Annotated in this window: 53 protein-coding genes (1 of these 53 running past the window's edge); 29 read left to right on the top strand and 24 right to left on the bottom strand. The window is 40.7% G+C overall.

The window, feature by feature from the left end; all coding sequences use genetic code 11:
* The 3 genes from V6C71_14820 to V6C71_14830 form a co-directional block, all read left to right on the top strand.
* The coding region (locus V6C71_14820) for a zinc ribbon domain-containing protein (protein HEY9769741.1) at nucleotides 1–329 on the top strand (329 nt) is incomplete at its 5' end.
* 32 nt (nucleotides 330–361) lie between these two features.
* Nucleotides 362–1,051, top strand: coding sequence for a Crp/Fnr family transcriptional regulator (locus tag V6C71_14825; protein ID HEY9769742.1), 690 nt, complete (start codon nucleotides 362–364; stop codon nucleotides 1,049–1,051).
* A 221-nt stretch (nucleotides 1,052–1,272) separates the two neighbouring features.
* Nucleotides 1,273–1,992 carry a Crp/Fnr family transcriptional regulator gene (locus tag V6C71_14830; GenBank protein HEY9769743.1) on the top strand — a complete coding sequence of 240 codons (720 nt, stop codon included), beginning with the start codon at nucleotides 1,273–1,275 and terminating at the stop codon, nucleotides 1,990–1,992.
* 430 nt (nucleotides 1,993–2,422) lie between these two features.
* On the opposite strand, the gene V6C71_14835 is transcribed toward V6C71_14830, so the two are convergent.
* From V6C71_14835 to gltX, 3 genes are all read right to left on the bottom strand, one after another.
* Nucleotides 2,423–3,715, bottom strand: a complete 1,293-nt coding sequence (locus V6C71_14835; GenBank protein HEY9769744.1) for a homoserine dehydrogenase — start codon at nucleotides 3,713–3,715, stop codon at nucleotides 2,423–2,425.
* A 133-nt stretch (nucleotides 3,716–3,848) separates the two neighbouring features.
* Entirely contained in the window at nucleotides 3,849–4,358 is a 510-nt protein-coding gene (locus V6C71_14840) for a hypothetical protein (protein ID HEY9769745.1), read from the bottom strand.
* 195 nt (nucleotides 4,359–4,553) lie between these two features.
* Nucleotides 4,554–6,005 (bottom strand): glutamate--tRNA ligase, encoded by a 1,452-nt coding sequence (gene gltX, locus V6C71_14845; GenBank protein ID HEY9769746.1) that lies wholly within the window; start codon nucleotides 6,003–6,005, stop codon nucleotides 4,554–4,556.
* Between the two features lie 885 nt (nucleotides 6,006–6,890).
* Between gltX and ahcY the strand changes: the two genes are divergently transcribed.
* From ahcY to V6C71_14860, 3 genes are all read left to right on the top strand, one after another.
* Entirely contained in the window at nucleotides 6,891–8,294 is a 1,404-nt protein-coding gene (gene ahcY / locus V6C71_14850) for an adenosylhomocysteinase (GenBank protein HEY9769747.1), read from the top strand.
* Between the two features lie 143 nt (nucleotides 8,295–8,437).
* Nucleotides 8,438–9,019 (top strand): YqaA family protein, encoded by a 582-nt coding sequence (locus tag V6C71_14855; protein HEY9769748.1) that lies wholly within the window; start codon nucleotides 8,438–8,440, stop codon nucleotides 9,017–9,019.
* Nucleotides 9,020–9,036: 17 nt separating this feature from the next.
* Nucleotides 9,037–9,660: an exopolysaccharide biosynthesis protein gene (locus tag V6C71_14860; protein HEY9769749.1), complete on the top strand. Its 624-nt coding sequence runs from the start codon at nucleotides 9,037–9,039 to the stop codon at nucleotides 9,658–9,660.
* Between the two features lie 12 nt (nucleotides 9,661–9,672).
* On the opposite strand, the gene hrcA is transcribed toward V6C71_14860, so the two are convergent.
* Nucleotides 9,673–10,752, bottom strand: coding sequence for a heat-inducible transcriptional repressor HrcA (gene hrcA, locus V6C71_14865; protein ID HEY9769750.1), 1,080 nt, complete (start codon nucleotides 10,750–10,752; stop codon nucleotides 9,673–9,675).
* A gap of 93 nt (nucleotides 10,753–10,845) precedes the next feature.
* A complete protein-coding gene (locus V6C71_14870; protein HEY9769751.1) occupies nucleotides 10,846–11,193 on the bottom strand; it encodes a rhodanese-like domain-containing protein in 348 nt (115 codons plus the stop codon).
* Between the two features lie 146 nt (nucleotides 11,194–11,339).
* On the opposite strand from V6C71_14870, the gene V6C71_14875 reads away from it, so the two are divergent.
* Complete coding sequence (locus V6C71_14875; protein HEY9769752.1) at nucleotides 11,340–12,470, top strand: DUF3352 domain-containing protein; 1,131 nt, start codon at nucleotides 11,340–11,342, stop codon at nucleotides 12,468–12,470.
* A gap of 23 nt (nucleotides 12,471–12,493) precedes the next feature.
* On the opposite strand, the gene V6C71_14880 is transcribed toward V6C71_14875, so the two are convergent.
* Entirely contained in the window at nucleotides 12,494–13,480 is a 987-nt protein-coding gene (locus V6C71_14880; protein HEY9769753.1) for a tyrosine-type recombinase/integrase, read from the bottom strand.
* Between the two features lie 195 nt (nucleotides 13,481–13,675).
* On the opposite strand from V6C71_14880, the gene V6C71_14885 reads away from it, so the two are divergent.
* Entirely contained in the window at nucleotides 13,676–13,936 is a 261-nt protein-coding gene (locus tag V6C71_14885) for a hypothetical protein (protein HEY9769754.1), read from the top strand.
* A 152-nt stretch (nucleotides 13,937–14,088) separates the two neighbouring features.
* On the opposite strand, the gene V6C71_14890 is transcribed toward V6C71_14885, so the two are convergent.
* The gene (locus tag V6C71_14890; protein HEY9769755.1) at nucleotides 14,089–14,745 is read right to left on the bottom strand and encodes a class I SAM-dependent methyltransferase; all 657 of its coding nucleotides are present in this window, start codon (nucleotides 14,743–14,745) and stop codon (nucleotides 14,089–14,091) included.
* Between the two features lie 558 nt (nucleotides 14,746–15,303).
* Between V6C71_14890 and hemL the strand changes: the two genes are divergently transcribed.
* The 7 genes from hemL (at nucleotide 15,304) to V6C71_14925 (ending at nucleotide 29,609) form a co-directional block, all read left to right on the top strand.
* Nucleotides 15,304–16,605, top strand: a complete 1,302-nt coding sequence (gene hemL / locus V6C71_14895; GenBank protein ID HEY9769756.1) for a glutamate-1-semialdehyde 2,1-aminomutase — start codon at nucleotides 15,304–15,306, stop codon at nucleotides 16,603–16,605.
* Between the two features lie 899 nt (nucleotides 16,606–17,504).
* Complete coding sequence (locus V6C71_14900; protein ID HEY9769757.1) at nucleotides 17,505–21,362, top strand: ATP-binding protein; 3,858 nt, start codon at nucleotides 17,505–17,507, stop codon at nucleotides 21,360–21,362.
* Nucleotides 21,363–21,431: 69 nt separating this feature from the next.
* Entirely contained in the window at nucleotides 21,432–25,190 is a 3,759-nt protein-coding gene (locus tag V6C71_14905) for a PAS domain-containing protein (GenBank protein ID HEY9769758.1), read from the top strand.
* Between the two features lie 1,092 nt (nucleotides 25,191–26,282).
* Nucleotides 26,283–27,086 carry a Tic22 family protein gene (locus tag V6C71_14910; protein ID HEY9769759.1) on the top strand — a complete coding sequence of 268 codons (804 nt, stop codon included), beginning with the start codon at nucleotides 26,283–26,285 and terminating at the stop codon, nucleotides 27,084–27,086.
* Between the two features lie 6 nt (nucleotides 27,087–27,092).
* Nucleotides 27,093–27,977 carry a peptide chain release factor N(5)-glutamine methyltransferase gene (prmC, locus tag V6C71_14915; protein ID HEY9769760.1) on the top strand — a complete coding sequence of 295 codons (885 nt, stop codon included), beginning with the start codon at nucleotides 27,093–27,095 and terminating at the stop codon, nucleotides 27,975–27,977.
* A gap of 51 nt (nucleotides 27,978–28,028) precedes the next feature.
* On the top strand, nucleotides 28,029–28,616 hold the full coding sequence (locus V6C71_14920; GenBank protein ID HEY9769761.1) for an L-threonylcarbamoyladenylate synthase: 588 nt from the start codon (nucleotides 28,029–28,031) through the stop codon (nucleotides 28,614–28,616).
* Between the two features lie 204 nt (nucleotides 28,617–28,820).
* Nucleotides 28,821–29,609, top strand: coding sequence for a HAMP domain-containing sensor histidine kinase (locus V6C71_14925; protein HEY9769762.1), 789 nt, complete (start codon nucleotides 28,821–28,823; stop codon nucleotides 29,607–29,609).
* A 148-nt stretch (nucleotides 29,610–29,757) separates the two neighbouring features.
* On the opposite strand, the gene V6C71_14930 is transcribed toward V6C71_14925, so the two are convergent.
* The 7 genes from V6C71_14930 to V6C71_14960 all read right to left on the bottom strand — a co-directional run bounded on the left by V6C71_14930 (nucleotide 29,758) and on the right by V6C71_14960 (nucleotide 35,793).
* Nucleotides 29,758–29,931: a hypothetical protein gene (locus V6C71_14930; GenBank protein ID HEY9769763.1), complete on the bottom strand. Its 174-nt coding sequence runs from the start codon at nucleotides 29,929–29,931 to the stop codon at nucleotides 29,758–29,760.
* A 269-nt stretch (nucleotides 29,932–30,200) separates the two neighbouring features.
* Complete coding sequence (gene folB / locus V6C71_14935; protein HEY9769764.1) at nucleotides 30,201–30,560, bottom strand: dihydroneopterin aldolase; 360 nt, start codon at nucleotides 30,558–30,560, stop codon at nucleotides 30,201–30,203.
* Between the two features lie 19 nt (nucleotides 30,561–30,579).
* Nucleotides 30,580–31,884 (bottom strand): glutamate-5-semialdehyde dehydrogenase, encoded by a 1,305-nt coding sequence (proA, locus tag V6C71_14940; protein HEY9769765.1) that lies wholly within the window; start codon nucleotides 31,882–31,884, stop codon nucleotides 30,580–30,582.
* A 253-nt stretch (nucleotides 31,885–32,137) separates the two neighbouring features.
* Nucleotides 32,138–32,908 carry a carbonic anhydrase family protein gene (locus V6C71_14945; protein HEY9769766.1) on the bottom strand — a complete coding sequence of 257 codons (771 nt, stop codon included), beginning with the start codon at nucleotides 32,906–32,908 and terminating at the stop codon, nucleotides 32,138–32,140.
* A 4-nt stretch (nucleotides 32,909–32,912) separates the two neighbouring features.
* Nucleotides 32,913–34,019, bottom strand: a complete 1,107-nt coding sequence (locus V6C71_14950; protein HEY9769767.1) for an FAD-dependent oxidoreductase — start codon at nucleotides 34,017–34,019, stop codon at nucleotides 32,913–32,915.
* 271 nt (nucleotides 34,020–34,290) lie between these two features.
* On the bottom strand, nucleotides 34,291–34,854 hold the full coding sequence (gene psbQ / locus V6C71_14955; GenBank protein ID HEY9769768.1) for a photosystem II protein PsbQ: 564 nt from the start codon (nucleotides 34,852–34,854) through the stop codon (nucleotides 34,291–34,293).
* A gap of 96 nt (nucleotides 34,855–34,950) precedes the next feature.
* Nucleotides 34,951–35,793 carry an alpha/beta fold hydrolase gene (locus V6C71_14960; protein ID HEY9769769.1) on the bottom strand — a complete coding sequence of 281 codons (843 nt, stop codon included), beginning with the start codon at nucleotides 35,791–35,793 and terminating at the stop codon, nucleotides 34,951–34,953.
* A 217-nt stretch (nucleotides 35,794–36,010) separates the two neighbouring features.
* Between V6C71_14960 and V6C71_14965 the strand changes: the two genes are divergently transcribed.
* Nucleotides 36,011–36,427, top strand: coding sequence for a GNAT family N-acetyltransferase (locus tag V6C71_14965; protein HEY9769770.1), 417 nt, complete (start codon nucleotides 36,011–36,013; stop codon nucleotides 36,425–36,427).
* A gap of 306 nt (nucleotides 36,428–36,733) precedes the next feature.
* Here the strand turns inward: V6C71_14965 and glnT are convergent, their stop codons facing one another.
* On the bottom strand, nucleotides 36,734–38,038 hold the full coding sequence (gene glnT, locus V6C71_14970; protein ID HEY9769771.1) for a type III glutamate--ammonia ligase: 1,305 nt from the start codon (nucleotides 38,036–38,038) through the stop codon (nucleotides 36,734–36,736).
* 262 nt (nucleotides 38,039–38,300) lie between these two features.
* Here glnT and V6C71_14975 point away from each other — a divergent pair, with 262 nt between their 5' ends.
* The 3 genes from V6C71_14975 to V6C71_14985 all read left to right on the top strand — a co-directional run bounded on the left by V6C71_14975 (nucleotide 38,301) and on the right by V6C71_14985 (nucleotide 39,997).
* A complete protein-coding gene (locus V6C71_14975) occupies nucleotides 38,301–38,543 on the top strand; it encodes a type II toxin-antitoxin system prevent-host-death family antitoxin (GenBank protein ID HEY9769772.1) in 243 nt (80 codons plus the stop codon).
* A complete protein-coding gene (locus V6C71_14980; GenBank protein HEY9769773.1) occupies nucleotides 38,543–38,920 on the top strand; it encodes a type II toxin-antitoxin system VapC family toxin in 378 nt (125 codons plus the stop codon). The genes V6C71_14975 and V6C71_14980 overlap by 1 nt, the downstream gene beginning before the upstream one ends.
* Before the next feature lie 204 nt (nucleotides 38,921–39,124).
* Nucleotides 39,125–39,997, top strand: a complete 873-nt coding sequence (locus V6C71_14985; protein ID HEY9769774.1) for an NAD(P)-dependent oxidoreductase — start codon at nucleotides 39,125–39,127, stop codon at nucleotides 39,995–39,997.
* 91 nt (nucleotides 39,998–40,088) lie between these two features.
* Here the strand turns inward: V6C71_14985 and V6C71_14990 are convergent, their stop codons facing one another.
* The 6 genes from V6C71_14990 to pruA form a co-directional block, all read right to left on the bottom strand.
* Entirely contained in the window at nucleotides 40,089–40,337 is a 249-nt protein-coding gene (locus V6C71_14990) for a hypothetical protein (protein HEY9769775.1), read from the bottom strand.
* A 281-nt stretch (nucleotides 40,338–40,618) separates the two neighbouring features.
* Nucleotides 40,619–41,314, bottom strand: a complete 696-nt coding sequence (locus V6C71_14995) for a hypothetical protein (protein ID HEY9769776.1) — start codon at nucleotides 41,312–41,314, stop codon at nucleotides 40,619–40,621.
* A gap of 63 nt (nucleotides 41,315–41,377) precedes the next feature.
* Nucleotides 41,378–41,788 (bottom strand): peptide-methionine (R)-S-oxide reductase MsrB, encoded by a 411-nt coding sequence (gene msrB / locus V6C71_15000; protein ID HEY9769777.1) that lies wholly within the window; start codon nucleotides 41,786–41,788, stop codon nucleotides 41,378–41,380.
* A gap of 131 nt (nucleotides 41,789–41,919) precedes the next feature.
* Nucleotides 41,920–43,014, bottom strand: a complete 1,095-nt coding sequence (locus V6C71_15005) for a HAMP domain-containing sensor histidine kinase (protein ID HEY9769778.1) — start codon at nucleotides 43,012–43,014, stop codon at nucleotides 41,920–41,922.
* A gap of 66 nt (nucleotides 43,015–43,080) precedes the next feature.
* Nucleotides 43,081–43,896 (bottom strand): DNA/RNA non-specific endonuclease, encoded by an 816-nt coding sequence (locus tag V6C71_15010; protein ID HEY9769779.1) that lies wholly within the window; start codon nucleotides 43,894–43,896, stop codon nucleotides 43,081–43,083.
* Between the two features lie 24 nt (nucleotides 43,897–43,920).
* Complete coding sequence (gene pruA, locus V6C71_15015; protein ID HEY9769780.1) at nucleotides 43,921–46,905, bottom strand: L-glutamate gamma-semialdehyde dehydrogenase; 2,985 nt, start codon at nucleotides 46,903–46,905, stop codon at nucleotides 43,921–43,923.
* A gap of 328 nt (nucleotides 46,906–47,233) precedes the next feature.
* Here pruA and V6C71_15020 point away from each other — a divergent pair, with 328 nt between their 5' ends.
* Nucleotides 47,234–48,631 carry a glycoside hydrolase 100 family protein gene (locus V6C71_15020; protein HEY9769781.1) on the top strand — a complete coding sequence of 466 codons (1,398 nt, stop codon included), beginning with the start codon at nucleotides 47,234–47,236 and terminating at the stop codon, nucleotides 48,629–48,631.
* 168 nt (nucleotides 48,632–48,799) lie between these two features.
* Here V6C71_15020 and V6C71_15025 read toward each other — a convergent pair whose 3' ends face one another.
* Nucleotides 48,800–49,012 carry a hypothetical protein gene (locus tag V6C71_15025; protein ID HEY9769782.1) on the bottom strand — a complete coding sequence of 71 codons (213 nt, stop codon included), beginning with the start codon at nucleotides 49,010–49,012 and terminating at the stop codon, nucleotides 48,800–48,802.
* A gap of 1,218 nt (nucleotides 49,013–50,230) precedes the next feature.
* Here V6C71_15025 and V6C71_15030 point away from each other — a divergent pair.
* From V6C71_15030 to V6C71_15055, 6 genes are all read left to right on the top strand, one after another.
* Nucleotides 50,231–50,761, top strand: a complete 531-nt coding sequence (locus V6C71_15030; protein HEY9769783.1) for an NYN domain-containing protein — start codon at nucleotides 50,231–50,233, stop codon at nucleotides 50,759–50,761.
* Nucleotides 50,762–50,889: 128 nt separating this feature from the next.
* Complete coding sequence (locus tag V6C71_15035) at nucleotides 50,890–51,135, top strand: HAD-IA family hydrolase (GenBank protein HEY9769784.1); 246 nt, start codon at nucleotides 50,890–50,892, stop codon at nucleotides 51,133–51,135.
* A 156-nt stretch (nucleotides 51,136–51,291) separates the two neighbouring features.
* Complete coding sequence (locus V6C71_15040; GenBank protein HEY9769785.1) at nucleotides 51,292–51,438, top strand: hypothetical protein; 147 nt, start codon at nucleotides 51,292–51,294, stop codon at nucleotides 51,436–51,438.
* Nucleotides 51,431–51,772: a GNAT family N-acetyltransferase gene (locus V6C71_15045; protein ID HEY9769786.1), complete on the top strand. Its 342-nt coding sequence runs from the start codon at nucleotides 51,431–51,433 to the stop codon at nucleotides 51,770–51,772. The genes V6C71_15040 and V6C71_15045 overlap by 8 nt, the downstream gene beginning before the upstream one ends.
* 55 nt (nucleotides 51,773–51,827) lie before the next feature.
* Entirely contained in the window at nucleotides 51,828–52,310 is a 483-nt protein-coding gene (locus tag V6C71_15050) for a hypothetical protein (protein HEY9769787.1), read from the top strand.
* 94 nt (nucleotides 52,311–52,404) lie between these two features.
* Nucleotides 52,405–52,980, top strand: a complete 576-nt coding sequence (locus tag V6C71_15055; protein HEY9769788.1) for a GNAT family N-acetyltransferase — start codon at nucleotides 52,405–52,407, stop codon at nucleotides 52,978–52,980.
* A 126-nt stretch (nucleotides 52,981–53,106) separates the two neighbouring features.
* Here the strand turns inward: V6C71_15055 and V6C71_15060 are convergent, their stop codons facing one another.
* Both V6C71_15060 and V6C71_15065 read right to left on the bottom strand, forming a co-directional pair.
* Nucleotides 53,107–53,691, bottom strand: coding sequence for a YqhA family protein (locus tag V6C71_15060; protein HEY9769789.1), 585 nt, complete (start codon nucleotides 53,689–53,691; stop codon nucleotides 53,107–53,109).
* A 43-nt stretch (nucleotides 53,692–53,734) separates the two neighbouring features.
* The gene (locus V6C71_15065; protein HEY9769790.1) at nucleotides 53,735–54,943 is read right to left on the bottom strand and encodes a glycosyltransferase family 4 protein; all 1,209 of its coding nucleotides are present in this window, start codon (nucleotides 54,941–54,943) and stop codon (nucleotides 53,735–53,737) included.
* A gap of 108 nt (nucleotides 54,944–55,051) precedes the next feature.
* Between V6C71_15065 and V6C71_15070 the strand changes: the two genes are divergently transcribed.
* The 3 genes from V6C71_15070 to V6C71_15080 form a co-directional block, all read left to right on the top strand.
* Entirely contained in the window at nucleotides 55,052–55,654 is a 603-nt protein-coding gene (locus V6C71_15070) for a DUF1517 domain-containing protein (protein ID HEY9769791.1), read from the top strand.
* 198 nt (nucleotides 55,655–55,852) lie between these two features.
* On the top strand, nucleotides 55,853–56,389 hold the full coding sequence (locus tag V6C71_15075) for an FHA domain-containing protein (protein ID HEY9769792.1): 537 nt from the start codon (nucleotides 55,853–55,855) through the stop codon (nucleotides 56,387–56,389).
* Nucleotides 56,390–56,480: 91 nt separating this feature from the next.
* Nucleotides 56,481–57,671: the 5' portion of an ATP-binding protein gene (locus V6C71_15080; GenBank protein ID HEY9769793.1), read on the top strand. 684 nt of this gene lie beyond the right edge of the window; 1,191 of the gene's 1,875 nt are visible here — the first part of the coding sequence; the start codon lies at nucleotides 56,481–56,483; the stop codon falls past the right edge of the window.

The raw sequence follows: 57,671 nt of genomic DNA on the forward strand, positions 1-57,671 counted from the left end.
TGGCGAATCATAAACTCGCAAAAGCAATCAGTGATTGCGGATGGGGTGAATTTTTGCGCCAATTAGAATATAAAGCTAAATGGCATGACCGTAAAATTGGAGCAATTGATAGATGGTTTCCATCATCAAAACGCTGCAATCCATGCGGTCACGTTTTAGACAAGCTGCCTCTGAATATCAGAGAGTGGAATTGTCCTAGCTGTAAGAGCTTGAACTTAAGGGACTACAATAGTTCACTTAACATTTTAGCGGTCGGTCAGACCGTGTTTGCTTCAGGACTAAGCTCTGACGGGGATGGGTCAAAGACCGATCTAGTCAACTTGGGTTGAGTGAAGAATCCCACTGCGTTCACGCATGGGGAGTGTCAATAGTCTCTACTTATCAACGTTTATCTCCACATCTAGAAGAAATATCTCTAACTTCTGGACAAGTTGTACATCAATCTTGCGAAACCATTACGGAAGTATATTTTCCTCAAAGCGCGATCTTTTCTTCGATAATTGTCATGTCCGATGAATCTACTACCGAAATTTGTTCAGTGAGTAATGAAGGCATGGTAGGATTAGCCGCAATTTTAGGCAATAATTCTCTTACCACCAACTCGGTAGTGCAAATATCGGGTACGGCATTAAAACTCTCAGCAGATGTAATTAGAAAGGAGTTTCAAAAAGGTGAGGAATTGCAGTTGCAGCTGCTACTTTACACTCAAGCTTATTTAGCCCATATTTCTCAAATTGCTGCCTGTAGCTCGCTACACAATATTGAACAGAGACTGGCTAGACTACTACTATTAATTCATGACTGCCTACAGCAAGACACTTTACCACTTACCCAGAAATATATCTCTCTGATGCTAAAGGTGCGTCGCGCCAGCATTACCGACATCGCCATCTCTTTTCAGTCACAAAAAATTATTCAGTATAGTCGGGGCAAGATTATAATTTTAAACCGTTTTAAATTAGAAGCGATCGCTTGTGAATGTTACTCTAAGATTAAATGCGAGTACGAGCGGTTACCTAAAAGTAAGTTGATTAGTAAGATTAAGTATTAAGAAAAATAAATTTAAGTACATCAACGTACCGATGTACTAATTTCGGTTCTGTATAATTTTTAGTAGTGTACAAGATCAGCTTAAGCAGTAGCGATAAGTAATGCTTCGTTTTCTTGAACCAGAAAAATAAACTCGAGCGCAATTATAAAGCAATTTATTTTGCTGATGATACAGCTTGATTTTTTCTGCTTCAGCTTAATTAATCTAGACTGTTTCACAACATGATGACCGATCAAGCCGCTCAACCAATCAATCACATCTTAACAGCCCTACCAGAATCAGAATATCAGCGTATAGCTCCTCATCTGAAGCCCGTGAATCTAAGTAGCGGAGAAATTCTTTTAGAGCCTCACGTAAGTACCGAGAAAATTTACTTTCCGCTGCGAGCAATGATTTCATTGGTGTCGATTATGATCGATGGGTCAACCACTGAAATTGGTTTGATTGGCAATGAAGGTATGATTGGTTTGCCTGCCGTTTTGGGGGGTGGTTCTACCACTAGCCGTTCAATCGTACAGATTTCTGGTTCAGCACTAGAAGTATCCGCAGAAATTATTCGTCAAGAGTTTTTGCGTGGTGAAAAGCTGCAACAGTTATTGCTGCTGTATACCCAAGCGCTGCTAACTCAAGTTTCTCAAAGTGCTGCCTGCAATCGTCAACACAATATAGAAAAACGACTGGCTCGCTGGTTACTATCGGTTCATGACTGTATGTTACAAGATGAAATTTGCCTGACTCAAGAGTTTATTGCCAATATGCTGGGTACGCGTCGTTCAGGAGTTACAGTAGCAGCAGGTATCCTGCAACAAGCAGGTATGATTCGCTATAGTCGTGGTAAAATCATCATTCTCGAGCAAAAAAAATTGGAGAAAACAGCCTGCGAATGTTATCGATTGGTGCAAAACGAATTTATACGTTTGTTAGGTTCTCGCAGAGGATAGGTTGAGGGTCAAAGTGCAATATCGTACCGACATTGAGTAATATTAGTAGGTAAATTGAGAACAATCTGGATAAACTGTAGATAGATCGTAAAAAGCAATTAAAAATAAACTAGAAGAGTTAAAGTTTTGCATACTTGAAGGATCTTGCCCCTATTGCTTGTCCAGAAAAATTAAGTATTACGAATTTTTAGCTAATCAAAGATTTGGATTTGACTGTCACAGCTGCGGTTGGCAGGGTAAATTTTCTCTCAAAGAGCTGATGGGGTTTGCTAATCGTGGCATTTGAATTTTCGCGACGAGGAGTTGAAAACCTAGACAAGTTTGAGTACGTTTTAGTACAGACAATTTTGATAGTGATCTAAAGTATGTAGCGTATCTGGCGATCGCTGAAAAAAATAATTGCTGGGAAGTAAATTGCGAATGACTTGCTCTATAACACTCTTAAAATACTCGGAATGCTATCGATTGATTCTAAGTTTTCAATTTCTTTTAATGCTTTACGGAAGTTACCTTCTTGAACATTATGGGTGACGACAACAATCTCCGCTAAATCTTGGCGAAAACCGATTTGTACTACAGATTCCAAGCTAACGTTATGCTTGCCGAAGCTAGTTCCCAAATGACCAATTACTCCAGAGACATCTTGGCAAAGAAAACGAGCATAAAAACGGGAGTCTATCTCTGTAATGGGAGTAAGCTGTTTAAAATGCTCATGGGAACAACGTAGCATCGGGTCGAGTTTTTGCGAAGCGTTGCTGGTTTGTAAAATACCCACAATATTGATGATATCTGATACGACTGCGCTAGCCGTTGCTCCTTGACCCGCACCAGGCCCAAAAAACATTACTTGTCCCAGTGGTTCACCTTCAACCAGAATAGCGTTATAAACGTTGTTGACGTTGGCTAAGGGATGGTCTTTTGATACTAGAGTCGGATGAACTCTCACCTGAAGAGAATCATTGTTGGTGTTAGCTTTAGCGATCGCCAATAGCTTGATGACAAAACCCAAATCGTCAGCATAGCTAATATCGGTAGCGTTGATTTGGCGAATGCCTTCGCAGGAAATATCTTCTCGCTTAATCCTGCCGTTAAAAGCGATCGCAGCTAGGATAGCAATTTTATCAGCAGCATCATAACCATCTACATCGGCGCTGGGATCGGCTTCGGCATAGCCCAACTTTTGTGCTTGTGCCAGAACTTCATCAAAGTCTGCTCCTTCTTGCGTCATTTGGGTCAGAATATAGTTGGTTGTGCCGTTAATAATTCCAATGACGGTTTGAATTCGATTGACTCCTAAAGACTGCTTAAGCGGCTTAATTATGGGAATTCCGCCTCCAACTGCTGCTTCAAGTAAAACGTATACTCCTGCTTGATTAGCTGCGGTAAAAATCTCCTCACCATGACGGGCAATTACAGCTTTATTGGCCGTAACAATATGTTTACCGTGGTCTATTGCCTTGAGAATCAGCGATCGCGAAGGTTCGAGTCCGCCTAATAATTCCACGACCAGATCGATTTCAGGATCGCTGACAACTGATTCTAAATCGGTGGTTAACACTCCTGATGGTAGTTCGGGCGATCGCGGTTTATCGAGCGATCGTACCCCGACTTTGGCTATGACAATTTCTCGCAGCAGATTATTGCGTCCCGCAGGATCTAATAAAATCTTTGCTGTCCCTGTTCCAACCGTACCGTATCCTAACAAACCAATCTTGAAAGCCACAATTTATATCCTGACTGTAACCTCATCAAGTGAGAGCCAATCCGTGTAATTTTTCAATACAAGATTTTGCTCACCTTATCTAGATTAACGGCAATAGGTTATATTGGTGAAACTTTTTCTCTCTGCTGCCTCTTTACCTCCCCGTAATTTTAATTTGATAATTATTGCTAGTATTAACTTGATAAGAACCAACCCAGACTTGATATAATCCTTGCTGCCATTGCCCCTCAATCATGGGATTGGCAGTGCCAGCATCATCATTACACCAAACACCATCAGGACCTTTAACTAATATAGTTGTGTCTGCTGGGCTGGCGACTTCTAAGCGCATAAATTCTAAAAAAGATTCTAGTTTCAATAAATGATTTGCTTGAGAGCGAACATAGCCATTACAGTAGCCAGTGGCGGTATTTTCAGTTTGAGTAATTTCTGTTGCCCTAACTGTTCCTCCACTAGTTCCTTTAATAATTAAAGGCTGGCTAATAATATTTTGATTGATTGCAATACCATTTGCAGCTTGAGCTAAAACTGGATAGCTGCTGAGACTACAGACTATTACTAGTAATAAGCCATAGGTTTTTTTGAATATTAAACTATATCTAAATATTGATAAATATACTGGTTTTATGGCAGCTTGCAACACTTAATTTCTTGCCTAATATAAATTAAATAATATGCTTTTATAAGACACGGTTTTAAGTTATTTTGTTCCAATATATATAAATAGAAGGTATGAAAAATTTGCTTCAATTATTAATCGCGAGCAAGAAAAAGACCTCGCAGCAACAGAGGTCTTTTGATTTTTGGCTGTGTAGCAATAGTAATTAATGTCTTAATCTTAATCGGCAATTTTGTTTAAAGTCCGCTGTAAACGAGTTTTATCTACGCCTAGTTGATTAAGCAGCAGCCAAGTTTGAGTTAAGTCTGGGCCATGTAATTCACCTGTCAAGCCAGCCCGCAGCGATCGCATTACCAAGCCTTTTTTGACTTTTTGCTTTTTTGTCACCTGCTTAATCATCGCTTGAGTATCTGATTCGGTCAGATTAGTACCATTCAAACCAGCGATTATTTCGGAAATTACCGTCGTTACAACTTCTTGCTGTAGTAATTCCATTGCTTCTTCACTGTAATTAACCGAATCAACAAAAAACACGCTGGTTTCTTTAATTACATCGGTCAGACGGTTAAGGGTGGGTGCAGTTAATACCGTCAGGCTTTCTAGCCAGGATCGATCTATCTTGTCTAAGCTGTAGCCAGCTTCTTGCCAATAGGGAATTAACAAATCGGTTAATTTATCGGCAGGCATTTGATGAAGATATTGACTATTGATCCAATCTAATTTGTCCCAGTCAAATTTTGCCCCAGCTTTATTAACCCTGGCTAAATCAAATTCTTGGGCTGCTTCTAAGAGAGTAAATATCTCTTTAGTCGAGTCAGGAAAAGTCCAGCCTAGCAAGGTCATGTAGTTAACTAACGCTTCAGGCAAAAAGCCCATTTTACGAAAATCATCAATGGATGTTACCCCATCTCGCTTAGATAGTTTGCGTCCATCTTGATTAAGAATTAGAGGACTATGGGCAAAAATAGGAATTTCAGCACCCAAAGCTTCATAAAGCAAAATTTGTTTAGCGGTATTAGCAATATGATCTTCCCCACGAATAACATGAGAAATTTGCATATCAATATCATCGACCACCACAGCAAGATTGTATAAAGCCTGTCCGTAGGAGTGATCGTTGGTATCAGCAGTACGAGCAATTACCATGTCGCCCCCTAGGTCACCGCCTTGCCAGGTAACAGTATCGCGAATTACATCTTGCCAAGCAATAGTGCGATCGCTATCAATTTTAAAGCGAATTACGGGCTTGCGTCCCTCTGCGTCAAAAGCCTGTTTCTCTTCCATGGTTAGGTTGCGGTGACGATTATCATAACCAGGGGCTTGCCCTTTTGCCTTCTGTGTCTCCCGCATTTGCTCTAATTCTTCAGGCGTACAGTAGCAAGGATAGGCAAAACCTTTATCTAAGAGTGTTTGTACGGCTTGCTGATATTGATCCAAACGCTGAGTTTGAAAAAACGGTCCTTCATCCCAATTTAGACCCAACCAGGTCAATCCTGACTGAATATTTTCCGTATATTCAGGGCGCGATCGCGCTGCATCCGTATCCTCAATTCTCAGAACAAACTTTCCCTGATGATGATGGGCAAACAACCAGTTAAATACCGCTGTCCGCGCTGTCCCAATATGTAAATTTCCTGTTGGTGAAGGAGCAATCCTGACTCTAACACTCACAAAATACCTCTAATCTGAAATTTTTTTATTTATGTGTAATTTATCATTGTAACGAGATTAAGCCACATCTTTCTAACGAAAGCGGGATGTATTTTGGCAGTAGTCAACAATTGAGCTAAATAAATTAGCTAGTACTTGCTTTTAGCAATTTCGGGCAATTTTGTATCTAATGTTTTAAATTTCTAACTATTTTAAAAGTAGCTATTGATGAAATAAAAAAGTTTTAAACGCTTGAACGTTCAAATTTTTGCTAGTATCAAATTATTATAAATTGAACTTATTAGAATAATTATAAGAAAAACTTATTTGATTGCTGCAAAAGCGGTAGAACAACTGACAATTGCTGATTACAGCCAGAAAAAGCCAAGCTCTTATTTCATCTATCTTTACCTGACTAACTCTTCGATTTTGCCTAGTAGTTTGACAATCTCAGTTTTGTGCCTGTAGTATCCAACTACCAGGTCTGCCATCATTATCGTAGTCAATTCACCAACTAAAGCAGATAACCTATTTAGATAATTGTGTTATATTACTTGAGAAATTTATTTAAGCTTATAGGCTTTATACTGGGAAAATTTTGATATTTTTAATATCTTAATTTTGATTAAAAGTACCAGAGTTAAATTTGTATTTATCAATACTTTTGACAGGGGTAGGAGCAATATTGAATAACGATTTGAAAAAGATGCGCTCAACCGCATTTCTATATAGGTCTATATAGGCGCAATAATCGATAACAGACTTATACTATATACATCAAGTTAATCAGAACCTGATTGCTCCACACCTCATTGTTGTCGCTAAGTTGCGAACTAACAAATCAAACTTTAACAGAACCAGCAAAATAATTGCTTTACAGACAGTAGTTTAGTTAACCAAGAACTTATGAATACGCAAGTAATAACCAAAGAGAAGACCAATACACAAGACTATAAAGTAGCTGACATTTCTTTAGCCGATTGGGGACGCAAAGAAATTTCTATTGCTGAAGGCGAAATGCCAGCACTAATGACAATTAGATCTAAGTATAGTAAGAGCAAGCCATTACAAGGTGCTAAAATCATAGGCTGTATTCACATGACAATTCAAACAGCGGTTTTAATTGAAACCCTAAGAGAGTTGGGTGCTGAAGTTCGCTGGTCATCTTGCAACATCTTTTCCACCCAGGACCATGCTGCTGCTGCGATCGCTGCTGCTGGCATCCCAGTATATGCTTGGAAAGGCGAAACAGAAGAAGAGTATATCTGGTGTATTGAACAAACTTGCCACAATGCTGACGGCGATCTTTGGGATGCCAACATGATTTTAGATGATGGTGGAGATCTAACTGGTCATATCCATGAAAAATATCCTCAGATGCTGGAAACTATCCATGGTGTTACCGAAGAAACCACCACTGGAGTTCATCGTCTTTGGGAAATGCTCAAAAATGGCGAATTGAAAATTCCTGCGGTTAATGTCAATGATGCCGTTACTAAAGCTAAAAATGATAACAAGTATGGTTGTCGCCATAGTTTAAATGATGCGATTAAACGTGGTGTCGATCACTTAATGGCTGGTAAAAAAGCTTTAGTAATTGGTTACGGTGACGTTGGTAAAGGTTCTGTAGCTTCTCTACGACAAGAAGGCATGATTGTCAAAGTTGCCGAAGTCGATCCGATCTGCGCGATGCAGGCTTGTATGGACGGTTTTGAAGTAGTATCTCCCTTCATCAATGGTCAGAATGACGGTACGATCAACAGCATCAATAAGGACTTGTTAGGTTCTATTGATCTGGTTGTGACCGCAACTGGTAACTTCAATGTCTGCAATGCTAATATGCTGTCTAGCTTGAAGTCTGGTGCAGTAGTTTGTAACATCGGTCACTTTGATAACGAGATCGATACTGCTTTTATGCGTCGTGAATGGCGTTGGGAACAGGTTAAGCCTCAAGTACATCAAGTATATCGCAGCAACAACCCTCAAGATTTCTTGCTTCTATTGTCTGAAGGTCGCTTGGTTAACTTAGGTAATGCTACTGGACACCCATCCAGAATTATGGATGGTTCTTTTGCCAACCAGGTATTAGCTCAAATGTTCTTATATGAACAAAAGTTTGCTGACTTGCCAGCAGCAGAAAAAGCTGATGCGATTAAGATAGAGGTGCTACCTAAGCAGCTAGACGAAGAAGTAGCCCGCTACATGGTAGCAGGATTTAACGGGGTGATTACTCAGCTAACCGAAGAACAGGCTGACTACATCAAAGTACCCGTCAATGGTCCTTTTAAAACTGACGCTTACAAGTACTAAGTTTTGAAGACAATTGGTTTGGTTGAATTAAGATAGCCAAACCTTGCGTAAATTATAGTTCTAGATTAAGGTGGGCAATGCTCACCTTTTTTTGGTTTTTTCGATTAGTATTTAAAGTTAGTTTTAATTTGAAGCAAAAATTCATGCTGAGAAGTGCTTATCAATGGGTGATTAGTTGGAGTGAAACGCCTTATGGAAGCTGGGCGTTATTTTTATTGTCTTTTGCCGAATCTTCTTGTTTTCCCATTCCCCCAGATGTATTGTTGATTGCCTTAGCTGTAGGACAGCCTATAGCAGCTTTTCAGTTTTCTCTCATTTGCAGCATTGGTTCGGTTTTGGGTGGATTAGCTGGTTATGGTATTGGTTTTTTTGCTTTTGAAACAATTGGGCAACCAATATTAAACCTTTACGACCCCGATCAGGCTGTTTTTAATCAAATTCAGGGACTATATAATAATTGGGGTTTTTGGGGAGTATTGGCAGCCGCAGTTACTCCTATTCCCTATAAAGTATTTACGATCGCCTCGGGTGTATTTAAGTTTAGTCTTTGGCAGTTCACTTTAGCTTCAATATTGGGACGTAGCTTTCGCTTTTTCTTAGTAGGTGGTTTAATTTTTTGGGGTGGAGAATCTTTAAAAGTTTGGATTGAAAAATATTTTGATTGGGTTGCTTGGGGTTTTCTAGCCGCGTTAGTTCTTGGATTCCTCGTACTGAAGTTTATATAATTACCAATAAAGAGCAAATGACAAAACTTTCTGTAGACTTAAATCGCTATTTTTTTGAAGAAGAACGCAACGAGAAAGTCACTTTATCTGAGATTCTCACTTTAGCAGGAGAGCGTATATTCGGGTTCTTGTTGGTCATCTTATCCTTACCCTCAGCTTTACCTGTTCCTGCCCCAGGTTATTCTACTCCTTTTGGTGTTGCGATATTTTTTTTGGCAGTTCAGCTAATTATGGGACGCGATTACCCTTGGCTACCCGCAAAAATACTTAAGGGGTCGATGAAGTTAGAGACAGTGCAGAAGTTTGTCAAAATGGGTACTCCCTGGATTCAGAGAATTGAAAATGTAACTAAACCTCGCCTAGCTTATATTTGTACTAGTCCGCCTGGAAGAGTCATGTTAGGGATAGCGATCGCTCTGATGGCAATCTCAATGATGATTCCGATTCCTGGAACAAATACTCTACCTGCAATGGGTATTTTTGTGACTAGTTTTGGTTTAATCGAAGACGATGGTGCGATTAGTCTGTTTGGTCTAATTCTCTGTGCTTTGGGTGCGGCCTTATCTACTTCGATCTTAATTGCTCTGGTTTGGGGTGGTTCTAGCTTACTTGATGTAATTAAAGAGCAACTGGGTAAATAACTATAGACGTAATCAGGCTAATTGAAAGGGATTAGAAAGATAATCGGCAGTATTTTCTACTAAGGCGATCGCATTTTCGTACAGCATTCTTTTTGGTCCTAAAACACCCACGCTACCTACGGGAACATCATCTTGATAGTAATTAGCTGAGATTAAAGTACAGGTTTGCATTGGTTCTAAATGGTTTTCAATGCCAATCTTAATACTGACTCGTTTGAGGGAGTCTTCTAGCTCTGGTAAGGTAAAAATAACGGGGAATAATTGTTCTTGTTGTTTTTCTAAGAGTGTTAACAGAGTTTGTACCTGCTGTAGTTGTGAAAACTCAGGCTGGCGTAACAACTCTGCCACACCATGAATTACCATCGGACTAGAATTACTGACTTGGAAAGAAAGTTTAAGCTGACTCAATAGCATACCCAGAAAATCAGTATACTGAGAAAATTCGCGGTCTATTTCCGCCCAGTCTAAAGCGGCAATTTCGGTTAAGGAACGTCCTCTCAATTCTCGATCCAGAAAATTAGATAAAAGCTGTAGTTCATGATTGATTGTTGAGCGATCGACTTCTGTTTCTGGTAGAGGAGACTCCATCAAAATTGATTGAGTTTGATAGGAATCAGTCACTACGATTAACATAACCTGGTTGCTAGCCACCTGCACTAACTGTAAATGTCGCAGGGTGCTATTGCGATTTTGAGGAAAGGTAATTAAAGCAATATAACCGCTTAAAGTAGACAGAATCTTGGCTGCTCGCTGTAGTAGGGTTTCAAAACTGGCTCCTGCTACCTGTAATTCCTGCTGAATTATTTTTTGAATTGCTTTATCGATCTTATTGTTAGGCACAATCAGGTGATCGACGTAGGTACGATAACCTGAATCTGAAGGAACTCTTCCCGCCGATATATGAGGTTGATAGAGTAATCCTGCTTCTTCCAAACGCCCCATAACGCTACGAATAGTGGCAGAACTAACCTTAAAATTATACTGTTGTGCCAAAGTTTTAGAAGCTACTGGCTCGGCAGTGGCAATATAGTGTTTGATAGTGGCTTTCAGTATATTCTGATGTCTTGAACTCAGATCTGATTGATTTACCATTAAATATAATTAGATTAATAAATATTAAGATAATTTTAAAATTTTTGCTAAAGCAGAAAAGGGTAGCCTGTCCCTTTAACTTTTAATTACGACTTAATAACGCCGAATAGTCGGGTCGACAAAACGAGAATATGCATCAATCCCGCCGCTCACGTTCATAACCTGAGTAAATCCTCTCATAGACAGCCATTGGCAGAGTTGAGCCGAGCGCATTCCATGATGGCACATAACAACCGTTTCGGCTTCTGGTTTTAAAGTAGTCAAGAGCTGGTTCGACCACTGTTCAAACTCGCTCAGGGGGTAGACCTCAAAACCTGGCAAACAAGCGATCGCCACCTCACTTTTTTCCCTAACATCAATTAATTGTAACGATGAATCAGATTCAGCTAAAAGCACTGCTAACTGATTAACATCTATTTCCCTCAGGTCAGAATTATACATGGTTGCAAAAACGTCGCTATTAAAATATTTCGCTTAATGCTAATTTTCTCTTAGTTTAATCACCAATTGTTGTTAATTTTTTTACGGTCAGACAATATCTATAATATTTACGGGGCTATAACTGTCATTTTTAAGGCATTGAGATCATGAATCGTTCTTTTTTAAGGATTTTGGTGGGTGGTGCAGCAGCTTTTCTGCTAGTTACTATAGTCAGTTTAATCTTCATCGCTTGCCAAAGTTCAATAAGTCTATTAACAGGAGGAGTTAACACTTTTCCACAAGCAACAGCCTTTGTACCCAAACAAGCCCCGGCAGTGGTTTCTGGGTTGGTCAATCCTGAAAAGCTCTATGGTATACGTCAGGTTACATTGCCGCTGAAGAATCGTCAAAGCGATCGCCAAGAATGGCAGCAGTGGACAACAAATTTAGTTAGCAGAATCGGATTAGACTATCAAAAAGATCTCCAGCCCTGGTTGGGAGATGAAATTACCCTAGCTATTACGGCTTTAGATTTTGACCGCAATCTAGATAATGGGATGCAGCCAGGATATCTATTAGCAGTGGAAACCAGAAATAATCAGCTAAGCCAAAAATCTTTAAGCAACTTCTATGAGGGAGCGTACAAGCAGAATGATGCCTCAATGGAGAAATACAAAGGCGCAAAGATTCTTTTTCCGCCGGCTACTAAAACCAAAAATAAACCAATCTGGGCAAGTTCAGTCGTGGGCAATTTTGTTCTGTTTGCCAATCATCCCCAAATCATCAAAGAAGCAATTAATCAGGCTCAAGCAGTCAACTTAAATTTACAACAGTCAGACGACTACCAAAAAGTAATTAGCAGTATCGATCGCCCCCATATTGGTATAGCCTATATTGATGTTGCTAAGACATCAGCCTGGTTAAATAAATCGGTAGCGAGGGAGAAATTTAAGGACAACCAAATTTTAAGTGCTTTTTTATCTATTAGCCACAGCAATTTAGCTGTTCAAACCGCATTAACTAAAGTGGCTGATTCTGTAGCTAGTTCTCAGGCGTATAAATCTTTAATTAATAATTCTGAACTAAATCAAATTATTGATTCTTTGTTCGTTAAGCGCAACACTTATATCGATCTAACCGAAAAGACATCTTTGTTAGAAAAGCAAATGCCCTTATATGAGGTAACCAGATTAGCAATTAAAGCCTTATTTCCTCATCTAAAGGCGATCGCGATTGAAAACCAAAACAATCGCGATAACGTCAGTCGCGCTGAAATTTTATTTAAATTGGCTGCCTAAAATCCTGGTAATTAACCTCTTAATTAAATAGAAGGAATATCAATATTGAGCTTTAGTGCGGGGTTATTTTCCCAGCGATCGCCTACGTGAGCGTAAATACTCGTAGTGCGGGGATCGCTATGTCCTAATAAATCTTGTACCTGGCGTAAATCTGCTCCCGATCTTAAAGCTAATGTACCAGCCGTGTGTCGGAGACTATGAGCTGAAATAGTTCTACCAGGAGTGTGTTTGAGTGAGGCTTGTTCTAAATAGGTATCGACAATAGATCTAATTCCGCGACGCGAAATTCTTTTACCCCGTGTGTTGTTACCAACAGCGATAAATAAAGGTCTAGCTGGGTTTAATACTTCTCCTCTTGTTTCTCTTTGATGCAAATAATTAACCAAAAGATTAGCAATGTCGGGAGTCAGGGGAACAACTCGAATGTTTCTTTTGCCTTCTACTCTAATACCTAAGTTTTTGCCTTGTCTAACTAGACTGGAAATGTCGGCGCGATGTAACTCAACGGTGCGTGTGCCTTCTAATGCCATAATTGCTAGCATTGCCCTGTCTCTGGCGGATTTTAGCGTACCATCATTAGGTATTGTTCCCAACAGTGTTTCTACTTCTGCCTGTTCTAAATAGGTAATTTTTTCCCCAGGGTCAGATTTTTCTCGTGGTGGCTTGACTCCCGCAGCAGGATTAATCGAAATTAAACCCTTTTCGACCGCAGCCTGATAAAAACGTCGCACCACCGCCAGCTTTAAAGCGATCGTAGCTGGCTTATATTGCTTTTGCCTAATCATCCAATGACGATACTTTTTGATGTCATCTTTGATAATTGTGACCGGGTTTAGCTGACGGCGATCGCACCATTGAAGAAACTGTTGTAGCTGCCTCGTATAAGTCTTTAGGGTATCTAAAGAGGCATCCCCTGCGCTCACGTCAATATCTAAAAACTCAGCAAAAACGACCAGTAAATTATTGGTGGTAATAGTGCTAATTTGTGGCGGATTAGTAGCAGCTAACATCGGTTATTACAGCCTAATTTGGCACAATCATAGCATAGCAATTTTTGATTATTGAAGATTATTGAAGAGATTACGAGTCCCAAATATTTGATTTTATCCAAGCATTTAAATCTAAAGTTAATTATCAATTATTGTTTTCTTAACCTTGGTGTTTTAACTCTAAAGCTAAGAGTAAGTTTATCAGAGCAAAAATACATGAGTCAGCAATCAGATAACAGCAAAAATAATTTTCTATATCCCAAGGGAAAATATTATGGTGATTTCTCTCCGGAAAATCCTAACAATCTGTTGTTTAATGCCAACTTACAAGAATTTGCTCACAAAGTAGCCTATATTTGCGCTTTGGAAACTAACGATAAAATATCTACCAAGCAAGCATACGATCAAATCAAAGAATTATGGCATCAGTTAAAGACTTCCAAGAAAGCATTACTCGATCAACAAGACGAGGAATAAAGTAAATATTCTTCGACGGTAAAGGGATGGAGAATATTTACCTGAATCTTTAATCTTCGTTTTAGCGATCTCAATTCGCAATTCTTAAAAACATACACTTGAGTGGTGTGGAAGGGGGGATTCGTGAGGATTCTCCCTATCCCAATTAGGCTTCACACTTGACCTAAAAACAGTGCCGCACAGCCCACGACTTCAACTGAGACATTCCTAAACCGCTTACTAAGCACTTGCTTTAAGCCCTCAAGATCGTCTTGTTGATTTGAAAAAATACCCTTACGGTTGTACGCATCCATAAGGTGCTTGGCAAACCAATTCCGTTGTACGCCTCCCTGTAGAAGGGTTGAACCAAAAACAATTGCCTTGGGGTTCATCAAAGCCTTGAGATGATCGAAAGCTACCGACTTCGACTCGATTGAGCCTGGAAGGCAATGGAGCAGGTAGTTGATTCCGATGGAATCGAACTTTCCTGCATCTAGGAAAATGGGATCTAAGACATTTCGGCGATACGTTTCAGGTTTGTGTTGCACAATTCGTTGAGCGGCGAACTCCAACGTATTGGAGTTGAGATCCATCAAGGCGACGCGCGGTGTAGACGAGGGGAACTGGCATCGTTCAAGAAAGTAACTGCCTACTCCAACATCGAGATGATTCGCTGTAACGTTTTTGTTGTAATGATTCACGAGTCGTTGAGTTGGACACTTCCAGATAAACTGGTTAGAAGCACCGAGTACGACAAAGTCGTAGACAACGAGAGTTCGCTTAGTGTAGAGAGACTGCCCAGCCTCTACTTGCTCAGGTGTAACACTCATTACTCTTTCCTGCTCTGTTTAAAGCCTAAGATTAGTATTTTCAAGTATCAATTGTTTATTTTTAACTTAATTCTCAACCAGTGCGATCGCTTGTTGATTAATTTGCTAGATACTTGAACCGATCGAGCAATTTACAGGCAAGCTTACAGATATATTTCTCAATTAAGAATTCTTTAATTAAAGCGATACAATCGCTGGATCAATTATTTATTTAATGGTGTTTTTTTGCTGGACACAACCGAAAAGCGACTAAATATTTTTAATCTGGGGAATACTATTAGGGTTACGCACTTGAGGAGTATCTCTTAAATGCGCTGCATCGTGCAGCTACGGTAAGCTTTCCATCAAATACTCGCTAAAATGAAGCTGTAAATTGCCATTGGCAGTCAAAAAATTTTAACGAGCAGGTCATAATTTAAAATTTTTTACAATATAGCTCGCTGACAAACTACTATCCGTAGGATAATAAGTCATTGACATTGTACGTTTTTACAAAAACTAATATCTTGAGACTAAAGATATACACTTACACACTCACTTTGATTAAAGGGGAAAATATTGGTTTCTACAACTTCCTTTAAAACGGCTAAATCAGAAGAAATTTTTAATGCTGCTCAAAAACTAATGCCTGGTGGCGTAAGCTCACCAGTACGAGCTTTTAAATCTGTCGGCGGTCAACCAATTGTGTTTGACCATGTTAAAGGTGCTTATATTTGGGATGTCGACGGCAATCAGTATATTGATTATGTTGGTACTTGGGGTCCTGCAATCTGTGGTCATGCCCATCCTGTGGTTATTCAAGCTCTTCACGAAGCTTTAGAGAATGGTACTAGCTTTGGTGCACCCTCCGCTTTAGAAAATGTCTTGGCAGAGATGGTAATTGATGCTGTTCCTAGTATTGATATAGTACGCTTCGTTAATTCAGGAACCGAAGCCTGTATGTCTGTGCTACGCTTGATGCGAGCTTTTACTGGCAGGGATAAAATTGTCAAGTTTGAAGGCTGTTACCACGGTCATGCAGATATGTTTTTGGTTAAAGCAGGTTCTGGGGTAGCAACTCTGGGTTTACCTGACTCTCCTGGAGTACCAAAATCTACTACTAGTAATACTTTAACTGCTCCCTATAATGATTTGGAAACAGTTAAAAAGCTGTTTGCCGAAAATCCCGAGCAAATTGCTGGAGTTATTTTAGAACCAGTAGTAGGTAATTCTGGCTTTGTGACTCCTGATGCTGGTTTTCTAGAAGGGTTGCGCGAAATAACTAAAGAACACGGCGCGCTTTTAATTTTTGACGAGGTGATGACTGGTTTTCGTATTGCCTATGGTGGCGCACAGGAAAGGTTTGGTGTAACGCCAGATCTAACTACTTTAGGTAAAGTTATCGGTGGTGGTCTACCCGTAGGTGCTTATGGTGGACGTGCAGATATTATGTCTATGGTTGCACCAGCAGGGCCGATGTATCAAGCAGGAACTCTCTCTGGTAATCCTTTGGCAATGACGGCAGGTATTAAAACGCTAGAGTTGCTTAGAAAACCAGGTACTTACGAACAGCTAGACCGCATTACTAAAAAGCTATCTCAAGGCTTATTGGCAGTTGCCAGAGAAACGGGTCATGAAGTTACTGGCGGTAGTATCAGCGCCATGTTTGGCATGTTTTTCACAGGTCATGAAGTTCATAATTATGATGATGCTAAAACTTCTGACATGAAGAAATTTGGTCGTTTCCATCGCGGAATGTTGGAAAAAGGTATTTATTTAGCTCCGTCTCAGTTTGAAGCAGGCTTTACTTCCCTAGCTCATACCGATGAAGATGTTGAACAAACCTTGGCTGCTGCTAAAGAAGTTTTAGCTCAGATTTAAGCCGTTGAACTCAAATCGGTCTAATCTCAAGTAAATAATTAGGCGGGATTGTATCCCGTCTTTTTTTGAATTAATAATTGCGATCGCGCAATAGATGAAAAGCAATACTGTAGGTATATTTACGAGTTTTCTAAAAGCTTTACTGCCCGACACTATAAGCAAGTATTAAATTATATAGCAGCTAATTATGACAAGAATATTTTATTAGAAGACATGGCAGCACAAGCCAATCTTACTTCTTCCCATTTTTCTTGTTCATTTAAGCAAACCATTGGTCAGAGTCCCAATCAATTCTTGATGACTTATTGCATTGAACCAGCCAAAAAGATGCTTAATAATCTCAATAACTTGATGGTCGAACTTGCTTTTTTTGTGGCTTTTGCGACCAGGCTAATTTCTGCCGCGTGTTCAAAAAGATTGAGGGTTTAACTTTTAAATAATATTGCAGGAAATAGTTTTGATGGATTATAAAAGATAAATAGAAACGTAGTAATAATTAATCATTCACAATCGCTCTTTAATTTAAATTAAAATCAATGTTGCCTATTATTACCCCAGATAAAATTGCTCTTTCTCCTGGAACATTAGCTGACTATGAACAAATCTTAGCCCAGTTAAGCGATCGCACTATTTTTTGTATTCGTTGAAACTACTAATAAATATCTACTAATAAATATTGGGAAGTTAAGCAAAAGATAATTTTAAGCTCATTTTTGAAGATTAGTGTTCGTAATCTGGTTTGTCGCTGATAATTGAATTTTGAGAAATACGAGCGCTAGATGATTATTTGAAAGCAGATAAAAAAAATTTAGTATAGATAATTAAGTATCTTCAATGAAATTGGTTTTTGAGATTATAGCGATCGCTTGGTTGCGTGGACACAATGGAGGAACAGAATTATGACCCAGCATCATCAAGCAGCCGAGCAGATTTTTACAGGCAGTAGCGAGATGGCTGAATTAATGCGATCGCATGATTGGTCGAAAACTCCTCTCGGTAATGTTTCTAGCTGGACATCAAGTCTGAAAATAGCCGTGAGTATCTGCTTGAACTCCCGCTTCCCAATGGTAATTTGGTGGGGCAAGGAACTCGTGTTGCTCTACAACGATGCTTGGCGACAGATTTTGGGCGTTAAACATCCTAAGGCTCTAGGACGACCAGGACAAGAAATTTGGACAGAAATTTGGGATATTATTGGGGTGCAGCTCAATGGCGTACTGGAAACGGCGCAAGCAACTTGGTCTGACGATATGTTGCTGCTCGTCGATCGTTACGGATATACCGAAGAAGCTTATTTCACCTACTCCTACAGCCCCATTTTCCTCCAAACTGGAGAGGTCGGCGGGGCATTCACGGCCGTTACTGAAACGACTCGTCGTGTAATTGGCGAGCGGCGACTCAGTACACTACGTGAACTTGCGTCTAGTGCCGTGGAAGCTAAATCGGTTGAGGAGACCTGTCGGATTGCCAGTGCCACTCTGGCAAAGAATCCTTACGATATTCCCTTTGCGCTATTGTATTTGGTTGAACAGGATGGAAACCAAGCTCGCTTGGTGGGGACAGTCAGGGTAGACGCTGAGACATCTGTCAGTCCAGAGCGGGTCGATTTGACTCAAGAACATGATAACTACTGGAAGCTCGCCCAAGTCACAAGGAGCGGGAACATCGAAATTGTGGATGATTTAATCACCCAAATTGGATCGCTCTCTGGCGGAGTCTGGGATGAAGCTTCGCGAAAGGCGATCGTAATACCGATCGCTCAAGCTAGTCAAAAACAGCAAGTATTAGCAACTCTAATACTTGGAATTAGCCCTCAACTCGCGTTCGATGATGAGTACCGAGGCTTTTTTGACTTAGTTGCCAGCAATATTAAAACAGCGATCGCAAACGCCCAAGCCTATGAAGAAGAAAGACAAAGAGCCGAAGCGCTGGCTGAGCTCGATCGTGCCAAAACGGTGTTCTTTAGTAATATCAGCCATGAATTCCGCACCCCACTGACGCTGATGCTCGGTCCAACTGAAGATGCCTTAAGCGATCGAGCCGAACCTTTACCTCCTGCCCAGCAAGCCCGGATTGAAACCGTTCAGCGTAACGGAATGCGGTTGTTAAAGCTCGTGAATACGCTGTTGGACTTTTCCCGTATTGAAGCGGGACGGGCGCAGGGAACCTATGAACCCACCAATTTAGCGACCTACACCGCAGAACTGGCATCGGTATTTCGCTCGACGATCGAACGAGCAAACCTGCGTCTGGTAGTAGATTGCCCAATTCTGTCCGAATCAGTGTATGTTGACCGCGAAATGTGGGAAAAGATTGTCCTCAACCTTCTCTCGAACGCCTTTAAGTTCACCTTGGAGGGGGAAATATCACTTCAGTTACGGGAACTAGAGAATAGGGTTGAGCTAAAAGTGCAAGACACGGGAATTGGCATTCCAGCTACCGAGCTACCGCACCTATTCAAGCGATTCCATCGGGTAAAAGGAGCAAAGGGACGGAGTTTTGAAGGATCGGGAATTGGACTTTCGCTGGTTCAGGAATTGGTGCAGCTGCATCATGGCACGATTGAGGTTACCAGTGTCGAAGGAGAAGGCACTTGCTTTACGATTACTATTGGTAAGGGAAACGCGCATCTTTCCGCCGAGCAGCTCGACACGTCTAAAAACCTGGCGTCCACAGCAAAGGTCACTAACTTCTTTGTCGAAGAAGCCTCGCGCTGGCTACCAGAAGCGAATACTCAGTTTTCCAATCTCAGTTCTGAATTAAATTCAGCAGCACCCCTTCGGACTTCAAGCCTCAAGCCTGAATCTGCTCAAACTGCCCGAATTCTTTTGGCAGATGACAACGCCGATATGCGAGACTACCTGAAGCGGTTATTGAGCCAGCGATATGAAGTCGAAGCCGTTGCTGATGGTATCGCTGCCCTGAATGCAATTCGTCGCTTATCTCCAGACTTAGTGTTGAGCGATGTGATGATGCCAGGATTGGATGGGTTTGAGCTTCTGCGATCGCTGCGTAGGGATCTCAAGACGCAGCAGATTCCGATTATTTTGCTGTCTGCACGGGCAGGGGAAGAAGCTCGCCTTGAAGGGCTAGAAGCAGGAGCCGATGATTATTTAACCAAGCCGTTTTCAGCACGGGAACTGTTGGCACGGGTGGAAGCCACGCTGAAGCTCGCTAAACTGCGCCAAGAAGCCGCCACACGAGAATATGCGCTGCGCGCGGAGACAGAGGCGGTCAGCGTTCGTTTAGAAACGGTGTTGGCTGGCATTAACGATCAATTTATAGTATTCAATCGCAATTGGCGAATTACTTACCTCAACGATCGAGCTGCCGTAGCGCTGGGGCAGCCCCAAGAAGATCTCTTAAACCAGAATCTGTGGGATCTGTTTCCCGATCTGCTGGGGACTGAATTCCACGATCGCCTGCATCAAGCCATGTATGACCGAATCGCGACTCGGTTTGAGTATTATTATCCCACCTGGGATCGCTGGTTTGAGAATCGGCTATATCCAACCCCAGATGGCATTGTCAATCTTTGTAGCGAAATTACCGAGCGCAAACAGCTCGAAGCCGAACGCAGCCGATTGCTGGCTCAGGAGCAAACGGCACGGGAAGCCGCAGAAACAGCAAATCGCATTAAAGATGAGTTTTTAGCCGTGCTATCCCATGAGTTGCGATCGCCCCTCAATCCGATCCTCGGTTGGTCAAAGCTGCTGCAAAATGGCAACCTGGATGCGTCAAAAACCAAGCAGGGGCTAGAAACAATCGAACGGAACGCCAGGCTACAGTCGGAACTGATTGAAGATTTGCTGGATGTCTCCCGTATCCTCCAAGGAAAACTTAGCCTGAACGTGAATCGGGTCAATCTCGCAGCTACGATTGAAGCCGCAATCGAAACGGTGTATCTAGCGGCAGAAGCCAAGTCCATTTCGGTAGACGTAGCGCTCGATTCTAGAGTGGGAGAAGTTTTCGGGGATGCAACGCGCTTACAGCAGGTCGTTTGGAATCTGCTGTCTAATGCGGTCAAATTTACCGCCCCTGGTGGGCATATTACCGTGCAGCTAGAACAGATTGGCGATCAGGCTCAGTTCCGCGTTAGCGACAATGGTAAGGGCATTCATCCTGATTTTCTGCCCTATGTATTTGACTATTTTCGGCAGGAAAATAGCGCGACGACGCGCAAGTTTGGCGGATTAGGATTAGGGCTGGCGATCGTCCGTAACCTCGTGGAACTGCATGGAGGAACCGTTTGGGCGGACAGCTCTGGCGAAGAGTTAGGCTCTACTTTTACCGTAAACCTGCCGTTGATGCCCGTTCAAACTTCCGTCACTCCAGATCTCCAGTCTTCTGAGCCATCTCTTAATTTGAATGGCAGGCAAATTTTGGTCATTGATGACGAGACTGATTCACGAGAGTTTGTCGCATTTGTTCTGGAGCTATCAGGGGCAAAAGTGACAACTGCCACAACCGCAAAGGAAGGATTGGCAAACTTAACGCAATGTCAGCCAGATATCTTGCTCAGTGATATCGGTATGCCCGATATGGATGGCTATATGCTGATGCGGCAGATCCGAGCATTACCGCCCCAACAGGGCGGGAACGTTCTGGCGATCGCCCTGACGGCCTACGCTGGAGATTTTAACCAACAGCAGGCGTTACAGGCTGGATTTCAACAGCACCTCTCTAAACCGATTGAACCAGATGCGTTGGTGCGAGCGATTAGCACTTTACTAACTCTAAAGAAACCGCTGAGCTGAGCGAACGCAACAGCTAAAACCCTATTGATCATTTATTCCAACGCCAATCCACCGCCCTTGCCAATTTCTATGACTGACCAACTGCCTCAAAAGCCTTTGACTCCAAAAATTCCTGCAAACGAGAATGAGCGGCTAGCAGCGCTGCATCGCTATAAAATTCTTGATACGCCAGCCGAAGCATCCTTCGATCGCATCACCACTCTAGCAGCGCGACTGTTTCAAGTTCCCACTGCGCTCATTTCGCTAGTAGATGAGTCAAGAGCCTGGTTTAAGTCCAGCATTGGCTTTGATGCCCACGAAATCTCTCGCCATGCCACACTTTGTAGCTTGGCGGTGTTGATGGATGAGCCGCTGATTATTCCCGATACCCGACTCGACGAGCGCTTTTGTAGCAATCCCTTTGTGCAAAGCGAACCAGGTATGCGGTTCTATGCAAGTGCGCCCCTGATCACTCATGACGGCTTTAATCTAGGAACGCTCTGTCTGCTCGACACTCAGCCTCACGACCCGTTAACCGCAGAGCAACAAGCAACCCTGATCGATCTAGCAGCAATGGTGGTCGATGAACTGGAACTAAAATTGGCGGCTCATCAGATTGCCCAATTGGATGCGGCCCTGCAAGAAATTACGCAAGGGGTGGCGACGGTCACAGGTGAAGCTTTTTTCGATGCGCTGGTACAGCACTTTGCCCAAGTTTTAGATACCGATTATGTTTATATTGGTTTGGTCGAAGGCGATGACCCGAAAATGATGAGAACGATCGCCACCTGCGCCCACGGTCAGATCGTCGATAACCTAGAATATGCGCTGCAAGAGACACCGTGCTGGTCAGCGATCGAGCAGCGAAAGATTTGTTGCTACCCGCGTAATGTGCAGGCTCAATTTCCCAATGCGCCCCTGCTTAAACCACTCTCCGTCGAGAGCTATGTAGCAGCTCCTTTGTTGGACTCTAACGGCACTGTCCTGGGTTTGCTAGGGGTGATGGATGGTGAACCCCTAGAGAATGTAAATCTAGCAGAATCGTTGCTGACAATTTTTGCCAGTCGAATTGCGACCGAGCTAGAGCGTCAGCAGGCAGAAGCAGCGTTGCGCTTGAACGAGGCACAGTTACAGACACTCTTGGACGCAGCACCATTCGGTATTTACTTAATTGACCAGGACTTTCGGATTCGGCAGGTAAACCCGATTGCTCTGCCCTTTTTTGAGAAGATCGTCGATTTAATTGGGCAAGACTTTGACGAGGTAATCCACAGAATGTGGCCGCCAGAAGATGCAGATGAAGTGGTTCAATGGTTTCGTCACACGCTGGAAACGGGAGAGGCATACTTTGTCCCCGAACTGATTGAAGAGCGTCGCGATCGCCGAATAACTGAATATTACCAGTGGCAAATCAATCGCGTCCCACTTGCTGAAGGGCGCTACGGCGTGGTCTGCTATTTTCGCAACATCTCGGCTCAGGTGCAGGCTCGTCAGGCGAACGCTGCATCTGAGGCACGACTCAGAAGTTTTGTGGAAGCCAATGTTGTAGGAATTATGTTTGGCGATATCTATGGCGCGATTTATGAAGCCAATGACGAGCTACTGAGGATTGTCGGTTATACTCGCGAAGACTTGGAAGCAGAGCGGCTGAGCTGGGTTGACATCACCCCACCAGAATGGCTGCCGCTGGACGAGCAGGCAATTGCAGAGGCAAGGGACAGAGGAGCCTGTACACCTTATGAAAAAGAATATATTCGCCAGGATGGTAGCCGAGTTTCAGTCCTCATCGGCTATAGCTTGATTGGAGAAGCTAGAGAGGAATCGGTAGTATTTATTGTCGACTTAAGCAATCGTAAACAAGCCGAAGCTGCCGTTCGAGAAAGCACAGCGCGGCTCAAGTTTTTGCTGGAAGCAGCTCAGTTTGGCGATTGGGATTTGAATTTAAGCGATCGTACGGCTTCCCGTTCTCTCAGACACGATAAAATTTTCGGCTACGAGTCCCTTCTACCAGAGTGGACTTACGAAATGTTTCTCGACCATGTTCTGCCCGAAGCGCGAGAAGAAATCAATCGCCAGTATCAAAGCGCTATCAACAGTAACGAACCCTGGGATTTTGAGTGCCGTATTCGCCGTGCTGACGACCAGGTGAGATGGATTTGGGTAAGTGGGTACATCTACCAGAATCAAGGAGAAGCAACTTGGATGCTGGGACTGGTCGCTGATATTACCGATCGCAAACAAGCCGAAGAAGCGCTACGCGAGAGCGAGTCAAGATTCCAATTAGCGACTCGTGCTATTACCGGACTTATTTATGACTGGAATGTGCAAACGGGCCATATATACCGCTCTGAAGGTCTGTTGCGACTGGTTGGGGTTCATCCTGAAGCAGCACTTCCTACAGCAGATTGGTGGACAGAGCGCATCAACCCTGAAGACCAAGCTAGGAGCCATTTCGATTGGAAAGCGGCGTTTGCTGCCAATGGCACGCTGCAAGATAGCTACAGCGTTGAATATCGGGTTCGCCATGCTGATGGACACTGGGTATATGTTTGGGATCGGGGTTGTTTGCTCCGCGATGCCAGTGGGCAGGTGATTCGCGTGGTTGGTTCTACGGCAGACATTAGCGAGCGCGTTCAAATTGAACGAGATCGCGAGCGCATTTTACAACAAGAACAAGCCGCAAGAAAAGAAGCGGAGAAAGCTAATCGCATTAAAGATGAATTTCTGGCAGTACTATCTCACGAACTGCGATCGCCTCTCAATCCGATTTTAGGCTGGTCGCAACTGCTACTAACAGGCAGACTGAATGCCACCCAAACCGCCGAGGCTTTACAAACGATCAGGCGCAATGCCACACTACAGTCGCAATTAATCGAAGACTTACTCGATGTGTCGCGCATTCTGCGGGGCAAACTGGCTTTAAATGTAGTTCCCGTGCCTCTGGCAAGAATGATTACGGCTGCCCTAGAAACAGTTAGATTAGCTGCACAAGCCAAAAATATTCAAATTCAGACAGTATTCAGTTCCGATGTTATCGAAGTTTCAGGGGATGCAGGTCGCTTACAGCAAATCGTCTGGAATCTTTTATCAAATGCCGTAAAATTCACGCCTAATGGCGGCCGAGTCGAGGTTCGATTAACACAAATCGATTGCCAGGCTCAAATTCAAGTCTCCGATACTGGCAAAGGCATTGCTCCTGATTTCCTGCCCTATGTATTCGAGCGTTTCCGCCAAGAAGATGGCGCCACAACTCGCCAATTTGGTGGATTAGGACTGGGACTGGCGATCGCACATCAATTAGTCGAACTCCATGGCGGTAGCGTTTTTGTCGACAGCGCTGGCGAAGACCAAGGAGCCACCTTTACGATCAGATTACCACTCTTCGAGTCACAAGGGCAGGAGAAGGAATTAAATTTAGATTCATCCTCTATCCTTCGCCCCTTATCTCTTCCATTAGCTGGGATGAGAATTCTCGTTGTCGATGATGAGCCTGACTCACGAGATTTTGTCGTCTTTGTACTAGAGCAAGCAGGTGCAGACACCCTCGCCATGTCCTCGGCGAGCGAGGCGCTGCAATCGATACAACACAATAAACCTGATTTGCTCGTCAGCGATATCGGAATGCCAGAGATGGATGGTTATATGCTGATCGATTACATCCGTAACCAACTTCCACCTCAGTATCGCGATCTTCTGGCGATCGCCTTAACTGCTTATGCAGGAGAAGCCAACGAACGCCAAGTTTTGCAAGCAGGATTTCACCAACACCTTGCCAAGCCTATCGATCCAAGTGTGTTAGTTGCTGTAGTAACGCGCTTGGTTGCCCCTTCATTGCCAACAGGGATTTAATTCAAAAATCGATATTCTGATTGAAAATAGGCAAAAGGCAACAAAAATCTTTTACGTATGATTTTAGTAGTGAAAAAATTCAACAATAGCGATCGCTAACTAACATCGCTGTTTGGTCATCGAGAAGACTAATTTGTGCGACTATTCTACTTTTGTCAATCGTTCTAATTTGGTCTATAGCAATACTCCCTTGTACGTTTTTCTGGTTAATCGCGATTCTCGTTGGGTATAGTCATTTCAAATAGGAAACATATGAAATAATAAAAGTTAGATGAAAAAACAGATTGACTAATTCTTAAGAAGCTTACGTAAAATTATTATTCAACAGAGTTCAAAAGACCTAGTGTATATAGACGAATCAGGTTTTGATGCTTATACATATCGTCCCTATGCTTGGTCGAAAAAATGGTAAGTTGCGACAGACATCTAATTTTTGAACATTTTCAGTGTTATTTGCTTGCCCTGCAATTCAAAAACCAAAGATATTGAAGTTAATATCTTGAATTTATATTCTTGGTCTACTTAAGTTTAGTTAAATCCATTATGTATACTAAAAAAGATACTACATTTATATAGTTTCTATAACTATAAAAAGCCATCGGTGGTGATGCACTTTTATGAGCAATTTTAATTATTGTATTAATTAAAAATCAAATATACTTTAATAGGCAATAAAATTCTTCTATATCTCAAATTTAAATGATTAGGCAACAGATACTTCCCTAACGGTTTCGTTATTTCAGACGAGAATTTGCTGATAGAATTACATTTGTGGTAATTTACGTGAAAATTGGTGATCGAAGTCTCGATTGCCTAATTTTTATCCAGATCACAAATTGTCTATCATCGAATATCTAATAATTTAATTTGAGATAATATATGATTAGATTTGCGTAACAAAATTAGCTTCGTACAGGCAGGATAATGAGTAATAATATTAGTCTAATGCTCAAAGTTTTAAATAGTTAAGATGAGCATTGTAAGTTTAAATAAGTGAGCCAATCAATAAAATAATTTAACTAGTTACCAAGTAATTCACAGGTTTTAGACACAATTAAGCAAACAGTAAACACTATAATGAGGCAAAAAGCCATGATTAAACCATTAGTCCGTTGGAGCATTACTTTAGGAGTTGCCGGAGTAAGTTTTTTTAGCTGGGGAATACTCGAAAATCTAATTGCAAATGCCTTGCCTCAAGAACAAGTTTTAGAAAAACTCGATCCTGTTCCAGTGTTTACAATTGCCGACGAGCAAGGTGCGCCTTTAGTTGCATCAGGAGAAGATCAGGCCAAAGTTGCAGGGGTTTTTATTTCTCAGGATGATGCTAACCAATTTGTCAATCAGTTAAAAACTGAAAATCCCGAACTAGCACAAAAAGTCAAGGTTGTACCAGTTTCATTAGGAGAGGTTTACAAACTAGCTGAATCTGCTAAAACTCAAGAAAATCCCCTAAATTTTGCTTATGTACCTGAACAAGAAGCCGTAAGTTCAGCCAAAACTATCGGTGAAGCTAATCAGCAACCATACAAAGGTGGAGTACCTTTATTTGTAGCGCGAGGTGGTGAAGGTAAGGGTTACTTAACCTTTGAAAGAAATTCTCAGCAGGTTATTCCTTTTTTCTTTGACAAACAACAGTTAGAACAAATGGTAGCCAGGTTTAAAGAACAAGAACCAGAAGTTGCTGCTAATGTAAATATTGAGGTTCATCCCCTAGAAGGAGTAATTGAAACTCTCGAAACAGGTTCGGATGAGATACTACAAAAAATTGTTTTAGTACCATCAAGTGAATCAATTGAGTTTTTACAAAACGTAGCTCCATCTCCCACAGGAGGAGAAGAAGGAACAATTGAAACAACTCCAGAAGCAGCACCAGCACCAGTAGCACCCCAGAATTAATTAGAATTGTCTAACATTTCTGGTCAAGAACTACACCGTTGGTATCAACAGGCAAAAAAAACGGCGATCGCTAACAATATAGATCTAGCTGAAGTTGATTGGTTACTTCAGAGCTTAACTGGCTTAGATCGCCTGTCTTTACGTCTGGGTACATTCCAAAATCAAGCACAGCTTGAAAGTCATAAAACCCTGTCAGAGCTAAAATTGCTATGGCAACAGCGTCTTCAAGAACGTCTACCAGTTCAATACTTGCTGGAAACTGTTTTTTGGAGACGTTTTCAATTAAAGGTTACCCCAGCAGTTTTAATTCCTCGTCCAGAAACAGAATTAATTATCGATCTAGCTCAAGAAAATAATCTAATTTCTAAAGGCGATCGACATTGGGTAGATTTAGGCACTGGTAGCGGTGCGATCGCCCTGGGTTTGGCAGATGTTTTTCCTCAAGCTACGATCCACGCAGTAGATTTAAGCAGTGATGCTTTACAAATTGCTCGAGAAAATGCGGTTAATTTAAATCTAGAATCAAATATTCGCTTTTATCAGGGTAGCTGGTGGAGTCCCCTAGAGTTTCTCCAAGGCAAAGTAACAGGAATGGTTTCTAATCCGCCTTATATTCCTACCGCACAGATAAACCATTTACAGCCAGAAGTAGCCTGCCATGAGCCTCGTCTCGCTCTTGATGGAGGTCATGATGGTTTAAACGATTTGCGCTATTTGGTTAAAACTGCTCCTCAATATTTAGTTTCAGGAGGAATCTGGCTGGTAGAATTGATGACTGGTCAAGCTAGTACAGTAATTGAACTATTGAAACATCAGGGAGAATATGATGATGTGAAATCGTACTCAGATCTTAATGGCATTGAACGCTTTGTTCTAGCCTACCGCCGTTAACTATTTAAGTATGATAAAAGTTATTTGATCAATCAAAGTAATCGAGCGTTTATGGTACAAGTTTCTCAGGCAGATCTAATTACAGGAGCGATCGCAGGAAAAGTAGTCAGTTTTCCTACCGATACCGTACCAGCATTAGCCGTAAAACCCGAGTCGGCAAAGCAGATTTATCAGCTAAAGCAGCGTTCTCATGATAAACCATTGATTTTATTAGGAGCATCAATTCAAGATTTACTGCCCTATGTGGTTTACACCCGCTCAGAATTGACAGCGTGGCAATCTTTAATCGGTCAATATTTACCTGGTGCGCTTACTTTAGTGCTACCCGCCTCTGCCAAAGTTCCTGCGGCAGTTAATCCAACCGAGTCCAACACCGTCGGCATTAGAATTCCCAATCATCCCATTGCACTCAACATATTGCAGCAAACTGGTGTTTTAGCTACCAGCAGTGCTAATATCTCAGGGCAAAATACTCTGATGACGATGGAAGCAATTGAGCGAGCTTTTCCAGATATTTTGGTGCTTGATTGGCTAGATTCATCAGCAAGCGGTGCTTTGGCTAGTGGACTTCCTTCTACAGTAGTTTGTTGGCAGAATCAAGGATGGCAAATTTTGCGCCAGGGAAGTGTAACTATTTAATTTGAAAGCATAACTGGTTAAATAATCTTAAAATGTTATATTACATTAGTTCCAAGTTACTGAAGCCTGACATCAATCGTTACAATATACAATAAAAGTAGTAGTCTAAAACTAAATTGATGGGGTAAAAGCTAACGCAAAAAACAGCAGTAGTTAGCAATGTTTCATGTAATAAACTTTACTTTGAATCTATTTCTTTGAATTATGAATGAAATTGATGAGCTAAAAGAAGAACTCAAACAGGCGCAGCTTGCTTATCAAATGGCAGCACAAATGAGCCAATTCAAGGCGGGTTTTTTAGCTAGAACTTCTCATGAACTGCGATCGCCTCTTAGCAGTCTGATTGGTTTGCATCAATTAATTTTGTCAGATTTGTGTGAAAGTCCCGAAGAACAAAAAGAATTTATTGCTCAGGCTTATCACTCTGCCTTAAAGTTAATGAAGCTGATTGATGAGATTGTTGCTGTTTCTAAAACAGAATATGGCAGTAATAGTCTACACCTAGAATCGCTTCAGCTTGCAGAAATATTTAGGGAAATCGATCGTCTTACTCATCTTCAGGCTGCTAACCGTAATTTAAAATTAGAAATCGTCAATCCTGATTCGGAAGTTTATGTTTTTGCCGATCGCTCTCGATTAGTTCAGTTGATTTTTAACCTAATTGACAGTGGCATTTCTTTAATGAAGAGAGGGACAATTAAACTCTCAACTACTGAAGTGACGCTCGATAGCGTGAAGGTTGAAATCGACTTAGAATGTCCTGCTGTTTTGTGGCAAGAATCAACTTCAACTGAACCCAATTTTAATCCGAATGATTTAGCCGAAATTCGCGAATTTTTACAAGAGATTAGCCTGTCAGCCAACATGAAGCTATTATTATCTCAAACTCTATTAGAAACAATGGGTGGTAGTTTAGAATTATTAGATCTTGGCTATCTCAATAAACAGCAGCCATTAACTCGGATAATATTAACCTGCAAGAGAAATAATTAAGTGGCTTTTGGGGAAAATGCCAGAGCAAAAAAAAAGACTGCCAATAATTTTTTGTTAGTTTATTGACAATCTATTTTTTTAATTGTTCGGCACAAATTATATTGCCATAAAGTTTGCTTGGAGTAAATTTGCTTTATTTAGGCTCAAATTAATATTGCGACTTGCTCTCTTGAGAACATTCTTGCTCCCAACATTTTTTAAATAAAGTAATTTGATATAAGTACCAAAAGTGCCTGACGTTCCAAACAGAATACTGGTGACCAAGCTGCTGATTAAAATATTGCCAAATTAAATTGGTGGTTAATTTTATTTTTCTATTCATCGACCAAGAGTCCTTTATTGATAATTTAAAATGACTTTTAACTTGAGAGAGCGTTGAAAAAATCGACTTAAATCTAATCGACTAATTAAACGGACGTAGTTTTGAGGCTTCCTGAAAACGTTGACCGCCCGATGATTTTATTTGCCTTCTATTATTAAATTGCCCAATTAAATTAAATTCTCCTTGGTCGGAAATGCCTAAAATCTAATTTTAAACAACAAAGTATTAAGTATTCCTACGAATTGTCAAACTTGAGTATTTCTGTAGATTTAAGCTAAGCTTCTAGTTATATCCAAAGTAATCCGACCGCTAAACTCAGGAATTGGTGCTGCGGGTTTTGATAGCTTGACACGAACCTGGCTAACCTTGTCTAAACCTAATATCTGATCCGCGATCGCGCTAGCTAGCTTTTCGACTAAATCAAACTTAGCGGTGGTAATTTGCTGCTTAACAATGGCGATCGCTTCTCGATAGTCTAAAGTATCTTCTATATTGTCACTTTTGCCCGCAGGTACTAAATCGACCCACAAGGTCAAATCTACCTCAAACCATTGTCCTAGTACTCGCTCTTCGGGTAAATAGCCCACATATCCGTAAGCGCGAATACCACTAACTTCAATTGAATCCATTTTTGATTTTTTTGATTATTTATAAATCCTGGTGCGTGTAGGGTTTGGCATCTGAACCTGTATAGCTAGCAGCAATATGACCATTCCCAGTCATTTTGTATTTGTAGGTCACTAAACCTTCTAAGCCTACAGGGCCACGGGGAGGCATTTGCTGGGTACTTATGCCAACTTCTGCGCCAAAGCCATAGCGGAAGCCATCGGCAAAGCGAGTGGAACAATTATGATACACTCCCGCAGCGTCTACTTGGTTTTGGAAGATATCTGCTGTTTGACTGTCTTCGGTAACGATCGCATCAGTATGTTTTGAGCCATATTGGTTGATATGAGCGATCGCCCTCTCTAGAGAATCAACAATTTTGATAGCGAGGATTAAATCGCTATATTCAGTTTTCCAATCGTGTTCTTTAGCTGGAGTAGCTGCGATAATTTTCCTGGTTGCTTCATCTCCTCGCAATTGCACTCCTGCTGTTTCTAAGGCAGTTGCAATCTGAGGCAGAAACTCCTCGGCAATATCCTCATGTACTAATAACGTCTCGATCGCGTTACAGGCTGCGGGATACTGAGTTTTAGCATCAACGGTAATTTTAATTGCCTTATCTGGATCGGCTGCTCGATCTAAATATAGATGACAAATACCATCGGCATGACCTAGTACGGGAATACGAGTGTTGTCCTGCACGTATCGGACAAAAGAATTTGAGCCTCTAGGGATAATTAGGTCTACATAGCGATCGAGTTTTAATAACTGTTTAATTTCTTCTCTGGTAGTCAACAACTGTACCGCAGCGGGATTAACTTTGGTAGACTCTAATGCCTGATGAATCACTTTAGTCAATGCCTGACAAGAGTTAATCGCTTCTGTGCCACCTTTGAGAATTACCCCATTACCAGACTTAATCGCCAAACTGGTAATTTGAATTAAAGCTTCAGGACGCGCCTCAAAAATAATGCCTAATACTCCCAATGGGCAAGTAACCCGCTTTAAGATTAATCCTCGATCTAACTCGCGGTGTATTTGATTCACACCGACTGGATCGTCTAATTTAGCTACATCTCGCACACCAGCGATCGCTGCTTGCAGTTTAGATTCTCCTAACTTTAGTCTGGCATATAGTGCGGGAGCAATATTATTTTTTGATGCTGCTTTAAGATCGGCTTCGTTGGCAGCAATTAATTCGGTCTTAGCTACTTCTAAAGCTTGCGCTATCGCTTCTAAAGCAGAATTTCTATCTTCTATAGATAATACTGCCAGTTTGCCTGCTGCTGCGCGGGTTTGTTGAGCAATTTCGATTAAGAAGGATGATGCTGTTTGAGAGGCTACCATTATCGCTGCTAATTTATAGTACGAGTTTACCAAGAATACAGTTTATAGCTATTAGCTAGTCGGTTGGTCAGCGCGATCGCACTTGCCAACAAAAATTTTAATCTTGTTGAATTTCACTAACAACCTTTAAACAAGAATGTATAATCAATTTTTTAACCCAACCTACGAGAATTTTTGAGCTAGCTTAATATAAGAAGTATCAACAATTTTAACGGATGGAGTTAATCGAAGAGTACAAATTTTTTTGCGCTAATCAATTAAATTCCAGTAACGCTCTTTGATTTAACGCTTGAATCGGTCTGGCATTATTGCCAATCACTTCTAGAAAACGAGCAATTTGCCATTTTGATACTGATATTGGTTGCTTCAAAACCAGCCAGGTAACAATTTCTGAACAGGGAGGAGTGGTAAGAGAACCTAGATAGCGATAGTATCGATCGCTGTTTTTAGGCAGCAACTGGAGAGCATTAATCACCAAGTCTGACACTTGAGCTTCTCGATCAGCTAAATTATCGGCAACGGAAATTTTTTGCCAGATAGTGTCTAAAGCTGGATTAATTGCACCTTCAGACATTAACACAGCCAAGACAACTAAATCACCTGTAGCTAAATTCTGATGTACAAAATGCGCCTCCATCGCAAACGGCTTGCCTAATACTAGATGCTCACTAGGTTGATGAAAATGAAACTGCAACAGTTCGTATACTTGACCATCTAAAGTTAAATTACTTCCTGGCTGATAGTTAACTCTAATAGTGCGACCGTTGTTGACAATTGCCAAAGGCGTATCTTGATAATTAAGTTCTAAGTTCCCCACAGCGGCAGTTACTCCAGATTCTAGATTAATTGGTGATTGAGCTTGACCTGAACTGCAAACCGCAAACTCCGAATCGAGTTCTCCCCAAAAGTCTGTCCCCGTTTCTCCCGTGTAACTCCAGGTACTAGCCCGCGCCCTGTCTGAAGGTAAATAGTTCAAGGCGATCGCTTCTACCAGCAAAAATTTTAATAAACCTCTTCGCTTCATCAATCTAAATTGTCTTTTTCCTGGTTAAAATCTGAGCGACTTCTATAGCTGTTGCAGGAGCGAGTAAGACACCGTTACGATAGTGTGCCGTAGCTAGCAAAACATTACTATAGCCAGATAGGTTTTCAATGATTGGGGCGGAAATGCCTTCAGGACGAGGTCGTTTACCAGACCAAGTTTCTAACACAGTTGCGGTTTTTAAATCTGGACAAAAAGCGATCGCACCCTGGATCACTTTCTTTAATAATTCAGCATCAGCAATACTTTCTCCTGTTTCGGTGGGAAATTCTACCGTTGCACCCAGCCAATATGCTCGATCGCCTAAAGGTACGAGATGAATATCATTACCTGTAATTACGGGTTGAAAATTTGGATTACCCAAAGAGCGATCCAACCTAAGTTTAATCGCCTGTCCTAATACAGGACGGATCGCAATAGTTTGCTGTAAAGATTTAGTTAAAGGAGTTGAACCCAAACCTGCGGCAATAATTAGCTGTTCGACTTCAATTTTGCCAATAGTGGTTGCTATTTGCTGACAGGTTGATAGTTCATGATCTGAGTGAGTAGTAAAATCCTTTACCTCTACTCCAAAGTGAAACTTAACTCCGTTAGCTGTGGCAGCAGCGACGAGAGCTTTAGTAAGTTCAACAGGATTAACTTGTGCATCCTGGGGAGAATATACAGCACCAATAATTTGCTCGCTGACTAGATGAGGGCATTGCTGACTAACGTAAGTGCGATCGCCTATTTCTAGTTTCCAGCCTGACAAAGCGCGAAATTCCTGTAGCTTTTGCCATTTTTCTAAATCATCTCCCCTAAACAACAGTTTAAAGATTCCCTGACGATTTACAGAAATATTCAGCCCTGTTTTAGCTTCAAGTTCAGAAATTAAAGTTGGATAGCGTTTCAAACTCGTAGCACGAAACCGCCAAGCCCTGCCTTTTTTCTTATGGCTAATTGCCCCCATCAATACTCCCAAAGCTGCCCTAGTTGAACCAGAAGCAGGAGTATTTTTTTCAACTACGGTAATATCTAACCCTGAAACCAGGCTAAGTTCATAGGCGATCGCTGCGCCGACAACCCCACAGCCAATAATGACAATTTTGCTCATCTTATACCAATTCTCTTGTATTAGCTGGACAGATAAATAACACTCGTAGCGCGATCAATCATCCGTGTTCATCTGTGTTCATCTGACGGGAATCATGCACGGGCATATCCTTTAGGGGACTTTTATACAGCAAAATCTCAGACAGATCGGTCTACGACTAAATCTTTGATTACTTTTGCTCAATAATATTAATTATCAACCTGTTGATAATTAATTAAAAAAGACTTGGCAGTGCCAAGCCTCTATAGCTGATGATTAGTGCCAATCCACCTTAAGCATTACCATCAAAATCAGGAGTAATTTTATCTACGGTTTCTTTAACTTCATCTTTTACACCTTCAAATACATTTTCTGCTGATTCCATTGCGGCTTCAGCTTGATTGACCGACTCTTTAGTCTGAGGAATTAAACTAGCGTAAGCATCCAGATCGGAGACGACTTCCTTATACTGATTAATTGCTACAGTGTAGTTTTTCTCGCTGACAGCAGCATCAATATTTTCAAAATGTTTGAAGATATCTTTAGCGACATTTAAAGCAGGCTCTTGTTCATCTGGAAGCAAAGCATTAGATAAATAAGTCAAGTCCCTTCTGATCGAACCAAGAGGCCCATGTAAAAAAGAATTGGCATTAGCCCAATCTTCGTTCGCAATCGACTCACCCAGTTCGGGAATTCTCTGACGGGCTACGTCTAAAGGAATACTATAAGTTCTGATTGTTTGAAGTTTTTCGGGGGTATAGGTTGGTGGCGCAGACACACTAGGCCCACCACAGCTAATTAAAAGGGTTGTAGCTAAAACTAATATTAAAGATAGAATAGGACGAAAAATTTTCATTTTACTCAAAACTGACTTTGTTACTTCAGTTTAATTTTCTCAGAAAACCTGACATCATGACATCTTCCTGAGACTTGTTCGTCTTTACGACCCAGGTTAAAAAATTTTACGCCGAAAAAATTGCACTATTTCTTTAGCAATATCTGAGGCCCAGTGTTCTTGAGGATAATGTTTGGCTTGAGCTAATTCAACCAAAGTAATATCTGAGTTAGCTGCTGCTAACTTTTTGGCATCAGCAACATTTAACCACTTATCCTCTACACCCCAAATAATTAAAGTAGGTTTTGCCCACTGACTTAAACCAGCTTCAATTTCTTTGGTTGTTGTCTTTAACTGTAATTTTTTGGCGATCGCCATTAAGGCTCTACCTACATCCGAACTTTGTAAAAAAGGTTTACGCAAAACGTTTAAATCTTTATCGGCAACCACAAAACCACTGCCCTTTTCGATATTGCGATCGACTAATAGAGGATCTTGAGTCATCATGTCCCCTACCAAAGGAAAGGTAAACTGTTTCATTGACCAAGGAAGTTTGGCATTGTCTGAAATCGGGGTATTGAGAATAATTAATCCTTCGATGCGATCGGGATTTTGTAGGGCATACTGTATCCCTACTGAACCCAGAAATCCTTGGACTACTAGGTAATATTTTTCTAACTTTAGCGCAGTAATTAATTCGTCTAACTCTTTGATAAATGCTTCAGGAGTATAGGCAAAATCTCGCTGATTAGGTTTATCGGAAAATCCGCAGCCAATCCAGTCTGGGGCAATACTAGGAATTTCTGACTCAGCTAAAAAAGACATTAATTTTTGCCAAGTATAGCTATGGGAAGGTAAGCCATGTAAAAAGAGAACAGGAGTACGCTCACTCTCTACTTCAGTCTGACGATAAAACCACTCGAACTTACCAACCTGGATTTTATTTGTTTTAATCGACATTTATTTTTTATGTTTGTTAACTCATTAAAAGGTTTAGTTGGGTTTCACGCTTTGTTCTAACGCCACTTGCTACAACGGAGGATACCTCCACGACGCGTTTGCCCGTGCATGACTAACTTCGTGTCCTAAAGGATACCGCTCCGCATATCCTTTAGGGCATATCCTTTAGGGCAACGCAGTGGCTTCCCAATCTACCAATCTTATTACTTTTGAGAAATTGTATTATACTCTTCGCCAAGCTACCGTCAAAGATATCGAAATACTCGATCGCATTCATGCTGAAAACATGAAGGGTTATGTTGAACAAGTTTACCCTTGGAATCCTACTTTATTTCGCGACTCTTTTAGCTCACAGGATTATCAAATAATTGAGCTAAGAAATTTTCCAATTGGTTTTATTAAAGTTGTGGTTACTACCGAAATCTATTTAGCAGAAATTCAAATAGACCGTCATTATCAAAATCAAGGTATTGGTACGAGTTTGATTGCCTCGATTATCAAGCGATCGCAACTGAATAATCAAAAATTATGGCTCAAGGTTCTTAAAGTAAATCCCGCTGAAAGGTTGTATGAAAGATTGGGATTTAACGTATTTGAAGAAACATCTACTCACAAAATGATGAGGTTAAACTAAAAATATTTTTTAATAATAATTTGATACTGAATTTACCATTTCTATGGTCAAATAATTTTGAAAGCGTATAAACTCATCAATATTCAACTAAAATCAAAACAAGAAAAATTTATTCAAGACAAGATTGCTAGTAGTGTATACAATAACGCTGATGATGTAATTACATAAGCTTTTAAGCTTTTAAAAGCAAAAGAAGGAACAATAAAAGAACTGCAAGACAAAATTGCTGTTGGAAAACAACTAGCTAACGGACAATTAACTGATGGTGAACAGGTTTTTAATCGTCTACAAGAGAAGATTAAACAATTAACAGTTCAGTGTGTTATCGAGTTCCCAATTAGTAATTTGGTTACTGTATTCATTCCACTGTTGATATTTGAGTTTTAAATAAGATGCAATAAAAGGTTCGCCAAAGGCGGCTGGAAAAACTTGATTTTTTTCCAAGCTACGCAAGGCATCTAACAAATTGGCGGGAAGTCGCTTCACTTGTTCTGGTGGTAGTGGATCGGTATAGCTATTATTGTTAGAGCGATCGCCTGGATCGATTTTACGTTTGATACCGTCTAAACCAGCGGCAATAATCGCCGCGGGAAGTAAATAAGGATTTGCAGCACCGTCTCCTAGTCGTAGTTCAAAGCGATCTAAATCGGGGATGCGAATCATGTGAGTGCGATTATTACCGCTATAGCTTATCGTATTGGGCGACCATGTTGCACCAGAGATGGTTATGGGGGAATTAATCCGCTTGTAGGAATTAACTGTAGGATTGCTAAACGCACACAAGGCAGAAGCCGACTCAAGTATTCCTCCGATGAATTGATAGGCTAAGGGAGAAAGTTCTAAATCCTCGTCTGTTTCTCGAAATAAATTAGTCTTACTAACATTATCCCAAACAGAAATATGAGTATGGCAACCGTTGCCTGTTAGGTTACTAAATGGTTTAGGCATAAAGGTAGCGCGAAATCCATGTTGTTCGGCAATACTTTTCACCATATACTTAAAAAAGACATGACGATCTGCCGTAACCAAGGCATCAGCGTAATCCCAGTTCATTTCAAACTGTCCGTTGGCATCTTCGTGATCGTTTTGATAGGGTTTCCACCCTAGAGATAGCATCCCATCGCAGATCTCACTCACCACATCGTAACGACGCATCAAAGCCTGTTGATTGTAGCAAGGTTTAGCAGCGCGATCGCGATTATCAGAAATTTCGTGAGCATCGGCAGATAACAAAAAATATTCGCACTCAACCCCTGTCATAATTGTATAACCCAGTTCTTGGGCCTGTTTTAGCATCTGCTTTAAAATGAGTCGGGGAGTTTGTGATATTGGTTCACCGTCTAATCCATAAAGATCGGCTGGCATCCATGCCACATCTTTTTGCCAAGGTAGCTGAAATAAGCGATCGCGATCGGGTACTGCCAAGATATCAGGATCGGCAGCAGTCATATCTAACCAGGCTGCAAATCCGGCAAACCCTGCCCCGTTTTCCGCCATTTCATCAATACTTTGGGCAGGAACTAGTTTAGCCCTCTGTACCCCGAATAGATCGGTAAAAGAAATCAGAAAATAACGAATTTCGCGATCGCGCGCCAGTTCGGACAATAGCATATTAATGAACAATACCTCACACAACTAACCCATACTATGAGGCGATCGCCTATAGATATTTGTAGCTATCAATACTATTCACTTTGAGCATCGTCAAATAAGCTAATAATTTCTTGGTCTTCTTTATCCAAGTCATCACTCATTACAAATAGCTGAGTTTTGGCTTCATAGAGTATTAATCAGCAATAAGTTCTAACACTATTTATTTGGCAAAGATGCCATTATATAATTAGCTAAGTCTAGCTAATCTATTTGTAGTAGCATGAAAATAGCAAATATTCACGAAGCCAAATCGCAACTGTCGAAATTAATTGAATCAGCTTTAGCAGGAGAAGAAATTATTATTGCTAAAGCGGGAAAGCCCCTCGTCAAATTGATTCCCTACCAAGAAAATAAAACTCCTCGAACCCCTGGAGGATGGGAAGGAAAAGTAATTATGAGCGATGATTTTGATAATGAACTTCCAGCAGATATTCTGGCGGGCTTTCTGGGTGAAGAAGAGTAATGCACCTACTGTTGGATACTCATACTTTGATTTGGTGGTTAGCTAACAATTCTACTCTTTCTATTACAGCAAAAGGGGCGATCGCCAATCCAGATAATTTAGTATTTGTTTCTGCTGCTTCGGCTTGGGAAATTGCCATCAAAAAGTCTTTAGGTAAACTACAAGCACCAGATGATCTGCAAAAACAAATTGAAGAAACCAAATTTAGACCATTAGCAATAAATATAGACCATGCCTTAGCGATCGAACATTTACCTTATTATCACCAAGATCCTTTTGACCGTATTTTAATCGCTCAAGCAATTTACGAACAGCTCACAATTGTTACTCGCGATCGCATATTCAAGTCTTACGATGTTGCTATTATTCAAAGTTAAACTAAATTATCGAATTGATTAAAAACCATTTTTACTCAACCTCTTTCAATAATTGAACGATCGCTTTTTTGATAAACGCTTCATTTTCAGGATTTTGATTAGGTTTTATATACTATGCTTGCTTCTGATAATTTAGTCTAAAGTAAAATTTGACTTACTATACAAGTAAAGCTTAGTGTATGTAAGAGCAATTTATTAGAAGGAATGAAAAAATTATTAGTAACAGGAGCAAGTGGTTTTTTAGGCTGGAATTTATGTCAATATGCCCAAACAGATTGGAAAGTATATGGAACTTATTTTAGCCACGAAGTAACAATAACTGGGGCAACTTTATCGAAAACTGATTTAAAAGATTTTTCTGCTTTAGATCAATTATTTAAAGAAATAAAACCTGATGCAGTAATTCATACTGCCGCGGCTTCTAAACCGAATTTTTGCCAAACTCATCGAGAAGAATCTTATGCTATCAACGTTACTGCTGCGGTAAATATTGCTCGTTTGTGTAGTGAAAATAATCTTCCCTGCGCCTTTACCTCAACAGATTTAGTCTTTGATGGCAAACATCCTTTATATAAAGAAACCGATCCTGTTTGTCCGATAAATTATTACGGAGAACAAAAAGTAGTAGCCGAACAAAAAATGAGCGAAATTTATCCCGCGATCGCTTTATGTCGAATGCCTTTGATGTTTGGGTTAGCTTCCCCTGTTTCTCCTAGCTTTGTCCAGGGTATGGTTAATAACTTAAAAGCTGGCAAAGTAACAAACTTATTTACCGATGAATTTAGGACTCCCGCTAGTGCTAAGGCTGCATCGCAAGGATTATTATTAGCTATAGAAAAACAAGTACAAGGAGTTTTACACCTGGGAGGCAAAGATCGTATCTCTCGCTATAATTTTGGTTTATTGCTAGCCAATATTTTGCAATTATCGACAGATTTAATTCAGCCAGGTAAACAAGCGGATGTAATTATGGTAGCACCGCGATCGCCCGATACGTCTTTAGATAGCACTAAGGCTTTTGCTTTAGGTTATCAACCTTTATCTTTAAAACAAGAGTTAAATAAGATCCTACTCTAGATCGATATTTAACTCTTGCCAGATTTTTTAAATTAGCTATTACTGTAACGCAAAAAAACAGCAATTATTCTGCTAAAAAAAGAGCCAATTTTTATTTTTCTGATTTATAAAGAGACTCTTGAAATTCTCGACCCATCATACTTCCAAATTGAGACCAACCCATATTAGGGGTTTTAGCTAAATTAGACTTAATTCGTTCGAGTTTTTTTCTCAATCCCATTAATTCTGTGGCGTTAGGAGGCAAAATTTCATTATAAGCTGATGCCAATTCCTCGTTGGTTACCGTATTAAAGTCAATAGACTCTCCAACTACAATTAAATTACGAACGATAGGCAACATATTATTTTCTCGATTATTTGGGTTAAAAAAACTTTTAACATTTGTTTGACCAAATGTTAAAAGTTTAATTAATAATACTAACTACAAGCGAAATTTTCAACTTAATTTATTATTAGTTGTTATCTTTAATTTTAAATTGGGGTTAGATCAATTAGTTTACAATACATTTATCTTACCTAAATAGTTGTTAAAAATATTTAATAGCTTGATATTAAGTTATAATATCCTCAAATATTTTTTGAAGTAGGTTGCAGTTTGAATGCTTCTAATATATAGCTTACTTAAAATAGTAATTCTAAATTAATACCTGCACGATTATCGTTATTTTCGATTGAGTTTTGCCATTCTAAGTTTGTAGATAAGCGTAAGTTGGAAATAACTGCGTAGCCAACGGACAAAGAAGTAATGCCTACTTCTTCGCTAGCTCCTGGAGAAATAAAGCTTTGAGATAGAGAAATATCACCCGCGCCAGTGCGCGAAAAAGCCAGCATCAGTCTTAAACCAAGGTGCAACCCGTCAGTATTAAAGTCATTACTTTGAACATAACGATAGCCAACGAGAGGAGCAATGTTTATATAGTTACCTAAAGGTAATAAGAAATAATGCAAATCTGCGCCAAAAGCATTGCGATCGCCATTAAATGCTGATTGATAGTCGGTGCTAAAAGTTAAACCAGTGCGCTTAATAAAAATATCTTCGATGCCGAAATTGATTCCTGCGGCATCATTAGAAGGAAAGTCAGTAAACCCAAGGCGTAAGCGTGTCCGAAAACTAGGATCGTGTCGAATGTCTTCTCTAACATCGGGGACTTCTTTTAACCAACGTTGCAGTGTCGGACTTTCTTGAATTACGCGATCGGGAATATCTAGATTTGTGTCTGCTTCTTGAGCAATGACGGGAAGGTTGACAAGGCTAATAAAACCAATTTGCCAACCAAAGCTGATAGACAACAGCTTTAAAAGATTAATGGCGTTCAAAGATTTACCCTAAATTTTCCTCAGCCAGTCTATCTTAAATGATCGAATGATCGTTGATAAGTCTTACTTTTCTGGAACAAACTTTAAAGATACACCGTTCATACAGTAGCGTTCTCCAGTGGGTTGAGGACCATCATTAAATACATGACCCAAATGACCGCCACAGCGACTACAGTGTACTTCTGTTCTAGTCATAAACAAGGAGCGATCTGTAGTAGTATCGATCGCCTCTGTTAAAGGTTTGTAAAAACTAGGCCATCCTGTACCGCTATTAAATTTGGTTTCAGAAGTAAACACAGGTTGACCGCAGCCAGCACAGAGATATGTACCATCGTCATAAACTTTGTCCAAAGAACTTGTCCCTGCTCTTTCTGTTCCATGTTTACGTAACACTTTGAACTGTTCGGGAGTTAAAGATTGTTTCCATTCCTGCTCGGATTTTTGAATTTCGTATTGATTTTCCGAAGTTGCCATAATTGTTAAATTGATAATTGTGAAGATTTGCAAATATTATTATTATGGCGTGAGTTCAACCGAAACGAAATTGGCTGATTGCCGTATGTTGATTGTTAGCTTTGAACAAAACTGACAGTGCTGGAGAAAATTTAAGCTATGGGAAGACAAAAACGAAAGACGCTCCCTTTGCCTAGTTCGCTTTTCACTTCAATGCGACCACCCTGCAATTCTACCAGACGACGAGCGATCGCCAGTCCAATACCCGTTCCCCCTGAATGACTGGCGCGGGAGGGATCGGCACGCCAAAAACGTTCAAATACATAGGATAGGTCTTTCTCGGCAATTCCCACTCCCGTATCGGTTACAGAGATCCACACCTGGCGATTAATTTTGATTGCTTCTACGACGATCGAGCCAGTTTCAGTGTAGCGAATCGCGTTACCTAATAAGTTGACTAAAATTTGTTCAGTGCGATCGCGATCGGCTAACACAGGAGGAATATCTTGAGGACAGTTTAATTTCAACTCTGGACCTTCTTCTAACAATTGATCGGCAAAACGTTCCACTAGAGAAACAAGTAAAGGACGCAAATTAATCTTGCGTAAGTTGATTGATAAATAACCAGCTTCTGCCTTAGAAAGTTCCTGTAAATCGTGAATTAATCGTTCTAAACGTCTTGTTTCTTTAATTAAACGTAAATAAAGTTCAGGAGTACCATCAATTCTGTCATCAGCCAGTTCTTCCAAATAACCTCGCACTACGGTTAAAGGTGTACGTAGTTCGTGAGTTAAATCGCTAATTAATTCTCTTCGTCTTTGTTCCACATCTCTAATACTGCTTGCCATCGAGTTGAAGCTGACGCTCAACTGATTTAATTCAGGAATGTCGCTTTCAGGAACTCTTTCGGCTAAATCTCCTGCTGCAAAATTTTGAGTGATTCGCTTCATCTGCTTAACAGGTTGAGTAATCCGCTTGGAAGAAATATAGCTTACACCTCCTGCGGCACTTGCTCCGACTATAACTGATAGAATTGCGCTGCGATTCCAAGCGTTTTGAAATCCTTCTACTAAGTAAGTACGAGCTGAACGAACGGTAAAAATACCTCTTTTTTCTAATTGTTCTAGACGCAAGACAAACATTCTGGGAGAAGAAACTTTAGCAATAATGACAAAGCTGCCTAATCCCACCATCATTACCAATAAATGTGAAATAAATAACCTCGCTCCTAAACTTAGTTTTGGCATTATGTCAGATCTATAGTTTGAGTTTTAATAACGTAATCAGCCAACATAGCTTATATTACTTGTGAATCATTGATAGTAAGTCTGTTCAATTTTTTGCTGTATACCTTGGGGGATTTTGCTAAAAAAGTTATATCCCGTTTTCTTTTCTACCTCATCTACAGATACGATGTAGTCTTGCCAATATGTGTTGCGCACCTGCTCAGAATTGGGTATCCAGACAGCAAGGGTAGCAACATTCTGTTTAGTTATCTCGGCATCTGCTCGATCTAAAATTAAGATAACTTTCCAGGTAAATTCGGGAACAACCACTTTACTTTGGGCAATTTTTTGGGCAATGCTGTTCCCCCCTGCCACAATATAGAGTTGCTTGCCTTGGAAAACTAAATTTCGGCTATATTCTTCTAATTCCCGCCAGACTTCGCGATTGTTACTAGGAGACTGAGGGATAATATTGGTCATGATGAAAGTACTGCTATTATCGGATCTACTGCTAGTGCGATCGCCACTGGGAACTAGATGTCCGCGATCGTAACCACTGCCTCGATAGTCATTTGGTCTGACGGCATAGCAATTAGTTGGTAGGTCGATGTTGGGACGAAAATCATCGACACGTTCTGTTGTGCCGATCCAACTGCGATCGAGCTGCCAACTAACCCAGTTAGCTATTCCTGCATTGCAGTTATAAGACAAGGCATATTCAGCTTGTTCAATTAGATAGTTGTTCTGGTTGCCGTTTGCCTGGCTGGGGTTGCCGTAGCGAAGATGTATATTTTGTGTAGCCGTGGTAGCACAACCAGTTAAAACAAAAATTAGAATTATGGCTGTGAAAGAAAATAAATTGTTAATAATCGATTTTAATTTCACAGCCGTTTGATGATTCATTCTTTAATTCCTGACAGCACCAGACTATTCTATAGGAGCAAACCCCTGACGCTGAATATTTTCCGTTACCACCCGAGGGTCTAAGAATTGTAGTAGATAATCGGGCCCTCCTGCTTTAGATCCCACCCCAGAAAGCTTAAAGCCACCAAAAGGTTGACGAGAGACGATCGCCCCAGTAATGTTGCGGTTGATATATAGGTTACCCACTTCAAACTCGCGGGATGCTTGGTCAATATGGCTGGGAGTACGGGAATATAAACCACCAGTCAGAGCGTAGTCTGTACCGTTAGCCAGAGATATAGCCTGGTCAAAATTATCTGCCTTCATTACCGCCAAAACAGGGCCAAAGATTTCTTCTTGGGCAATCGTATCTTCTGAAGTAACCCCGCTAAAAATAGTAGGAGAAACATAGTAACCACCGTCGGGAGTAGACATTTCTAAAGCTAGTTCACTTTCTTGTTTACCTTGGGTGATATATTCTAAAATGCGATCGCGAGCTTTCGGGTCAATTATCGGCCCTACCTGAATGCTAGGATTATCTGCTGCACCGACGTTCAGAGATTTAGTAGCCTCAACCAGTCTAGCAAGAAAGGCATCATGGACTGGGGATGCCACAATTACCCGCGAACAGGCTGAACATTTTTGTCCACTATAGCCAAACGCTGACTGTACTACCCCTGCTACTGCCTGGTCTAAATCGGCACTTTCATCCACAATAATGGCGTTTTTTCCGCCCATTTCGGCAATTACTCGCTTGAGATGTTTTTGTCCTGGCTGTAGTTTGGCAGCTTCTGCGTAGATTTGACAGCCAACTTCCCGCGAACCAGTAAAGGCAATTACGTGAGTGTCTTTGTGTTCGACTAAATACGTACCCACTTCTGAACCCTTGCCAGGAACATATTGAAATACTCCTTGAGGAATACCAGCTTCGACTAGAATTTCTGTCAACTTAGCCGCAATTACCGCCGAGGTGGCAGCTGGTTTTAAGAGAGTACAGTTACCTGTAACCAAAGCAGCAACGGTCATCCCAGTGGCGATCGCCAAGGGGAAATTCCAAGGAGAGATGACTACCGCAATACCTTTTGGTTGATAGAAGTAGCGGTTATTTTCACCTGCGATATCGTAGTTTGTTCCCTCAGTCAGTCTTTCCATCTCAGAGGCATAATAGCGACAAAAATCAATTGCCTCAGAAACTTCTCCGTCAGCCTGGGGAATAACTTTACCTACCTCTAAACAAATCCAGGCGTTTAATTCGTGTCGTTGCTGTTCCATCAGATCGGCAGCTTTACGTAAGATATTAGCTCTTGCTGTTGCCGAAGTATTTTTCCAAGATTGGAAGGCTTCCTTGGCGGCATTGATTGCCTGTTCTGCCTGTTCGACAGAGATTTGCCCAACTTTACCGACTAACTCTGTCGATCTTGAGGGGTTGAGTGAGTCAAGATAGTTGGCGGTTTCCAGGTATTGGCCGTTGATTAACGGTAAATAGGTTTTACCCAGTTCTTGTTTAACTTTTGCTAAAGCCTGTTCTGCTTTCATCCGTTTCTCGGTATCCGCATAATCGGTATCTGGGGCATATTGAAATGGGGTTTTATCTGGATCGATAACGCGCCTCTGGGCCATATTATCGACCACAGGAGGAGCAATTAATTCGGCAATCGGCTTTTGTTCCTGATTTTGCCGTATAAATGAACTATTTGCCGTATTTTCTAACAGCCTGCGAATTAGATAAGCCATTCCTGGTAATAGATTGCCGTAGGGAGCATATACTCTTACTCGATGTCCTCGCTTAACCAAAGCCTGAGCCAATTTATCTCCCATCCCGTATAGCACCTGCATTTCCAAGCGACGAGTTGGGATATTTAAGGTTTCGGCGATCGCGCAAGCCAAAGCCTGGGAGCGAACATTATGACTACCAATCGCTGCATAAAGATATTCATGGTTTTCCAGCAGCCGCTGCGTCATACGCTCGTAATTGAGATCTGTGGCGGCTTTTTGGTTATATACGGGCTGATCCCAGTGATTTTGTAGAGATTTAATAGTTTCTTGATCCCAATATGCTCCTTTGACCAACCTAACAGTTAGCGGATTGCCTCTGGCTTTTGCCCACTCAATTATGCTCTCTAAGTCAGAGTAAGAATCTCTAAGATAAGCTTGAAGAGTAATACCTAAATCGGTTCTACTCCGAAATTCCTCTTCCATGAGCAACTGTTTGAGAATCTCTAGCGTCAAGTCCTTATAGCGATATTGCTCCATATCAAAATGGATTGCTGCTTTGAGTTCATCTGCTTTGCGTAATAAAATTCTCAGGCGATCGCATACTTTTTCTTTACTGCCAACAGGATTAAGGGGATCGAACTGGGAATAGAATGCAGTAAGCTTGACGGATACCTGTACCTGAGGCAACTCTACACCATCGGCTAGATCTATGCCTTCTTTTCGTTTCCAGCTTTGGGCTTTTTGCGTCAGTCGTTCAATTAAATCTAGGTAGCGTTGCAGATAATCTTCGGCTTCAGCTTCCGTAATTACTGCTTCTCCTAACAGATCGATCGTATAGGTCATGCCTTCTTTACGCAGGCGATCGATAGCTTTGATTACCTCAGCAATATTTTCTCCAGCAATATATTTATATGCTAAGGTTTCTACTGCTTTAGTAATCGTAGCTGCTGCGGTTTGAGCAGGAAAAGAATCAGGATCGCTAAAGTTAAGGATACTTTTTAGTGCATTAGGCAACTCCACCGCTTCCGCACTCATATACTGTTGGAAGTGATTGGCAATCTCAGCTTTGCTTTGAAGGGCAGGAATCGCATCAATAAAGCGAAACATCTGTACCCGTAGTCCTGGATTAGCCATTGTCCAGTCCAAAACTTTATCGTCCCAGCGCATTTGATCTCGCATTCGATTAAAGATATTGTTCTTTTCTCTGGTACTTTCGATCAATTCTTGGGCGATGGACTGAGTTTTAGGTTCGTAACGGCGGTTTATTTCTACTTTATCGGCTTGAGCAACCACTATGTAAATACTCCTGGAAGTTAAATACTCAATTATGTTAACTAAAAAAATAGTGCATCTAAACAAAAGCTTAGAGCTTACAGCTTGGAGCTTAAAGCTTGTTTGCGAAATGTAACAGGTCGGCTGTTGAAACTAAGCTTACTAAAAGTTTAGTAATGTTTTTGCTTTAGAAGACTGAATATCACGATAGGATCGTATAAGAACTAATACTTTAGATATTTCTATTCTTTCCTTCAAGATGGATTCATATTTCTTGGAATTAGTCTGACGAATCAATATTGATGCCCAATCATAGATTTAATATATTTAGTACGAAAATTATTGTTTGATGATTTTAGTGAGCAGAGAAACTATTGAACAACAGGCAAATCGGCTTTTAGAAAAGTCGATTATTTACTATAATAACCAGCCTGTGGGGTCAGTAGCAGCAAGTGATTCGGAAAGAGAAGCTTTAAATTACGATCAGTGTTTTATTCGTGATTTTGTTCCCGCAGCCTTAGTATTTTTAATTCAGGGTAAAACAGATATTGTCTACAACTTTCTGATTGAAACAGTAGGGTTACAAAAAAAGAAGCGGCGCATTGATTGCTACGAGCCACCCATAGGCTTGATGCCCGCAAGCTTTAAAGTTGAGTCAACCAAAGGCGGACAGTATCTTCATGCCGATTTTGGCGATAAAGCGATCGGTCGAGTTACTCCAATTGATTCTTGTTTGTGGTGGATTATTTTATTGCGAGCTTATGTCAAAGCTACAAATGATAAGCCTTTGGCACAAAGCGACAGTTTTCAGGGAGCTTTAATTTTTATTCTAGAGATTTGTTTAGGACCACAGTTTGAGATGACTCCAACTCTTCTTGTACCAGATGGTGCTTGTATGATTGATCGCCCGATGGGATTGAGTGGACATCCTTTAGAAATACAGTCTTTGTTTTATTGTGCTTTGCGTGCAGCCCGTGAAATGTTAATTCCAGATGCTGAAGGTCAAGCTTTGATCTATAAGATTAATAACCGCCTTGGTAGTCTAATTTTTCATTTACGGAGTTATTATTGGCTCGATCTTAAACAGATCAACGAAATTCACCGTTATCAATCAGAACAGTTTGGCGAGTCGGTAGTCAATAAGTTTAATATCTATCCCGAATCAATTCCTGATTGGTTAACCGAATGGATTCCCGACCACGGGGGGTATCTTGCGGGAAATTTGGGACCTGGTAAGATGGATTTTCGGTTTTTTGCCCTGGGAAATTTAGTAGCGATTATGGGATCTGTGACTACTGAACAACAGTCGCAAGATATTTTAACTTTGATCGAGCATCGCTGGACAGATTTAGTCAGCAAAATGCCGATGAAGGTTTGTTATCCTGCGATTGAAGGATTGACCTGGAGAATAATTACTGGCTGCGATCCCAAAAATACTCCCTGGTCGTATCACAATGGTGGTAGCTGGCCCGTCTTGTTGTGGGTGATGATGGCAGCCTGTCAAAAAATGGGACGAGAAGACCTGGCAGATCGAGCTATGGCGATCGCTGAATTACGTTTGATGCAAGACAATTGGCCTGAATATTATGACGGCAAAAATGGACGTTTGATTGGTAGATCTTCCCGTAAATTTCAGACTTGGACAGTCGCAGGATGGCTGCTGGCAAAATTGCTGAGAGAAAAACCTCATTGCCTCAATTATATTTGCTTTGAAGAAGATACTGAAGCGATGGCCTGTAGCATTTAATTTGGCTGTTGCGCGCTCCCCTGATTCAAGAGGCGATTGCCCGTGCATGACTCTATCACCGACGACGCGAAGCTAGTCTATCACGGATACCGCTTCGCATATAGCTTCGCGTCGCAAATCATGCACGGGCATATGCTTACTTCATACCGCTTCGCATAAAGGCATCTCTTATTTCTGTTTGTGATTTCTTTTGTTGCTCAACAGATATTTCCATTGATAAACATAGGCAGCGGCGATAATCCACAGCCAACTTAGTTTTAACATTAAGTCTGGTGCATAGATAGCTTTGTAATCTATTTTGGTTAATGCCTCCGTCTGCCCTATCCAATGAAGATGAATTACGTAAATTGCTGCAACGGGAAAAGTAGCAGCGATCGCCACTCCTAGATGAACTAAATTTTGCTTGAGAGATTTAGTTCATCTAAGCCAACACGGAGGTTTATTTCACAATAAACCCAGTAATAGAGAGTAGAAATTAACCAGTAGATACCAAACCGAGGCAGTAAAAAGGAATAGTAATCCCATTCCTAAAAAGAACAAAAAAGCTGTATTGTGCCAAGACAGTAAGATACAAAAGACGAGAAAAAATAGCTAGAAAGCAAAAATAAATACTACTGTACTAGCACCCTAGACAGGAAGAAATAGCAGCAGTGAATTTCGCCAAGCTTTAAAAGTAGAAAAACCAAACATTCAATCTTTGCTCTTAAGTGGATTAGTTTTAGTATTCCCAGATTTGATATTTTTAATTATTCTGCGATTGTAAAGGACGCGTTAGCTTATACTAAAGCCCTAAAGGATTCACGGATAAACCGCACTCCGCCCTTCGGTCACACTCGCTTCGCGACGCGAAGCTAGTCCTTTAGGGCATCGTCCGAAGGTGTCCCTGAACGGATACACCTACGGATATACCATGCACGGGAATCCTTTAGGGCTAGCTGTAGGCATCGCCAAACACGATAAGATAAATTCAACCAGCGAGCGCCAGTTTTGAATGAAGACCTAATCTCCGTCTTGAGGTAGAATAAAACCTAGTTTCAAAATCATCGTTTCATGACACAGTTTTCATTGAAATTGAGAACTATGTTTATGGCTAATCTTGAACGATTGAAAATCAACTTAATCAGAAACAAATCGAAAAGCGATCGCTTCCGCTGTGTAACTATCATCAACACAACCAAAAAACTGGATTTCTATGATAAGTTGAAAAGTTTGCGATCGCTCTTTTGTAGAACGTTAACACTGCCATTTCTAATCAGATTTAATAAATTTATCTCGATAAGTTAACTTTAAATTTACTTTTTACCCAAACGATAGTCAGTAGAATTTGTAAAAAAATCTTGCCCGAGCAAATTAAATTGTTATGAAGGTTTTTTTTGTCCTAAACTGGAATGTATATGAAATATACCTAAACTAAATTTTATTGAGGTTTTCCTTTATATAAATTAGTGCTTATCGTCTAAACCTATTAAATAATATTTGGTCGTAGTCGTAACTGCGGGTTTATTCATTAAATTGTTATGGCGCAATCCCTGTCGTAGCAGGGCATTACGCTGTCAACTTTACTATTAAATATATTTAAGCCCTTATAGGAAAAATTATATGGAGTCTCATAATAAATACGTGAGAGATCGTCTGTCCATATTTGTAGACGGCAACAATATGTTCTATGCTCAACAGAAAAACGGTTGGTTTTTTGATCCTAGAAGAGTATTAGAATATTTTACTAAAGATCCCACCGTGGTTTTGATTAACGCCTTTTGGTATACGGGATTAAAAGATGCCCAGGATCAAAGAGGTTTTCGAGATGCTCTGATTAGCTTAGGGTATACGGTAAGAACTAAAATCCTCAAAGAATACTATGATGATTCCTCGGGTCGCTATTCGCAAAAAGCAAATTTAGATATAGAAATTGTGGTCGATATGTTCAACACCGTTGAGCAGTATGATCGCGTGATTTTGTTTAGCGGGGATGGAGATTTTGAACGGGCGATCGAGCTTTTGCGTTCAAAAAATACTCACATTACCGTCGTATCTACAGAAGGAATGATCGCTAGAGAATTACGCAACGCCACAGATCGCTATATAGATCTTAATGACGTGCGAAGTTACATTGAGAAAAGCGACTTTTAGATTACTGCGCTTTTGGGTTGAGTAGAACACACAAGTCACATTGTCCTGCGGGAAGAGGAAACTCTAAAAGCTATTAGCTATTAGCTAGTTAATCAACAGCGTAGTCTATCAAGCATGAAAACATTGTACTGGAGGCAACACTTAACAATATTGGCTTACGCCATTTTTTTGATGTTGTTGTAAGTATTGATGATGTAGAAAGAGGAAAACCTGAACCAGATATTTTCTTGCTTGCATCTGAAAGATTGGGTGTTGCTCCTCAAGACTGCATTGTTTACGAAGATAGTGATGGAGGCTTAGAAGCTGCTCTTCGTGCAGGAATGCGATCGATTGATGTGCGTATTCTGTTGCAGTCTGAAACTCTTCAGACATAAGCAGTTACAAGTTGCGCGACACAAAATAATCCGCTTGAACCTGACCGTCAAGAGCTTATTTGTTAAGTGTTTGAGACTATCTGCGTCAGGTGAGCTTGAAATTTTTGCGACTTCATCGCCCAAATCCCTCCAGTGTATTTTAGAGTCCATACCAAAATGCAAATTGAACCATACAAACCCCATCAACTTGATGCTGTTATTCGTCTTGCGCTTCGGGCATGGAGTCCAGTCTTTGATTCGATTCACAAAGCGATGAACGCTGACGTTTACAGGGCATTCTATCCCGATAGTTGGCGTGTGTAGCCAGCAAAAGGCTGTCGAGGATGTCTGCGCTGCTAAAGACACAAATATATGGGTTGCTATCGACGCAGGTTTCACTGTGGGCTTTGTAGCCGTAAAACTACATTTAGACGATAGCCTGGGTGAAATCTACATGGTTGCTGTCGATCCAGACTTTCAAGGTCAAGGCATTGGTACAGCTCTAACAGAATTGGCACTCTTTTGGATGAAAGATGCTGGGATGTCTGTTGCTATGGTTGAGACTGGAGGTGATCCCGGTCATGCCCCAGCACGTCACACTTATGAAAAGGTTGGCTTTAGATTGTTGCCAATCGCCAGATACTTCAAGAAGCTCTAAGTACAAATGTAGGTAGTCAATTGCGATCACCGCCTAAAATTTAATGATCTAAAATATGGGAACAAGCTTCGTAGAGTTTGAAGAAAACGGATTTTGGATGGCTGATGCTTGGCTTCAGGTTTGGCTTAGCTGTCTGGTTGTGCAAGTCAATAAACTTGCTGATGTACCGATATGGTTGAAACAGTGGCAAGATCATGCTCATATTAATGCGTCGAACCACTTTGTGGGTTGCGTTTGCGCGGGCTTGAACGATTTTATAACGACAGAAGAACAGCGCCTAATAATGATCGGTTTATGCGAACAGGCTACACAAGAAATAAATAAGTTCGGTGTAAATGCAGCGAAAATGGAAGTTGCTTGGTTTGAAAGCCAAAGCGATATTAATGAGGTTGTTATTGCAGGAGTCTTGTCTGTCCGAGATGCGTTTACTCGATTGTTGCAACGCCAAAGCGACGAATACGATCGCAACAATCGACGCAACTGGAAACTAAATCAAGTCGCGCCACTGAGTTGGTGGAGAGGTCAAGAGACATTATGACCTAAGATCGACAGCCCAACGCCGATGGTACAGCAAAGCTATCTTTTGAGGGCAGAGATTAAGTTGTCGAAAAGTCAGAAGTTACTTGGAGTGTGTGGGTGAGGCGATTGTGATTAAAATACCAGTATCTCAAGGAAAAGGACTGAATAGACAGCGCAGCTTACATATGATACTTAAAACGCAGCGGCTGGTTTTAACACCGATTTTGGAGAGTGAACTGAACACACTTGAGATGATCTTTGCTGATTCATATGTAAAAAGATATTTATGTGATAACAAAGTCTTGTCTCTGCAACAGGTTGAAGAAATGATCGAACAGAGCAGAAAGCACTTTGAAGAAGAAAGATTCGGTCTTTGGTCGATCAGGATAAATGGTGAGAGTGAAGTCATTGGATTTGTTGGTTTATGGTATTTCTTCGATGAAGAACAGCCCCAATTAATTTATGCTTTGCTACCTAAAGCGGTTAAAAAAGGCTACGCTACTGAAGCTGCAATCAAAATATTAGAGTATTGTTTTGATGAACTTGGTTATGAGTATCTTGTAGCAAGCTGCGATCGCGCCAACCTTGAATCGCAAAAAGTAGCCAAGAGGCTCGGAATGAGGAAAATTGCCGAAAAATTGGTGGATAATAATCCTATATTGTTCTTTAGAATTGAATGTTTTGCCTAAAGCAATTTTTAAAGTTAAAAGTTTGCGTCGCTTTAGTTACAGGTGTGAGTCGGCGAAAAGGAATTGGCAGTCGCGATCGCTTTTATTTTCTCTCCAAATGGATAAAGTCGAGCTAAGAGTCAAGAGTCAAGAGTCAGCCAGATCGTGGTGAGAATTCTTAATAGCAGCAGGTAAGCGTTTACGAGACTTAGTATGGCTTAAGTGCAGTAAATATTGACTGATAGAAATAAGTAAGATTGCCAAAGCAATATAAAGCACGTCACTTAACTTGCCAATTTCTATAGTAAGCATTTGCTTAAATAAACTAACAATTAAAGCAACAACAATTACATTGACTAATTTACCTTTAAGTTCTTCTAGGCTTTCGCTTTGGAGAATACTAGAATCATCTTGATGCTTAATTTCTATTTCCGAGATAAACAACTCATAAATACCAAAAGCAAAAATCAACAAAACAATGCCGATTAAATAATAGTCAACGCCACCAATAATATATGACACGGTTTTAATCGTTATTGCCCCTTCAGGATCTTCAGTATTTATGGCTAAAGTCAATCCTGCCCAAATATCTACTGTACCGATTACGATCAAGCGTAAGGCACTTAATAAACTAAAGATAACTGGAACTACGATAAAGAAGCGAAAATTCCAAATAGCAGCTTCAAAAATTAACTCGAGCTTTCTCAATTTTCCGGTGCTTTTTTTTTTCATTGACGATCGCAGATCATTAATCATTAACTGCTAATGACGGAATTTAAACTGAGTCTTTGACCCATTGTAAGTGTTGGGGTAACAAGTTGGCTAAATCATAGCTTTCTAAGATCGTTTCTCTAGCTTTAACGCGAATGACTGCCATTTTCTCAGAATTCTCCAAAGCTTTAATGACGCGATCACTAATTTCCTCAGGATCGAAGAAATTAACCAGCAAACCATTAACATTATCTTCAATTACCTCCGTCACGGGAGCAGTATCGGAAGCCACAATTAGACATCCTGTAGCTAAAGCTTCGAGCATTGACCAAGAAAGCACAAAAGGACGAGTCAGATAGATATGTACCGAAGAAGCCTGTAACACCTGGAGATACTCATCATAGGGCAATAAGTCCGTAAAGTGGACCCGACTTAAATCTAAAGGGAATTTTTCCAGCATCGCTTCTTTATAGGTTTTCCCGTCAGCCAGATTTTTGCCATAGGCTACGCGATTTTTACCGACGATGACAAAATGACACTGAGGCCGCTTTAGTTGCAGAATCGATATAGCTTCAATTAATTGAGGAAAACCGCGATAGGGTTCCATACCTCGGGCAACATAGGTAACAATTTCTGGGGCTTGAGCAAGATCGAGATTTATCCGTGGCAAAGACAATTTGGCATTTGCCATCGGTTTGAAGTAATTTGTATCGATGCCGTCGTGATGGACTTTAAGCTTGCTTTGAAATTCTTGGGGAAATTGCGATCGCTGCCACTGAGTCGGTGATAAGCCGCGATCGCAACTGACTAAATCTAATAAAATTGGCGCGTTTTTAATCCGAATCCTGGCTTCATCATCAGCATTAATTGGATCGCTGGGGTCAAAGCTAGCATCTGAGCCATAGGCACGATAAAACCACTCAAAATAGCAAAGTAAGGTGGCTCGAGGAAATATATCCTTCATAAATAAGGTTGGTCCCCATCCAGAATGTCCGTATACTAAGTCAGGATAAAAACCCCGATCTTTTAATTTCTGTGCCACTCGATATACACTTTGGGCTTCTAAAACTGCATTTTCTAAAGGTTTTACATAATGATGAGTTTCAGGGCGAGCAGGGCGAGATTTTTCATATACTACTTTATTAACTCCTGCAATCTGACCTTCTGGACGATTTGTGGCATAAACCACAGTGTTTTGACTATCTTGGCCTAAAACTGTCGCTAGATGGCGAAATTGAGCTGGAAAATTAGGATGTAAAAATAAAATTTTCATAACTACGCGCTTAAACTAGGAGTATTATGAATTCCCAATTTTAGCTTACGTCCAACTGAGGATAACAATAGTGCTAGATTGATAAAATACCTTCAAACTTTACAGCTCATGACTTCTTGGCGCGATCGCATCTCGAAATTTAGTGGCAAAACCCGCTTTGTCGTATCTCGCATTTTTATCCACTTAGCAGGAGCGGAAATTGCTCCCATGTTAGGTGTCTTAAATCGTGTCGCTAGAGAAGCAATTGACGCTGATGGCGATCTAGAAGTACTGGGAGAAGGGTTAGTCTCTGTCTGCCAAAATCTGCTGCAAATGAGTAATGATTGGCAATCTGCGGGCAATGAGGGAGATGTGTTTTGGGATGAGGGAGAAGCAGGGGATTATGTCAATGAACTGTTTACCGATTCCGCCCAAAGATATCTCAGTGCCATAGATACTACTGAAGATATTAACGATAACGAGCCTTTGTCTCTACCTATCACTAGCAATCTAGTAATTATCTTAACCGTTGCTATGACTGGGGAATCGACCGAGCTAGAAACCAATCTCGCCGATGTAGAAGCGTTGGAATATGGACTCAAAGCTTTAATTAATCTCCATTATCAAGAAAAGCTCAGAGCGATTCAAATCCATTTCTCACCTGCCAAATTAGGTGATGAGCTAGATGGAGAGCAATTATTACTTAACTTTCCTGAATTGATTCCCCTTTAACAAAGTTAAAAACTGTTCGAATGCTCAGTGTAGAGCTAATTTTAGTTGACAAATGTTAGTCTCAAGTTGTTTTTGGGGAATCTTATAAACATCAACCTCATAACATATTGAGATCAATAAGTTTTGCATGATGAACAAGTCCAACCCTAAAAGCATCGATTACTAATTAAAAATCAGTCAAATCGGCGTACTGTTAATTTGGAATCTGCGACTTGTTCTATTGGTCGAGATGAAAAAAATTTGATAGTTCTCAATTCGCCTAAAATTTCTCGTTATCATGCAACCCTGCTGAGAATTACTACCCCAGGAGCTGATAGTCATCAGTTTCGGATTATTGATGGCGATTTGAACGGCAGACGTAGTAGAAATGGTATTGAGGTCAACGGTAATCGCTGTTTTTCCTATGACTTGCAGGATGGGGATGTGATTAGTTTTTGTGAGGGAATAATTGCCAAATATTATGCAGTCAACACTCCAACATCATCTCAGCCATTAAATTCTTCTTTTGATGGGGAAGATGATGATGATCCCAACGCGACTCGTTTCTTTGGTAACTCAAATAATTCTCACCAGATTACTACCCGTAAAACTATGGAGATATCAGAGGAAGAACGTCAAGCATCAATTCAACAGTCTTTAGAACGCTTGGCATCTTTTCCCGAGCTTTTATTCCGATCCAATTATCGAAATCGATATAAAAGGCAATATTACCTATTTAAATCCTGCTGCTCTTAAAAGTTTTCCTACTATCCAAAAAGATCGACTAAACCATCCAATTCTAGCTGGTGTACTTGCTTTAGTTAAGGCAGAAAAAGAAACCTCTATTGTGCGTGAAGTTGCGATCAAAGACAAAATTTTTGAACAATCCATACATTGGATTTTTGCCAGCCATTTAGTTAGATGCTATGTCTCAGATATAACTAAACGTAAACAAGCTGAATTAATTCTCAAACAGGCACATAAAGAGCTAGAAACAAGAGTAGAGCAGCGTACCTCAGAATTAGCTTATAACAACAGAATATTAAAGCAGGAAATTGCCGAACGCAAGCAAGCAGAACAAGAAATTCGTCTTTTACAAACGATTACCCAGGCTATCACCGAGGCTCGTGATTTTGATGATGCGATCGCAATTATATTACGTAAAGTCTGTCAAACTGTTGGCTGGAGCTTTGGAGAAGCCTGGATTCCCGATAAAACAGCTAATCTACTTGAAATTAGTCCTTCTTGGTATTCCAGTATGGAAAAGCTGAAATATTTTAGAGAAGGCAGCGAAAAATTCGTTTTCTCCAATAACGTTGGCAAACCAGGAAGAGTATGGGCAACTAAAAAACCTGAATGGACGGAAGATGTATCCCTACAGAATGAAGAAAATTTTCTGAGAAGTAAAATTGCTCAAGCAGTAGGGTTAAAAGCTGCTTTGGGAGTTCCCATGATTGCTAATGATGAAGTAATCGCAATTCTAGTCTTTTTTGATTCTTCGGTTCATACTGAAAACACTCAAATGGTAGATTTAGTGGCATCTGTTGCGGCTCAATTAGGTTTAATTATTGAGCGCAAGCGAGCTGATGATGCTTTACGCTCTAGTATGGCAACTAATCGCGCTATTTTAAATGCGATTCCCGATCTTATCTTTAGGATTGATAGAAAGGGAATTTTTGTTAACTTCAAAGCTGCCAAAGAGAAAAATTTATTAACTCCAGAGAAAGAGTTCTTAGGAAAATATGTTGGCGATGTATTCCCTGAAGATATAGCTTCGCCAATCTTAAATTGTCTTGCCAAGACTTTTGTTACGGGTGAAGTCGAGTTATTAGAATGCCAAATTACTCAAGAAGATAAAGTTCACAGCTACGAAATCCGCTTTGCCATCAGTAATGTCAATGAAGTGATGGCAATAGTGCGTGATATTACCGAACGTAAACAAGCAGAAGAAGATATTCGTAGAACTTTAAAACAAGAGAAAAAATTAAATGAATTAAAAAGCCGTTTTGTGACGATGGCATCCCATGAATTTCGGACT

It is taken from the genome of Coleofasciculaceae cyanobacterium (assembly GCA_036703275.1).
Lineage (GTDB): Bacteria > Cyanobacteriota > Cyanobacteriia > Cyanobacteriales > Xenococcaceae > Waterburya.

Excerpts from the sequence above, each read along its gene's own strand:
- V6C71_14830 (HEY9769743.1), top strand. The coding sequence starts at position 1,273 with ATGATGACCGATCAAGCCGCTCAACCAATCAATCACATCTTAACAGCC.
- ahcY (HEY9769747.1), top strand. The coding sequence starts at position 6,891 with ATGAATACGCAAGTAATAACCAAAGAGAAGACCAATACACAAGACTAT.
- V6C71_14855 (HEY9769748.1), top strand. The coding sequence starts at position 8,438 with ATGCTGAGAAGTGCTTATCAATGGGTGATTAGTTGGAGTGAAACGCCT.
- V6C71_14860 (HEY9769749.1), top strand. The coding sequence starts at position 9,037 with ATGACAAAACTTTCTGTAGACTTAAATCGCTATTTTTTTGAAGAAGAA.
- hrcA (HEY9769750.1), bottom strand. The coding sequence starts at position 10,752 with ATGGTAAATCAATCAGATCTGAGTTCAAGACATCAGAATATACTGAAA.
- V6C71_14870 (HEY9769751.1), bottom strand. The coding sequence starts at position 11,193 with ATGTATAATTCTGACCTGAGGGAAATAGATGTTAATCAGTTAGCAGTG.
- V6C71_14875 (HEY9769752.1), top strand. The coding sequence starts at position 11,340 with ATGAATCGTTCTTTTTTAAGGATTTTGGTGGGTGGTGCAGCAGCTTTT.
- V6C71_14880 (HEY9769753.1), bottom strand. The coding sequence starts at position 13,480 with ATGTTAGCTGCTACTAATCCGCCACAAATTAGCACTATTACCACCAAT.
- V6C71_14885 (HEY9769754.1), top strand. The coding sequence starts at position 13,676 with ATGAGTCAGCAATCAGATAACAGCAAAAATAATTTTCTATATCCCAAG.
- V6C71_14890 (HEY9769755.1), bottom strand. The coding sequence starts at position 14,745 with ATGAGTGTTACACCTGAGCAAGTAGAGGCTGGGCAGTCTCTCTACACT.
- V6C71_14900 (HEY9769757.1), top strand. The coding sequence starts at position 17,505 with ATGACCCAGCATCATCAAGCAGCCGAGCAGATTTTTACAGGCAGTAGC.
- V6C71_14905 (HEY9769758.1), top strand. The coding sequence starts at position 21,432 with ATGACTGACCAACTGCCTCAAAAGCCTTTGACTCCAAAAATTCCTGCA.
- V6C71_14910 (HEY9769759.1), top strand. The coding sequence starts at position 26,283 with ATGATTAAACCATTAGTCCGTTGGAGCATTACTTTAGGAGTTGCCGGA.
- V6C71_14920 (HEY9769761.1), top strand. The coding sequence starts at position 28,029 with ATGGTACAAGTTTCTCAGGCAGATCTAATTACAGGAGCGATCGCAGGA.
- V6C71_14925 (HEY9769762.1), top strand. The coding sequence starts at position 28,821 with ATGAATGAAATTGATGAGCTAAAAGAAGAACTCAAACAGGCGCAGCTT.
- V6C71_14930 (HEY9769763.1), bottom strand. The coding sequence starts at position 29,931 with ATGAATAGAAAAATAAAATTAACCACCAATTTAATTTGGCAATATTTT.
- folB (HEY9769764.1), bottom strand. The coding sequence starts at position 30,560 with ATGGATTCAATTGAAGTTAGTGGTATTCGCGCTTACGGATATGTGGGC.
- proA (HEY9769765.1), bottom strand. The coding sequence starts at position 31,884 with ATGGTAGCCTCTCAAACAGCATCATCCTTCTTAATCGAAATTGCTCAA.
- V6C71_14945 (HEY9769766.1), bottom strand. The coding sequence starts at position 32,908 with ATGAAGCGAAGAGGTTTATTAAAATTTTTGCTGGTAGAAGCGATCGCC.
- V6C71_14950 (HEY9769767.1), bottom strand. The coding sequence starts at position 34,019 with ATGAGCAAAATTGTCATTATTGGCTGTGGGGTTGTCGGCGCAGCGATC.
- psbQ (HEY9769768.1), bottom strand. The coding sequence starts at position 34,854 with ATGAAAATTTTTCGTCCTATTCTATCTTTAATATTAGTTTTAGCTACA.
- V6C71_14960 (HEY9769769.1), bottom strand. The coding sequence starts at position 35,793 with ATGTCGATTAAAACAAATAAAATCCAGGTTGGTAAGTTCGAGTGGTTT.
- glnT (HEY9769771.1), bottom strand. The coding sequence starts at position 38,038 with ATGCTATTGTCCGAACTGGCGCGCGATCGCGAAATTCGTTATTTTCTG.
- V6C71_14975 (HEY9769772.1), top strand. The coding sequence starts at position 38,301 with ATGAAAATAGCAAATATTCACGAAGCCAAATCGCAACTGTCGAAATTA.
- V6C71_14980 (HEY9769773.1), top strand. The coding sequence starts at position 38,543 with ATGCACCTACTGTTGGATACTCATACTTTGATTTGGTGGTTAGCTAAC.
- V6C71_14985 (HEY9769774.1), top strand. The coding sequence starts at position 39,125 with ATGAAAAAATTATTAGTAACAGGAGCAAGTGGTTTTTTAGGCTGGAAT.
- V6C71_14990 (HEY9769775.1), bottom strand. The coding sequence starts at position 40,337 with ATGTTGCCTATCGTTCGTAATTTAATTGTAGTTGGAGAGTCTATTGAC.
- msrB (HEY9769777.1), bottom strand. The coding sequence starts at position 41,788 with ATGGCAACTTCGGAAAATCAATACGAAATTCAAAAATCCGAGCAGGAA.
- V6C71_15005 (HEY9769778.1), bottom strand. The coding sequence starts at position 43,014 with ATGCCAAAACTAAGTTTAGGAGCGAGGTTATTTATTTCACATTTATTG.
- V6C71_15010 (HEY9769779.1), bottom strand. The coding sequence starts at position 43,896 with ATGAATCATCAAACGGCTGTGAAATTAAAATCGATTATTAACAATTTA.
- V6C71_15020 (HEY9769781.1), top strand. The coding sequence starts at position 47,234 with ATGATTTTAGTGAGCAGAGAAACTATTGAACAACAGGCAAATCGGCTT.
- V6C71_15030 (HEY9769783.1), top strand. The coding sequence starts at position 50,231 with ATGGAGTCTCATAATAAATACGTGAGAGATCGTCTGTCCATATTTGTA.
- V6C71_15040 (HEY9769785.1), top strand. The coding sequence starts at position 51,292 with ATGCAAATTGAACCATACAAACCCCATCAACTTGATGCTGTTATTCGT.
- V6C71_15050 (HEY9769787.1), top strand. The coding sequence starts at position 51,828 with ATGGGAACAAGCTTCGTAGAGTTTGAAGAAAACGGATTTTGGATGGCT.
- V6C71_15060 (HEY9769789.1), bottom strand. The coding sequence starts at position 53,691 with ATGAAAAAAAAAAGCACCGGAAAATTGAGAAAGCTCGAGTTAATTTTT.
- V6C71_15065 (HEY9769790.1), bottom strand. The coding sequence starts at position 54,943 with ATGAAAATTTTATTTTTACATCCTAATTTTCCAGCTCAATTTCGCCAT.
- V6C71_15070 (HEY9769791.1), top strand. The coding sequence starts at position 55,052 with ATGACTTCTTGGCGCGATCGCATCTCGAAATTTAGTGGCAAAACCCGC.